The 44,659-nt window shown below is 62.0% G+C and carries 31 protein-coding genes (1 of these 31 running past the window's edge); 12 read left to right on the top strand and 19 right to left on the bottom strand.

The features are described 5' to 3' along the window. Positions 1 to 99: 99 nt before the first annotated feature. From AACV02_RS07205 to AACV02_RS07195, 3 genes are read left to right on the top strand one after another with little or no spacing between them, the layout of a single operon-like run. Positions 100 to 2,001, top strand: coding sequence for a sensor histidine kinase (locus AACV02_RS07205; RefSeq protein ID WP_119738600.1), 1,902 nt, complete (start codon positions 100 to 102; stop codon positions 1,999 to 2,001). Beyond that, entirely contained in the window at positions 1,998 to 3,347 is a 1,350-nt protein-coding gene (locus AACV02_RS07200) for a sigma-54-dependent transcriptional regulator (protein ID WP_119738598.1), read from the top strand. The genes AACV02_RS07205 and AACV02_RS07200 overlap by 4 nt, the downstream gene beginning before the upstream one ends. After that, positions 3,347 to 3,685 (top strand): GlpM family protein, encoded by a 339-nt coding sequence (locus tag AACV02_RS07195; protein WP_106579413.1) that lies wholly within the window; start codon positions 3,347 to 3,349, stop codon positions 3,683 to 3,685. The genes AACV02_RS07200 and AACV02_RS07195 overlap by 1 nt, the downstream gene beginning before the upstream one ends. Before the next feature lie 166 nt (positions 3,686 to 3,851). Here AACV02_RS07195 and AACV02_RS07190 read toward each other — a convergent pair whose 3' ends face one another. The 6 genes from AACV02_RS07190 to AACV02_RS07165 form a co-directional block, all read right to left on the bottom strand. Beyond that, positions 3,852 to 5,249 (bottom strand): sigma-54-dependent transcriptional regulator, encoded by a 1,398-nt coding sequence (locus AACV02_RS07190; protein WP_106579414.1) that lies wholly within the window; start codon positions 5,247 to 5,249, stop codon positions 3,852 to 3,854. After that, positions 5,239 to 7,017 carry a sensor histidine kinase gene (locus AACV02_RS07185; RefSeq protein WP_106579415.1) on the bottom strand — a complete coding sequence of 593 codons (1,779 nt, stop codon included), beginning with the start codon at positions 7,015 to 7,017 and terminating at the stop codon, positions 5,239 to 5,241. The genes AACV02_RS07190 and AACV02_RS07185 overlap by 11 nt, the downstream gene beginning before the upstream one ends. Continuing rightward, the gene (locus AACV02_RS07180) at positions 7,017 to 8,141 is read right to left on the bottom strand and encodes a GNAT family N-acetyltransferase (RefSeq protein WP_119738596.1); all 1,125 of its coding nucleotides are present in this window, start codon (positions 8,139 to 8,141) and stop codon (positions 7,017 to 7,019) included. The genes AACV02_RS07185 and AACV02_RS07180 overlap by 1 nt, the downstream gene beginning before the upstream one ends. Before the next feature lie 84 nt (positions 8,142 to 8,225). Continuing rightward, positions 8,226 to 9,146 carry an alpha/beta hydrolase gene (locus AACV02_RS07175; RefSeq protein ID WP_106579417.1) on the bottom strand — a complete coding sequence of 307 codons (921 nt, stop codon included), beginning with the start codon at positions 9,144 to 9,146 and terminating at the stop codon, positions 8,226 to 8,228. Continuing rightward, positions 9,143 to 10,537 carry an aspartate aminotransferase family protein gene (locus tag AACV02_RS07170; RefSeq protein WP_106579418.1) on the bottom strand — a complete coding sequence of 465 codons (1,395 nt, stop codon included), beginning with the start codon at positions 10,535 to 10,537 and terminating at the stop codon, positions 9,143 to 9,145. The genes AACV02_RS07175 and AACV02_RS07170 overlap by 4 nt, the downstream gene beginning before the upstream one ends. After that, on the bottom strand, positions 10,530 to 11,228 hold the full coding sequence (locus AACV02_RS07165; RefSeq protein WP_119738594.1) for an MtnX-like HAD-IB family phosphatase: 699 nt from the start codon (positions 11,226 to 11,228) through the stop codon (positions 10,530 to 10,532). The genes AACV02_RS07170 and AACV02_RS07165 overlap by 8 nt, the downstream gene beginning before the upstream one ends. Positions 11,229 to 11,469: 241 nt before the next feature. Here AACV02_RS07165 and AACV02_RS07160 point away from each other — a divergent pair, with 241 nt between their 5' ends. Further along, a complete protein-coding gene (locus AACV02_RS07160) occupies positions 11,470 to 12,240 on the top strand; it encodes a MipA/OmpV family protein (RefSeq protein ID WP_119738592.1) in 771 nt (256 codons plus the stop codon). Positions 12,241 to 12,485: 245 nt separating this feature from the next. Here the strand turns inward: AACV02_RS07160 and AACV02_RS07155 are convergent, their stop codons facing one another. Both AACV02_RS07155 and AACV02_RS07150 read right to left on the bottom strand, forming a co-directional pair. Further along, the gene (locus AACV02_RS07155; RefSeq protein WP_119738590.1) at positions 12,486 to 13,139 is read right to left on the bottom strand and encodes a DsbA family oxidoreductase; all 654 of its coding nucleotides are present in this window, start codon (positions 13,137 to 13,139) and stop codon (positions 12,486 to 12,488) included. A gap of 55 nt (positions 13,140 to 13,194) precedes the next feature. Then, positions 13,195 to 14,214: an alpha/beta fold hydrolase gene (locus AACV02_RS07150; RefSeq protein ID WP_106579422.1), complete on the bottom strand. Its 1,020-nt coding sequence runs from the start codon at positions 14,212 to 14,214 to the stop codon at positions 13,195 to 13,197. A gap of 182 nt (positions 14,215 to 14,396) precedes the next feature. Here AACV02_RS07150 and metR point away from each other — a divergent pair, with 182 nt between their 5' ends. Beyond that, positions 14,397 to 15,314 (top strand): transcriptional regulator MetR, encoded by a 918-nt coding sequence (metR, locus tag AACV02_RS07145; protein ID WP_057012200.1) that lies wholly within the window; start codon positions 14,397 to 14,399, stop codon positions 15,312 to 15,314. A gap of 129 nt (positions 15,315 to 15,443) precedes the next feature. Here metR and AACV02_RS07140 read toward each other — a convergent pair whose 3' ends face one another. From AACV02_RS07140 to AACV02_RS07115, 6 genes are all read right to left on the bottom strand, one after another. Further along, positions 15,444 to 15,950, bottom strand: coding sequence for a GNAT family N-acetyltransferase (locus AACV02_RS07140; protein ID WP_106579423.1), 507 nt, complete (start codon positions 15,948 to 15,950; stop codon positions 15,444 to 15,446). Then, on the bottom strand, positions 15,947 to 16,360 hold the full coding sequence (locus tag AACV02_RS07135; protein WP_119738588.1) for an NUDIX hydrolase: 414 nt from the start codon (positions 16,358 to 16,360) through the stop codon (positions 15,947 to 15,949). Before AACV02_RS07135 ends, AACV02_RS07140 begins: the two co-directional genes overlap by 4 nt. Before the next feature lie 47 nt (positions 16,361 to 16,407). After that, entirely contained in the window at positions 16,408 to 17,754 is a 1,347-nt protein-coding gene (locus AACV02_RS07130) for an HD domain-containing phosphohydrolase (RefSeq protein WP_106579425.1), read from the bottom strand. 168 nt (positions 17,755 to 17,922) lie between these two features. Then, entirely contained in the window at positions 17,923 to 18,195 is a 273-nt protein-coding gene (locus AACV02_RS07125) for a type B 50S ribosomal protein L31 (RefSeq protein WP_106579426.1), read from the bottom strand. A 100-nt stretch (positions 18,196 to 18,295) separates the two neighbouring features. Further along, positions 18,296 to 19,621 carry an APC family permease gene (locus AACV02_RS07120; protein WP_106579427.1) on the bottom strand — a complete coding sequence of 442 codons (1,326 nt, stop codon included), beginning with the start codon at positions 19,619 to 19,621 and terminating at the stop codon, positions 18,296 to 18,298. 265 nt (positions 19,622 to 19,886) lie between these two features. Beyond that, positions 19,887 to 20,708, bottom strand: a complete 822-nt coding sequence (locus AACV02_RS07115; RefSeq protein ID WP_119738586.1) for a carbon-nitrogen hydrolase family protein — start codon at positions 20,706 to 20,708, stop codon at positions 19,887 to 19,889. Positions 20,709 to 20,801: 93 nt separating this feature from the next. On the opposite strand from AACV02_RS07115, the gene AACV02_RS07110 reads away from it, so the two are divergent. The 4 genes from AACV02_RS07110 to AACV02_RS07095 all read left to right on the top strand — a co-directional run bounded on the left by AACV02_RS07110 (position 20,802) and on the right by AACV02_RS07095 (position 24,832). Further along, a complete protein-coding gene (locus AACV02_RS07110) occupies positions 20,802 to 21,566 on the top strand; it encodes a helix-turn-helix transcriptional regulator (RefSeq protein ID WP_119738584.1) in 765 nt (254 codons plus the stop codon). A gap of 27 nt (positions 21,567 to 21,593) precedes the next feature. Continuing rightward, the gene (locus AACV02_RS07105) at positions 21,594 to 23,213 is read left to right on the top strand and encodes an FMN-binding glutamate synthase family protein (RefSeq protein WP_106579430.1); all 1,620 of its coding nucleotides are present in this window, start codon (positions 21,594 to 21,596) and stop codon (positions 23,211 to 23,213) included. 65 nt (positions 23,214 to 23,278) lie between these two features. Then, complete coding sequence (locus AACV02_RS07100) at positions 23,279 to 23,575, top strand: cupin domain-containing protein (protein WP_119738582.1); 297 nt, start codon at positions 23,279 to 23,281, stop codon at positions 23,573 to 23,575. Between the two features lie 132 nt (positions 23,576 to 23,707). Beyond that, positions 23,708 to 24,832, top strand: coding sequence for an OpgC family protein (locus tag AACV02_RS07095; protein WP_106579432.1), 1,125 nt, complete (start codon positions 23,708 to 23,710; stop codon positions 24,830 to 24,832). A 47-nt stretch (positions 24,833 to 24,879) separates the two neighbouring features. On the opposite strand, the gene AACV02_RS07090 is transcribed toward AACV02_RS07095, so the two are convergent. Then, positions 24,880 to 26,292: an amino acid permease gene (locus AACV02_RS07090; protein ID WP_106579433.1), complete on the bottom strand. Its 1,413-nt coding sequence runs from the start codon at positions 26,290 to 26,292 to the stop codon at positions 24,880 to 24,882. Positions 26,293 to 26,746: 454 nt separating this feature from the next. Between AACV02_RS07090 and AACV02_RS07085 the strand changes: the two genes are divergently transcribed. From AACV02_RS07085 to AACV02_RS07075, 3 genes are all read left to right on the top strand, one after another. Next, a complete protein-coding gene (locus AACV02_RS07085) occupies positions 26,747 to 32,080 on the top strand; it encodes a hypothetical protein (protein ID WP_119738580.1) in 5,334 nt (1,777 codons plus the stop codon). A gap of 89 nt (positions 32,081 to 32,169) precedes the next feature. Beyond that, the gene (locus tag AACV02_RS07080; RefSeq protein WP_119738578.1) at positions 32,170 to 35,259 is read left to right on the top strand and encodes a transglycosylase domain-containing protein; all 3,090 of its coding nucleotides are present in this window, start codon (positions 32,170 to 32,172) and stop codon (positions 35,257 to 35,259) included. Positions 35,260 to 35,409: 150 nt separating this feature from the next. Further along, complete coding sequence (locus AACV02_RS07075) at positions 35,410 to 40,425, top strand: dermonecrotic toxin domain-containing protein (RefSeq protein WP_119738576.1); 5,016 nt, start codon at positions 35,410 to 35,412, stop codon at positions 40,423 to 40,425. Positions 40,426 to 40,563: 138 nt separating this feature from the next. Here AACV02_RS07075 and AACV02_RS07070 read toward each other — a convergent pair whose 3' ends face one another. The 4 genes from AACV02_RS07070 to AACV02_RS07055 form a co-directional block, all read right to left on the bottom strand. After that, the gene (locus AACV02_RS07070) at positions 40,564 to 41,046 is read right to left on the bottom strand and encodes a CS1 type fimbrial major subunit (RefSeq protein ID WP_119740765.1); all 483 of its coding nucleotides are present in this window, start codon (positions 41,044 to 41,046) and stop codon (positions 40,564 to 40,566) included. A gap of 5 nt (positions 41,047 to 41,051) precedes the next feature. Beyond that, positions 41,052 to 41,810 (bottom strand): molecular chaperone, encoded by a 759-nt coding sequence (locus tag AACV02_RS07065; protein WP_119738574.1) that lies wholly within the window; start codon positions 41,808 to 41,810, stop codon positions 41,052 to 41,054. Between the two features lie 69 nt (positions 41,811 to 41,879). Further along, a complete protein-coding gene (locus AACV02_RS07060; protein WP_119738572.1) occupies positions 41,880 to 43,124 on the bottom strand; it encodes a hypothetical protein in 1,245 nt (414 codons plus the stop codon). 31 nt (positions 43,125 to 43,155) lie between these two features. Beyond that, positions 43,156 to 44,659, bottom strand: the 3' portion of a protein-coding gene (locus AACV02_RS07055) for a TcfC E-set like domain-containing protein (protein WP_119738569.1). 1,016 nt of this gene lie beyond the right edge of the window; the window shows 1,504 of its 2,520 coding nt (coding positions 1,017-2,520); the start codon falls outside the window, past its right edge — the gene reads right to left on this strand; the stop codon is at positions 43,156 to 43,158.

Genomic DNA, 44,659 nt, shown 5'->3' with positions numbered 1-44,659 from the left:
TCGGTACATTTTTCATTGACCCACCGCATTCGCGAGCAAGCCCGCTCCCACACTGGACTGAGCAGGCCGACAAGCTCTGGTTGACCCAAGGCAACTGTGATGAAATGCGACCCCAACCAATTTCGCGCCGCACCGCCATCACTTGCCGTGAAACCTCGTCTGATTCGCCAACTGTTCCTGCCGCCGTTGATCATCGCCCTGATGATCGGCTTGGGTTATATCGGCTTCTGGGTCAGTGAGTACTATGGCATTCGCACCCTCAGCGACAACGGCGAACGCCAGTTGGAGCTGCACGCACGCACCGTCGAAAGTGAACTGAGCAAATACACCTACCTGCCCAGTCTGCTGGAGCTCGAATCCAGCGTCTCCACGCTGCTGGCCGACCCGAACCAGGAAACCCGGCAGACAGTCAATGATTACCTCGAAGGCCTGAACCGACGCAGTCGCAGTCGGGCCATCTACGTGATGGACACCACCGGCCGTGTGCTGGCCACCAGTAACTGGCGCGATGCCGACAGCTACCAGGGTGAAGACCTGTCCTTTCGCGCCTATTTCCAGAATGCCGTGCGCGGCCAGCCGGGCCGCTTCTATGGCATCGGCAGCACCAACGGCGAGCCCGGCTACTACCTGGCCCACGGCTTGGAAGAGCACGGCAAGATCATCGGAGTCGCCGTGGTCAAAGTGCGCCTCGAAGCCCTCGAAGAGCGCTGGCAGCGTGCGCGCCTCGAAGCGTTCGTGAGCGACGAGAACGGCATCATCATCCTCTCCAGCGACCCGGCCCGCCGGCTCAAGGCGGTGCGCCCGCTGAGCGACGACACCAAAGAACGCCTGGCCCACAGCCTGCAATATTACTGGGCGACGCTAAACGAACTGGAGCCGCTGGCCCGTGAGCGACTCAATGAGGGCACCGAAAAGCTGACCTTCCCGGCCAACAGCGAAGTGGTCAACGACGAGCACGAGGTCAGCTACCTCGCCCAAACCCGCCCGCTCAACGACACGCCGTGGAATTTCACCCTGCTGACCCCACTCAATGACCTGCGCCGCGCGGCGATCAACCAGGGCATTCTGGTCGCTGTCGCATTCGGCCTGGTGGCGTTTTTGCTGATCGCCTGGAACGAGCGCCGCAAGGTGATCGCCACCCGCCTCGCCGCGCGGGAAGCCTTGCAGGAAGCCAACAGCCAGCTGGAGCGTCGGATTGCCGAACGCACCGCCGACCTGCGTGCCAGCAACGAACGGCTCAAGGGCCAGATTCGCGAACGGCGCCAGGCCGAAGAAACCTTGCGCCGCGCCCAGGACGAACTGGTGCAAGCGGGAAAACTCGCTGCCATCGGCCAGATGTCCACCAGCATCGCCCACGAGTTGAACCAGCCGCTGGCGGCGCTGCGCACGCTGTCAGGCAACACGGTACGTTTCCTCGAACGTGGCGCCCTCGACACTGCCAGCGCCAACCTCAAGACCATCAACGAACTGATCGACCGCATGGGCCGCATCACCGCTAGCCTGCGCTCCTTTGCCCGGCGCGGCGATGACCAGGGCGAAGCCAACCTCGGTAAAGCCGTGGACGCCGCGTTCCAGGTGCTCGGCGCTCGTCTCGACGGCCTGCCGTTGACCGTGCACCGCGACTTCGCCAACGCTCAATTGCAAATCGACCAGACGCGCCTGGAGCAGATCCTGGTCAACCTGATCGGCAATGCCCTGGACGCGATGCAGGCGCAACCTGCGCCCGAACTGTGGTTGGATGGCCACGATTTTGAGGGCAAGTACCGCCTGCACGTGCGCGACAACGGGCATGGTATCGACCCCGAAACGCGCAAGCATTTATTCGAACCGTTCTTCACCACCAAACCCGGCGAACAAGGCCTGGGCCTGGGCCTGACCCTTTCCGCCAGCCTCGCGGCGGCCACCGGCGGCAACCTTGCCGTGGAACACCCGGCCAGCGGTGGTACTGCCTTTGTCTTGTGCCTGCCGCTGGTGGGCACTCAAAAAGCTGAGTCGACATGAATACAGACACCACAGCCGCAAAAGACGACCTCACCGTTCTGATCGTCGAGGACGATCCCCATGTGCTGCTCGGCTGCCAACAGGCCCTGGCGCTGGAAGACATTCCCAGCGTGGGCGTGGGCAGTGCTGAAGAAGCCCTCAAGCGCATTGGCGAGAACTTTGCCGGCATCGTCATCAGCGACATTCGCCTGCCGGGCATCGACGGCCTGGAGCTGCTGACCCGCCTCAAAGCGCTGGATAAAAGCCTGCCGGTGGTGCTGATCACCGGGCACGGCGATATTTCGATGGCCGTCGGGGCCATGCGCAATGGCGCCTACGACTTCATGGAAAAGCCCTTCTCCCCCGAACGCTTGGTTGACGTCGCGCGCCGCGCCCTGGAGCAACGCGGGCTGGCGCGAGAAGTGTGGTCGCTGCGCCGCCAGCTGGCCGAACGTGATTCGCTGGAGGGCCGCATCATCGGCCGCTCGCCGGCGATGCAGAACCTGCGCGAACTGATCGCCAACGTCGCCGACACGTCGGCCAACGTGTTGATCGAAGGCGAGACCGGCACCGGCAAGGAACTGGTCGCGCGCTGCCTGCATGATTTCAGCCGGCGCCATTCCCATCAGTTCGTTGCCCTGAACTGCGGCGGCTTGCCGGAAAACCTGTTCGAAAGCGAGATTTTCGGCCACGAAGCCAACGCCTTTACCGGCGCCGGCAAGCGTCGTATCGGCAAGATCGAGCACGCCCACGAAGGCACGCTGTTTCTCGACGAAGTGGAAAGCATGCCGATCAACCTGCAGATAAAACTGCTGCGGGTGTTGCAGGAACGCACCCTTGAGCGGCTGGGCTCGAACCAGAGCGTGGCCGTGGATTGCCGGGTGATCGCCGCCACCAAATCCGACCTCGATGAGCTGAGCCGCGCCAGCCAATTTCGCAGCGACCTTTACTACCGCCTCAACGTAGTAACCCTGGAACTGCCGCCGTTGCGCGAACGTCGCGAAGACATCCTGCAGTTGTTCGAGCACTTCCTGCAGCAATCCTCCCTGCGCTTTGATCGCACCGCGCCTGAGCTGGACAACCAGACCGTGTCGACACTGATGAGCCACGACTGGCCAGGCAACGTGCGCGAACTGCGCAACGTCGCCGAGCGCTTTGCCCTGGGCTTGCCCGCCTTCAAGAAAAGCGGCAACGGCAACAGTAACCACGGCCTGGCCTTCACCGAAGCGGTGGAAGCCTTCGAGCGCAACCTGCTCAACGATGCCCTGCAGCGCAGCGGCGGCAACCTGACCCAGGCCAGCCTGGAACTGGGAATGGCCAAGACCACCCTGTTCGACAAGGTCAAGAAATACGGATTGAGCCACTGATGGATCTATTCTTGAAGGCCGCCATTGGCGCGGCGGTAGTGTTGGTCCTGGCGGCGTTGGCCAAGACCAAAAACTATTACATCGCGGGGCTGGTGCCGCTGTTCCCGACCTTTGCGTTGATTGCGCACTACATCGTCGGCAAGGGCCGCTCGGTGGAGGACCTGAAGACCACCATCGTGTTTGGGATGTGGTCGATCATTCCGTATTTTGTGTATTTGGCGACGCTGTATGTGATGGTCGACCGCCTGCGCCTGGAAGCGTCACTCGCCGTGGCGGCAGTGGCATGGTTGATGGCAGCGACGGTGTTGGTGAGCGTGTGGGTGCGCCTGCATAGCTGACAACCGCGGTCAAAAATGGGCAAGGGTGACCTGACACACCTCAATTAAAAATGTGGGAGCGGGTTTGCTCGCGAAGGCGGCGCGTCAGTCGATATATCCGCTGACTGAATCACCGCTTTCGCGAGCAAGCCCGCTCCCACATTCAGAGGTGCGAATCACCCGAATCTCAGCGGACGATCTTGTCGACCTGAATCCCCAGCTTTTTCAGCCGATACCAGAAGCTCCTTTCTGAAATCCCGATTTTCGCCGCCGCGGCAGCCTGCACGCCGTTGCTCTCGTGCAACGCCGCCAGGATGTAGGTTTTCTCGACGTCCGCCAGCGCCGCGTCCAGGTCCGCAGGCACGCCAGGGTTGTCCCCAAGCAACGCCGTGACGCCGTCCTCTGCCGGTTTTGAAGCAAACAGGTAGGCCGGCAGGTCGATGTCTTCGATCACCGGTTTGGCGGCGACGATGGTTGCGCGCTCCACGCAGTTTTGCAGTTCGCGGATATTCCCCGGCCAGCTGTATGCGGCCATGGCCTGCAAGGCCTCCGGGCTGAACCCGGTAATGCGTTTGCCGGCGGTGGCGCTCAGGGTCTGGGCGAAGTGCCGGGCCAGGGGCACGATGTCCTCGGCGCGTTCGCGCAGGGCCGGCAGCGGGATCGGGAACACATTCAGGCGGTAATACAGGTCTTCGCGAAACTCTTTATTGGCCACCGCGTCCAGCAGGTTTTTGTTGGTGGCGGCGATCACCCGCACATCCACCTTGCGCTCGCGCGGGTCGCCCACCGGCTCGATCACCCGCTCCTGCAACGCGCGCAGAATCTTGGCCTGCAACGCCAGAGGCATGTCGCCCACCTCATCCAGAAACAGCGTGCCCTTGTCAGCCTGCATAAAGCGCCCGACCCGATCCGCCACGGCGCCGGTGAAGGCGCCCTTGCGATGGCCAAACATTTCGCTTTCCAGCAAGCCTTCCGGAATCGCCGCGCAGTTGACCGCTACAAATGGCTTGTCGGCACGGCTGCCGTGCTTGTGGATCGCGCGCGCGACCATTTCCTTGCCGGTGCCGCTTTCGCCAGTCAGCAGGATAGTGGCGTTGCTGTCACGCACCGAATCGATTGCATGCAGCACCTGGCGAAACGCCGGGCTGTCACCCACCAGGCTGTCGAACTGCGCATGGTGATCGAGTTCGGCGCGCAGCCGCGCGTTGTCGCGCATGATGTCGCGAAACTGCAAGGCCTTGGCTACGGTGATGTCCAGTTCGTCGATGTCGAACGGCTTGGCAATGTAGTCATAGGCGCCGTTGCGCATCGACTGCACGGCGTTTTTCACCGTGCTGTAGGCGGTCATCACGATCACCGGCAAATCCGGGAAACGCACCTTGATCTCGGCCAGCAGCGCCGGGCCGTCCATGCCGGGCATGCGCCAGTCACTGATCACCAGGTCGATGTCTTCCTGTTCCAGCACCTTGAGCGCGTGCAGGCCGTTGCTTGCGGTAAATACCTGAATGCCGTTCTGGCTCAGGGCCGACGACAGCAAGTCGCAGAGCTTGGGCTCGTCGTCGACTACCAATACGTTATGCGTCATGACCATCCTCATCGTCGCCGTCGTCATCACCCTGGGCCGGAATGTACAGGCTGAAGGTGGCGCCGGCATCTTTCTCACTGGCACATTCAATGCTGCCGTCGTGACTTTCCATGATCGAATAGACTTTTGCCAGGCCCAGGCCCGTGCCCGAGGCCTTGGTGGTGACGAACGGTGTGAAGATCCGCTCGATCATATCCGCCGGGATGCCCTGGCCGGTGTCGGCGATGCTGATCACCGTGTTGCCGTCGACACTGCGGATGCCCAGGGTCAGACGCCCGCCTTCAGGCATCGCGTCGATGGCGTTGAGAATCAGGTTGAGGCACGCCTGCTTGAGTTGTTTGGCATCGGCATAGATCGTCGCACCGGGTGCCTGGTCGTCAATCTGCGCGTCAATGTTATGCGTGGACAGTTCCGGGCTGCAGAAACCGAGGATCTCTTCCACCAGCGCACGCGCCGGCTGCTGCACACGCAGCGGCGGGTTGGGTTTGGCGAAATCGAGGAATTCGGTGATCAGGTCGTTGATGCGGCTGACCTCGCTGATCACGTATTCCAGGTGGCGCTTGTCGGTTTCCGCCAGGTCGGCGCGACGGTGCAACAATTGGGTCGCGGTCTTGATGATGCCCAGCGGGTTGCGAATCTCGTGAGCCAAACCCATGGCGACTTCGCCCAGGGCGTGCAGCCGATCGCGACGGCGCAACTGAGCTTCAAGGTGATGCAGTTCGCCCAGGCGCTCGGTCATGTGGTTGAAGGTGCTGCTCAACTGCGCCAGCTCATCGCCGCCAGTGACCAATACGCGGTGTTCGTAATGACCCGAGATCACCGCGTCCACGCCTTGGGACAAATCGCGCAACGGTTTGGTCAGGCGCCGCGACACCAGCACCCCGGCGCCCAGGGACAACGCCGAGCTGAGCAGGAAAATCAGCACGAACAGGTTGCTCTGATTCACCAGCCCGACCAGGCTGGTATGGCGTAGCAGACCGCTGAAGATCACCCCTTGCAGGTCGCCGGCATCATTGAAGATTGGCCAATACAGACCGCTGTAATTGTTGGTGAACTGCTCGCTCGGCTGCTTGGTGGCGCGCATGGCCGTTTCGACGTCCTTGGGAATGCGCGAGGGGTGATTTTCGAAACGCTGGGTCGAGAAGATTTCGTTAAAGCCCGACGGATTGGCCAGGTACAGGCGCAGGTCGAGGGAATGCACATCGGCCACGCTGGTGAGGAAACTGCTGTCCAGGTACGTCGCCACCAACAGCAGGTAGTCGACGCCTTCCTGGGTGGTTTCGAAGGTCGAGACCACAAGGCCCGTACTCACGCCCGCCACCTGCACGGTTTGCAGCACCGCGTTGCTGGTCAGGTCGATCTGCTTGACCACATCGTCGGAGGCCGTGCTGAACACGACCTTGTGATCACTCACGCGAATCAGCGCGACCACGTCGATGTCCGTGGCGTCGGCAATGTCGGCGGTCAGCCGGTCGTGCTTGGCGGCCTGCTTGGTCGAAGGCGGGCTGGTGTAGCGCAGGAACAGCTTGGCCATGCGCGCGTTGTCATGAAGGATGTCGCCGATTTCGTCCTTGACGATCTTGGTCGACTCTTGCAGCCAGATACGCACGTTACTGTCGAAAATCTGCGACAGCGTGGTCGCCGCCAGCTCGGCGGCGATCATGGTGGGAATAACGCTGACCAGCCAGAACGCCAGCACCAGCTTGCGCTGGACGCTCCAGCGCGAAATGGCAAAGGGGCGGGCTTTCTGGCGGGTTTTGGTGATCATCAGGTTTCGCTTATCGCAGCAGCCATGGCAGGGTCGGAACGGTCCGGTCTCAGGTACATTTTCACGAGCTTGAGCAGGCTGTTGACCAGCCGGTTACGGTGACGGAAGAACATGCTGTTGCCTTGGAACTCGCACCCCAGGCGCAGCTTACTGGCATACCCTTCCTGACCGCACTCGTACACAGGGATTTTGTGCTGAATACAGTAGTCGACGTTGGTCAGCCAACTGCGAAAGTACAGGTTGTATTCGCGGCTGAATGCCATGTCGTGCCCAAAGAACTTGTCGATCAGGCGGTGCTGGTCCAGCAGGATCAGATTGAACGCCACCAGGTGCTCGTCCACCCAATAAAGAACACAGACCGCACGCCCTTCAAGCCGTTCGAGGATGCCGGTGAAGTAACGCGCCGGCAAACGTTCGAACTGCAGCTGCGAGCGCGCGAGCGTGGCCTCGTACAAGCGCATGACCTGCGGCAACACATCATCAATATTGCGCCGCCACTCCACGCGCGGGCCCGGCGCACGCAGTTTACGGCGCAGGTCCTTGCGCGTCGATTTGCACAACGAGCCAAGGTAGGCGTCTACCGAACCGTAGGGCACCGTCAGCAGACCGCTGGGCAAGCTCGGCATGCTCTGGAAACCTGCGCTGCGGCAACTGGTTGCCCAGTGCGGGTCGTCGGTCGGTACATCTTTGACCGCCACTAGGCCAATCCCGAAGGCATTGGCATCCTGTCGCGCGGCTTGCAGCAACTGCTTGAGCAACACTGGGCGCCGCGCCTGGGGTATGGCGCTTGCAATACCGGCGTCGCAACGCTCGGCTATCGGCGAGCCAATGGCATACAGCGGCAACCGCAAAACACCCGGCCACAGTCGCTCCAGGCGTTCGGTAAAACGCTTGCCGGCACCCGACACCGTGGTGTCGAGGCGATAATGGGTGATGAACGCAGCGGCCACTGCCACCAGCGTTTCATCTTCGTAAACGGCCAGGTAACGCCATTTGAAGTCATCAATGGCCGCGTTTTCCACGGCGACGTAAAAATCCCAATCCTCCAGGGCACCGGGAAAACAGTCGTTCCAGGCACTGCGCTGGATGGCCCGGATAGTCGAGAAGGCTTGAGCGGTGATCACGGGTTTCCCTTTTTTTCTATTTCTTGTGGCGAGCGGGCTTGCTCCGCGGTGGGCGGAGCAGCCCCAAACCCAGGCACCTCGGTTCTAACTGGAAGCATGCAGTGTCAGTGATGGGGCGGCGGCGCCACCCACCGCGGGGCAAGCCCGCTCGCCACTGGCAGCGCGCGTGCGACTGACGCAGGCATGTTGCTCGACAAACTCGGCGCTCAACTCGATCACGCGTCGGTATTGCAGGTCGACGGTGATCATGTGGTAGCAGTTGTCCAACAGGATCTTGGTCACGGGGCCGCCCAAATGGCGCTCCACGTAATCGGCGTTCCAGCGGCTGGTGATGTCGTCCTCGATGGAGTGCAAAACCAGCGCCGGTACCTTGACCTCGGGCATGCGTTTCTTGACCACGGCGTTCATGCGGTGCAACTCGCGCACCGTAATGCCTTCCATGGTCAGCAAACCGGCTTCGCTGCTCTCCCCTTCCTTCATCTGACGTTCGACGATGGCCCGCAGGCGCTCGTTCTTGATGCCGTAAGGCGGCTTCTCTTCGAAGCGACAGATGTGTACGCCGAACGGAATTTTCATCAGCAGTGGCGTGAGAAACGCCAGCTTGTGAATACTCCAGCCGTCATATTTCAAGGTCGTGGAATACATCAACAGCCCGGCGACTTGCCCAGGGTGTTCGGCGGCTACGTACATCGACATCACCGCCCCCATGGACAAGCCACCGACAAATACCTGCTCGTGGCGTTGCTTGACCTGCACGAAGGTATTGCGCACGCCTTCGTACCAGTCCAGCCAGCCGGTGGCTTGCAGGTCGCTGTTGTCGCCGCAATGCCCAGCCAGGGTGGGCACGTACACCGTGCAGTTACCCGCCTTGGCCAAGCCTTTGGCGACTTGACGCAATTCCGTCGGGGTGCCGGTCAGGCCGTGGATCAACAGGATCCCGACCGGACCTTCACCGAGAACGAAGCCGGCATCACCTTCACCGAGGTCGATCCCGGAAGTGCTCACCGTTTAGTCGCTCGCACCAGCAGTTGCTCGAGCAACTTCAAGCCCAGGTCGATTTCCGGGTAGCTGATTTCCAGCGACGGCGCCAGGGTGATCACGTTTTTGTAGTAGCCGCCCACGTCGAGGATCAAGCCGAGTTTCTGGCCATCGACGACCATGTCGCCCTTCATGCCTTCTTCAACCATGTAGTCCAGGGTCGCCTTGTCTGGCGTGAAGCCATCCGGGCCACAGATTTCGCAGCGCAGGGCCAGGCCCAGGCCATCGACGTCGCCGATGATCGGGAAACGTTTCTGCAGGTCCTGCAGGCCTTCCAGGAAGTATTTGCCCTTGGCCATGACCATCGCGCCGTAGTCGACTTCGCTGGTCATCTTGAACATTTCCAGGCCAACCGCCGTCCCCAGTGGGTTGGAGGCGAAGGTGGAGTGCGTCGAACCTGGTGGGAAGATCTTCGGGTTGATCAACTCTTCACGCGCCCAGATGCCGCCCAGCGGGTTCAGGCCGTTGGTCAGTGCCTTGCCGAAGACGATCACGTCCGGCTGCACGTCGAAGTGCTCGATCGACCACAGCTTGCCGGTACGGTAGAAGCCCATCTGGATTTCGTCGGACACCATGAGGATGCCGTGCTGGTCCAGTACATGCTTGAGTTCGCGGTAGAAGTTCATCGGCGGGATCACGTAGCCGCCGGTGCCCTGGATCGGCTCGACGTAAAACGCTGCGTATTCGCTCTGGCCGACTTTCGGGTCCCACACGCCGTTGTATTCGGTCTCGAACAGACGGGCGAATTGCTGCACGCAGTGGCTGCCGTATTCTTCCTTGGTCATGCCTTTGGGGCCACGGAAGTGGTACGGGAACGGGATGAACTGCGCGCGCTCGCCGAAGTGGCCGTAGCGGCGACGGTAGCGGTAGCTGGAGGTGATCGACGACGCGCCGAGGGTACGGCCGTGGTAGCCGCCTTCGAAGGCGAACATCAGGCTTTTGCCGTTGGTGGCGTTACGCACCACCTTCAGGGAGTCTTCGATGGACTGCGAACCGCCGACGTTGAAATGCACGCGACCGTCGAGGCCGAACTTCTTCTTGGCATCGACTGCGATCATTTCCGACAGCTCGATCTTGCCTTTATGCAGGTACTGGCTGGCGATTTGCGGCAGGGTGTCGATCTGCTGTTTCAGCGCGTTGTTCAGGCGCGGGTTGGCGTAGCCGAAGTTGACGGCCGAGTACCACATTTGCAGGTCGAGGTAGGCCTGGTCTTCGGTGTCCCACACGTAGGAGCCTTCGCAACGGCTGAAAATACGCGGCGGCTCGATGTAGTGAACAGTGTCGCCGTAGGAGCAGTACTTGGCTTCTTTATCCAGAAGGATCTGGTCTTCGGCAGTGGCGATACGGATATCAGACATGGTGGAAGAGTTCCTGGTTGTCAGCAGTAAAGGTGGTAGCGTTGGCCGCGATGCCCTGAGGCAGCTTGGCCAGCAATGCGCTCACTTCGGCGAAGGTGTCGAAGCGCGCGTGAGGAATATTGTTGGCCTGGCAATAGTCGGCCAGGCTGCCCTTGGCGAAGACGAAGTCGGCGGTGGAGGCCACGCACATGTCGGACTTGCCGTCGCCGATCACCAGCACGCGCTTGTTGCGCGGGGTGGATTTGCACTTGCAGTTGCCGGAAGCGGCACGGCAGGCATCGCTGGAATACGGGAAGTCGATGCGCCAGCTGTTCTGGTCGACCTGGCGCAGGCGGTTGGCGAGGATCGGCAGCAAGGTCACGTAGTTGCGCGACAGGATGCGCGCGATGCCTTGTTCGATGCCGTCGCTGACCACTTCGATGGTCGCGCCCAGGCCCATGACATGATCGACGAAGTCCGGGAAGTCCGGGTCGATCTCGACGCTGTCGAAGTACGCCAGCAGTTCAGCCGGGGTTGCTTTGATCAGCGCCAGTTGACGGCTCAGGCATTCGCGGGAACCGATATGCCCATCCAGCCATTCCTGTTCGATGGTTTCCCACTCGGGGCCGGCGAAGCGTTGGAGGACGTTGTCGATGACGTCGGTTGGGGTGATGGTCCCGTCGAAGTCACACACGATATGCCAGTGGATCATTGCCTTTCCTTGAGTTGGAGGGCTTGAAGAAAATCGCGCTCTTTGCGCTTGCAGGAGGGGTAGAGCAGGGATTGTGCCAACTGGCTAAAAGCCCGCAGGGCTGGGGTTTTGGCCGATAGCCCGGGTGTTTTGTGTCGCAGGAGCTACAATTTTTGTAGCTTGCTACAAACAAGATGAGTGCTTGCGTCAGGGACGCCCTTCGCGCGTGAATGCGCGCATGTTCAGATAAGGAAATGGCTCCATGTTCAAGGTTACTTCTGCTGTATTCGCCGGTTTGCTGGGGCTGTGGGGCTTTTCCAGCACGGTATGGGCCGACGGCGTTACCGGCGAAGTGGGCGCGGGTGTCAGCTATCAACCCCACGACCCTACCGGCAGCCGCTACGAAACCCGGCCGATTCCCTACTTCGATCTGGACTGGGGCAGTGTCAGCCTGGGCACCGACGACGGCCTGACCTGGAGCGCGCTGAACACCAACGGCATTACTGCCGGCCCTTACATCAATTACCTGTCGGGCCGCACGGCCAATGGCTCACTGCGCGGTTTGCGCGATGTGTCGGACATGGCGGAAGTCGGCGGTTTCATCCAATACGCTCCGGCCGAGTTCTGGCGCGTGTACGCGCAGGTTGGCCAGGCCGTGGGCGGCGGGCGTGATCAGAGTGGCGTGTTGGGCAAGCTCGGCGGTGAGTTGGGTTACCCGTTGGGCGGCGGCATCATCGGTAGCACCGGCCTGATGGCGCACTTTGCCGATGCGCGCCAGACGCAGACTTTTTTTGGTGTGGATGACAAGGAGTCGGCGGCTTCGGGCATTCGGGCCTATAACGCCAGCGCGGGTTTCCAGAACCTGACGCTGACCCAGAGTTTTGAATTTCCGCTGGATACGCATTGGTCGTTATTGACCAGCGCCAGTTGGACGCACCTGGTGGGGTCGGCGGCCAACAGCACGATCGTCAAGCAGACGGGTGATGTGAATCAGGGGCAGGTGCAGACGGCGATCAGTTACAAGTTTGAGTGATGGGTTGGTTCTGGTTGGCTGGCGGCCGGCCCGCCGCCTTCGCGAGCGAGCCCGCTCCCACACTTGAAGCTCAGTGCATCAGGTGTACTTGGTCAAATGTGGGAGCTGGCTTGCCTGCGATAGCGTCAACTGGGTGCGCCTGATGTACCGAGGTGCCTGCATCGCAGGCAAGCCAGCTCACACAGAAAAGCAGATCTGCTTTGCTGCAATCACTCAGGATAGGTACACAAGGCCCCGAAGACCTATCAGCCCTTGGCCTCACTGATGATCTGACGAATCGCCCCAACAAAAGCCTCAGCCGGCTGCCCCCCACTGACCGCATACTGATCGTTGAACACGATAGTTGGCACCGAAGTCACCCCTCGGGAAATCCACAGCTGCTCTTGCTCGCACACCTCTGCGGCGTATTCATCAGAGGCCAGAATCTGCGCAGCACGCGTGACATCCAACCCAACACTTTCAGCAATAATCGCCAAGGTCGCAGGGTCGGACGGGTCTTGCCCATCACTGAAATAAGCCTTGAACAGCGCTTCCTTCAGGTTGTACTGCAACCCTTCCAACCCAGCCCAATGCAGCAAGCGATGCGCATCAAACGTGTTGTAGATACGACTCTGCCCGTCAGTGCGAAACGCAAAGCCCAACGCCGCACCCAAGTCACGAATACGCGCACGGTTAGCCTGCGATTCTTCTGCCGTGGAGCCGTATTTTTCAGTGATGTGCTCAACGATGTTCTGCCCGATAGCCGGCATATTCGGGTTCAGCTCAAACGGCTGGAAATGAATCTCGGCCTGCACCTCAGCGCCCAGCTGGTCCAACGCCTCAGTCAGCCCACGCAGGCCGATAATGCACCAGGGGCACGACACGTCGCTGACGAAATCGATTTTCAGGGGAGTACTCATGGTAGGCAACCTCGCTGGCATTGATGCGCCGTAAAAGTTGCACGATACACCAACTTCACAACACCTTCGAAGGCTGCCCCAAATCAATCTGCGCCCAGTGCGCGGCATCTTCGCGATGGGCTTGCAGGTACGGCAACACCGCCGCCAGCAACGGCGCCTTGAACGCCTCCTGAAAACGATGCGCCAGGCCGGGAATCAACTTCAACTGGCTGCCCTGGATATGCGCGGCCAAATGCACACCGTGCATCACCGGCAGCAACGGGTCGGCAGTGCCATGCACCACCAGCGTTGGCACACGCAATTGATTGAGCAGCGGCACACGACTGGGCTCGGCGAGGATCGCCATGATCTGGCGCTTGACCCCGTCCGGGTTGAAGGCGCGGTCGTAGGACAGCGCGGCCTGATGCAGCAATACCTGGCGATCGTCCTTCACATTCGGGCTGCCCAACGCCGCCAGCAAGTCGGCCTGTTGCTCCAGCGCCACTTCACGGTTGGGCGCGCTGCGCCGCGACAGCAACTGCACCAACGCCGCACTCGGCGCCGGCAAGCCTTCGGCGCCGGAGCTGGTCATGATCAACGTCAGGCTCTCGACCCGTTGCGGCGCCATGGCCGCCAGGTGCTGGGCGATCATGCCGCCCATGCTCGCACCCAGCACGTGGAATTGGCGGATCTGCAATGCGTCCATCAAGCCCAGGGCGTCGTCGGCCATGTCGGTCAGCGTGTAAGGCGCCGCCACCGGCAGGCCGAGTTTGTAGCGCAGCACTTCGAAGGTCAGGTTGGCACTGGCCGGTGCCTGGCGCCACGTGGACAGGCCGACGTCACGGTTGTCGTAGCGAATCACCCGAAACCCTTGCTCGCACAGCGCCACGACAACTTCGTCCGGCCAGTGGATCAACTGCCCGCCCAGGCCCATGACCAGCAGCAATGCAGGGTCGGACGCACGGCCGATGCTCTGGTAGGCAATGCTCACCTGAGCCAGGTCGACCGTTTGCGTCGGGACATTGACGTCACATCGAGAAGCCGCAAAAGACGGCAGGCCGAACAATAGAGCGGCCAGTAAACACAACACGCGCATGAAAAACACCGAAACACAGAACCCCAGTAGAGCGCGAGTCTGATGAAGTTTGTTCAAGCGCGCTGCCACAGTTGCGTGACAGTTTGATGAACGGCGCCCAGCGGTCATGATCGACACGCCTTGCAACATGAGACAAACTCACGCCATTGCCGTTTTTCACAAATCGTCTTCATGGAGAGCACGTGCTCGAAATCCGTCACCTCAAGACCCTGCACGCCTTGCGCGAAGCCGACAGCCTGGTCGAAGCCGCCGAGCGCCTGCACCTGACGCAGTCGGCGCTGTCCCATCAGTTCAAGGAGCTGGAAGAGCGCTTGGGCATGCAGCTGTTCGTGCGCAAGACCAAGCCACTGCGCTTTACCAGCGCCGGCCTGCGTTTGCTGCAACTGGCCGACGCCACCCTGCCCTTGCTGCGCGGCGCCGAGCGCGATATTGCGCGTCTCGCCGGCGGCACCGCCGGGCGTTTGCACATGGCCATTGAGTGCCACAGTTGCTTCCAGTGGCTGATGCCGACCATCGACCAGTTCCGCGATGCCTGGCCGGAAGTCGAGCTGGACCTGGCCTCCGGTTTCGCCTTCGCGCCACTGCCCGCGCTGGCGCGGGGCGACCTGGACCTGGTGGTGACTTCCGACCCGCTGGAATTGCCGGGCATCACCTACGTGCCGCTGTTCACTTACGAAGCCATGCTGGCCGTGGCCAACCAGCACGCACTGGCGAACAAATCGTACATCGTGCCCGAAGATTTGCTCACCGAGACCCTGATCACCTACCCGGTGGAACGCGATCGGCTGGACATTTTCACGCGCTTTTTAGAGCCGGCCGACGTGGAACCGGCCCAGGTGCGCACCTCGGAACTCACCGTCATGATGATGCAGCTGGTGGCCAGCGGCCGTGGTGTGTGCGGCATGCCGCATTGGGCGCTGCATGAGTACAGCTCGCGCGGTTACGTGAAGGCCAAGCGGTTGGGCGAGAAAGGGCTGTTCGCGACGTTGTATGCGGGGATTCGTGCAGACATGCTGGACGCGCCGTACATGCGCGACTTTTTGCTGACGGCCAAGGACACGTCGTTTTCCACGCTCGATGGCGTCAGCGCCGTTCGCTGAACGACACAGATTAAAAATGTGGGAGCTGGCTTGCCTGCAATGCAGACGACGCGGTCTGACTGCAGCACCGAGGCGATGTTATCGCAGGCAAGCCAGCTCCCACATTGGATTGAGTTCCCACCTGGGATTTCAGTCGACCTTGAGTTCACGCCACATGTGGATCTTGTCGAAATAATCCTCGCCCACCCGCACCGCCAGTGGCTCCAGGCCGTACTGGATGAAGCCGCAGCGCTGGTACAACGCGAAGGCGGCGTCGTTGCCAGCGGTGACGGTCAGCTGAATCAGTGTGAGGTGCGGATGTTCACGCGCCTCGGCGAGCGCCGCCTCCACCAACTGACGGCCCAGGCCTCGGTGCTGGTACGCCCGGTTCACGTACATGCCGAACAAGGTCACCTTGTGCCGAGCTTTCTCACGCGGCTCGAACGCCAGGCCGACAATGCCCACCAATGCGTCCCCCTCAAAAGCCCCGAGCAGCCGATCCAGCGGGCTGTCGACGCGCTTTTCCCACCAGCTCAGGGGCATCAGCGCGCGCTCCGCCACGCTGGAGGTGAACGCCTGCGGATAAGCGCCGTACGCCTCAAGCATCAACGCCCGATAAGCCTCGGCGTCGTTGGCGCCAAGCGAACGAATCATCATGCGTCGCAGGTCAGCGATGCGCGGTAAAACGGCAGGATCACGTCGCGCGTCAACGGCGCCAGTTGCAGGCCACCGTCACCGGCAGGGTCGATCCAGCGCACTTCTTCGATTTCGGCCGCGGGCGTCACCGCTACGTCGATGTGCACCTGGAACAGCTCGGCGTCCACGGTGAACCCAGGCTCATTGGCGGCGGGGGCCGAGAAGTGGCCAAGATAGACAGCCTGGCTTGGCTCGATGCGCAGGTTGAGTTCCTCAAACAGCTCACGGGCCAGGGCTTGGGCCGGTTGTTCGCCGGCGTCGATCTTGCCGCCCGGTTGCATGAACGCCTGGGTGCCGCGCTTGCGCACCAGCAGGGTTCGGCCGTCGCTGCCAATCAACAGCGCAGCGGCGATGCGGATAGTGGATGTCATGTAAAAACTGCCTCGAATGCAAAGGCGCAAGGATCACAGATAGCGCGTTATTCGCAAAGCAATCCTTCATGCCGCTCTTTGATAAACACGCTGTACCTGGCGCCTTCCATGGTCTCAAAGGCGATCAACTTGTCCACCAGCGGCAGGTTCAGCACCTTGCCGGCGTTGAGCAACAACATGCCGTTATCGGCGTTGAGGTTGCGCGCCAGCACCATGCCCTCCTCCAGCTCGCGGGTGCCCAGCACCCTGACGCTGGGGTCGCCCAGGGTCACGTCATTGAGGTACGTGGCGCAGACTGAAACAAAACTTTCCACCATGTCGGGGTCGTAAAGGCGACCGGCGTATTTGCGGATATAGAGCAGCGCTTCGTCGCTGTTCATCTGGCGTTCGAGGATCAGGCCCTTTTGCAGCTCGATAAAGTCCACCGCCAGTTTCAACAGGCGCGAACCTGCGGGAATCGCGTCACCCTTGAGGTGATCGGGAAAACCGCTGCCGTCCCAGCGTTCCTGATGATGGCGGATAAGCCGCGCTGCGTCTTTCATCGGTTCCAGAGTCATCAGCAACGATTCGCTTTGGGTGGCGTAAGCGCGATAACGCTCACGGTCGCTGCTGTGCAACAGGTCTGAAGGCGAGGCCATCATGCTGTCGCTCCAGCTCAATTTGCCGATGTTGTAGAGCGCGGCAGCCATGGTCAGGTCGCGGTTACTGGCCTCATCTACGCCATGGGCCACACACCAGGTGCGCACCAATTCGATGATTTGCCGGTTGGTTTGCTTGGCGCGCGGTAAGCGCAGGTTGGCCAACAACGAGAACACCTCGGTGCCCGTGGCGTAGCTGTGTTTGAGCTCTTCGTAGGCCAGGTCGAGCATATCGGCGGTTTGCTGCAATTCACTGGTGCGAGAGGCAACACGTTTTTCCAACGTGGCGTTGAGCTGCTTGAGTTCATCGTTCTGCGCCTGGATCAACAGCTCCAGGCGCCCACGTTCGCGCTCCGAATGCTGATGGGCCAAGGATTGACGCAGGGCCAGCAGCAGTTCTTCATCGTTCCAGGGCTTGCTCAGGTAACGGTAGATCTGGCCTTCGTTAATGGCTTTGACGATCAGCGTCAGGTCGGTCTCGCCGGTCAGCAGAATGCGCACTGTGTGCGGGTGGTGTTGGTGGATGTGCGCCAGCAACGAGGCACCATCCATGTCCGGCAGACGCGCGGCGCTCATCACCAGGTCAATGGGTTGAGTGGCGAGAATGCCCAGGGCATCAGCGGCGCAGGTGGCGCTGTGCAGTTCGAAGGGCTCCAGGCTGAGCAATCGCTTGAGGCTGTGCAAAACGTCCGGGTGGGCGTCGATCAACAGCAGCACTGGACGGTTGGCATCGATAAAGGTCACTGACTCTCCCATGGGACACCTCGGATCGTCGATCTGCGTTCCTTACGGTCTGGGACAATGCCTCCTGGCGATTACCAAGGAGTTTAGTTGGTTTTTACCAGGTGATGGCCTTGCGATATCAACGCATAAAAAAAGCCGCTCCAAATGCTGGAGCGGCCTTTGAGGTGAAACGTGAATCCCTCACGCCTCGGCGTTTTTCGGGCTGGTGCCAAACGACGCAAAACGTTTGTTGAACCCGGCAATCCGGCCTTCGACCTGAGTCTTGCGTTGCTGGCCGGTGTAGATCGGGTGCGAGGCGCTGGAGACGTCCAACGGAATGTAAGGGTACGTGTTGCCATCGCTATGTGTGTGGGTGCGATCACTGTCGGCCGTGGAGCCGATCAGGAAGAACACGTCGGCGGCGGTGTCGTGGAACAGCACGGTGCGGTAGTCGGGATGGATACCAGTTTTCATAGTGCCTCCGGGGCGTTTGAGTGCAATCAATGTGTTACACAGTAACACAAATCATGCGCCCAAACGAGAACCGATTGCAATAAGGATAGACCTGTTGCGTCTATGCAGCTTCCTGAAAATCCATTTCCGGCGGCTGTTGCGAGAAGCCGCGCGTCAGGAACCCCAGGTAAACCAGGCCGATCGCCAACCACACCACGCCCAGGTAAATCGCCAGATGATCGAGGCTGACCATCAGCCACACGTCCGCCGCGAGGCCGATGGCCGGGAACAGCAGGAACAACATCAACTCACGCACGCCACGCGCTTTCGCGCCGATCCAGTAGTGAAAGATCACCGACAGGTTCACCAGGCTGAACGCCAGGAATGCACCGAAGTTGATGAACGAGGTGGAGGTGGTCACATCCAGCTTCAATGCCAGCAACGCCACAACCGCACACAACAGGATGCTGTTGACCGGCGTGCCGAAGCGCGCATGCAAGGTGCCAAAGAACGACTTGGGCAACACGCCGTCGCGCCCCATCGCGAACAACAAGCGCGAACCGCTGGCCTGGGCCGACAGCCCCGAGGCGAACTGGCCGACGATCAAGCCGATCAGGAAGATCGACACAAACAGGTCACCGCCGACATTGCGCGCAATTTCATAGGCCGCCGAATCCACATCGGCAAACTCGAACGAGGGATGCGCGATCTGCACGAAATACGACACGCCAACGAAGATCAACCCGCCGATCAAGGTGATCAGCATGATCGCCCGCGGAATGGTCCGGCGTGGGTCGCGGGTTTCTTCAGTCAAGGTACTGACCGCGTCAAAGCCCAGGAACGAATAACAGGCAATCGCCGCCCCGCTCATGATCAGCGGCATGTGCATCTGGCCGTTGAAGAACGGCGCGACGGTCCACAGCGGCTTGCTCGCGTCGCCCCCGATGTAATGGATGCACAGCGCGACAAACGCAATCAGCACCAGAAACTGCACCAACATCAGCAGCGCATTAATGCCGTTGGCCAGTTTCAGACCGATGATATTGATCGCCGTGGTGACGCCGATAAACGCCAGCACCCAGATCCATTGCGGCACCGCAGGGAATGCCGAATGCAGGTACGCCGCCCCGATCAACCAGATGGCCATGGGCAAGAACAGGTAGTCGAGCAACACCGCCCAACCGGCGATAAAGCCCAGTTTCGGGCTGATCGCCTTGCGCACGTAGCTGTAGGCGGAACCGGCCACCGGAAAGGCCGACGCCATGCGCCCGTAACTCATGGCGGTAAAGAACATCGCCACCAGGGCGGCCAGGTAAGCGGCCGGCACCATGCCGCCAGTGGATTGCGCGAGGATGCCGAAGGTGCCGAGCACAATGATCGGCGTCATATAGGCGATGCCAAACAGCACCACCGACCCTAACGACAGGGTGCGTTGCAAACGAGCCATGAGCGATTCTCCGCTGATTTATTAGATTTATGGCAGAACTGAAGTCGGTGAAGCGGATGTCATTTTTCTTATGATCAAGCGTATTTACTGTGGCGAGCGATGCTTGATGTAGCGAGCGGGCTTGCCCCGCGTTGGGCTGCGAAGCAGCCCCATTACATTCGCTGTAGTTCTCCAGACGAACTGCGGTTGCAGGTTTTAGGGCCGCTGCGCAGCCCAACGCGGGGCAAGCCCGCTCGCCACAACAGCCCGCTCGCCATAGGAATTCTCAGGGTTTAGGAATCAGCAGTTCACGCGTCCCATCCGTGCGCTCGATCACCTCACCCGGCAATTTCAAGCGCTGGTCGTCGAGGTAGCGGTAGTCCTTGCGAGCCGCCACCAGTTGGTCAAGGTCCAGCTCGACGGTAAATTGCCCTTCATCGCGCCCGGCTTCGAACAGCAAGCTGCCAAACGGGTCGACCAGGGCACTGCCGCCGGCGAACAACAGGCCGCCATCGCCTTCTTCCACCCGATTGACCATCAGTGCAAACGCCTGGTTTTCCTGGGCGCGCGCCATGATCGCGGTGCGGTGCGTGGGACCGTAAGGGTCCATGTTGCCGTTGGTGACAATCAGCAGTTCGGCGCCCAGTTGCGCGTTGGCGCGGGCGGTTTCCGGGAACTCGATGTCGTAGCAGATCAACAGGCCGACACGCACACCGTTCCACAAGCAAGTGGCATAGCGGTCACCGGGCGTGAACACGCCGCGATCCGAGGCCCACAGGTGGGTCTTGCGATACCGCAGGGCAATGCCTTCGGGGGTGATCAGCAACGTGGTGTTATAGAATTGGCCGGCGTCGCTCTCGGCCATGCCGATCACCACGGCGATATTGCCTGCGCGAGCCGCCTCGATAACGGCCTGCACGGTCGGGCCATCCACCGGCTCGGCGATGTCGGCGACGGTCTCGGCTGACGGGAAGCCCATCAGGTGGGTTTCCGGAAATACGATCAGTTGCGTGTCGGCGGCGCAGGCAGCAATTGCCGCCAAGGCGCGCTCAAGGTTGTAAGCTGTGCCGTTATCACGACCTGCCAACTGGGCAAATTCGACCTTCATGGGAAGTCCTGTTGTTTTATCTGTGGCGCAGTATGCGCAGCCGCACCCGTCGGGGAAATCACGCCGCCGGGGTAACCCTATGGGGGTAGACGAATGACAGTCTCGCTACAAGACATCGCCTGGCACCGTTCGGTGGGGCAAATGATAGACGCCCTCGACCAGGCCAACTTCTGGACCCAGCTCGTGCGCTTGCTGGACAACTACGTGCCGTTCGACAGCTGGGTGGTATTGCTGTTCAGCAGCGCGCACCGCCCGCTGGTGTTCGCCGAATGCCCGGGCGTCGACGGCACGCCGGACCAGTTGTTCCAGGACTACCTCAACGGCCTGTACCTGCTCGACCCCTTCTATATCGCCAGCCGCGAACACTCACGCACCGGCCTGTTTCGCCTGGCCGAAGTCGCGCCGGAGCACTTTGAACTCACCGAGTACTACCAGCGCTACTTCCGCCTGAACGTGGTGGCCGATGAAATCCAATTTAATTGCCAGTTGGCGGATGGGCGTACCCTGTGCCTGTCCCTGGGCTCGAAACAGCGGTTTGACCCGCAGCAGATCGCTCTGCTGTCGCTGATCCAGCCTTGGGTCTTGAGTTTGCTGCGCCAGCGACTGCCCTATGAACTCAATCAGGTCAGCGCCCCGCAGCCGCCGGTGCAAACGGATGACTGGGGCGCGCAACTCACCGCCCGTGAGCTGGATGTGGGCCGCTTGATGCTCAGCGGTTGCTCCAGCAAGGAAATCGCTCGTAAGCTGGGAATCTCTGTTGAAACCGTGAAAGTCCATAAGAAACACATGTACAGCAAGCTAGGGATCAAATCCCAGTCGGAGCTGTTCTCGATCTTTCTACAGGCGCAAAACGCCTAGCCGATGAGTGAACCCAAGGAAAACCGTATGAGCCTGTCGTTACTAAGCCGTTACGCCTTCTTTGCCGTGTGCGTCATTTTTACCCTCGCCAGCCTCCCCTTTATCGAACATGAATGGCTGTGGCCAATCACCGTGGTCACCGGCGTGCTCAGCTTGATCGGTCTGTTCGACCTGCTGCAAAGCCCCCACGCGGTGCGCCGCAACTACCCGATCCTGGGCAACATCCGTTACCTGGTGGAGGCCATCCGCCCGGAAATCCGCCAGTACCTGCTCGAATCCGACAGCGACGCGCTGCCCTTCTCACGCGCGCAACGCTCACTGGTTTACTCGCGCGCCAAGAACGAAACCGCCGACAAACCCTTCGGCACCCTGATCGACGTGTATCAATCGGGCTTCGAATTCATCGGCCACTCCATGCGCCCTGCGCCGTTGAGTGACCCGAGCGCGTTTCGCGTGATGGTCGGCGGCCCGCAGTGCAAGCAGCCGTACTCGGCGTCGGTGTTCAATATCTCGGCCATGAGCTTCGGCTCGTTGAGCGCCAACGCCATTCGCGCGTTGAACCAGGGCGCCAAGCTCGGCAACTTTGCCCACGACACCGGCGAAGGCAGCATCAGCCCTTACCACCGCGAAAACGGCGGCGACCTGACCTGGGAACTGGGCAGTGGCTACTTCGGCTGCCGCACCAGCGACGGCCGCTTCGACCCGGAACGCTTCGCCGCGCAGGCGCAGAACCCGCAAGTCCGCATGATCGAAATCAAGATGAGCCAGGGCGCAAAACCCGGCCATGGCGGGATCCTGCCCAAGCACAAGGTCACCAAGGAAATTGCCGAGACGCGCGGCATCATGATGGGCGAAGACTGCATCTCGCCGTCGCGCCACAGCGCGTTTTCCACGCCGATTGAAATGATGCAGTTCATCGCCCAACTGCGCGAACTGTCCGGCGGCAAACCGGTGGGCTTCAAGTTTTGCCTGGGCCACCCGTGGGAGTTCATGGGCATCGCCAAGGCCATGCTCGAAACCGGCATCCTCCCGGACTTTATCGTGGTCGACGGCAAGGAAGGCGGCACCGGCGCCGCGCCGGTGGAGTTCACCGACCATATCGGTGTGCCGCTGCGTGAAGGTCTGCTGTTTGTGCACAACACGCTGGTGGGCCTCAATCTGCGCGACAAGATCAAGCTCGGCGCCAGCGGCAAGATCGTCAGCGCGTTCGATATCGCCAGCGTCCTGGCCATTGGCGCCGACTGGGCCAACTCCGCACGCGGCTTCATGTTTGCCATCGGCTGCATCCAGTCGCAGAGCTGCCACACCAACAAATGCCCGACCGGCGTCGCCACCCAGGACCCGCTGCGCCAACGTGCGCTGGTGGTCCCGGACAAAGCCCAGCGCGTGTTCAACTTCCACCGCAACACCCTCAAGGCCCTGGCGGAAATGCTCGCCGCAGCCGGTCTGGATCATCCCTCGCAGCTGTCGGCCAAGCACCTGGTGCGACGCATGTCGGCGACTGAAATCAAACTGTTCTCGCAACTGCATGTGTTCCTCAAGCCCGGTGAACTGCTCACCGGTGAAGTGAACGGCGAGTTCTATTCGCGCATGTGGCAGATGGCACGCGCGGACAGTTTTGAGCCGAATGAGCTGGTAGCCGCGTAACCCGATGAAAACTATTCACTGCTGAACCGGACCACCGACGGCATCGTTGAAACCAGGAGATTCACATGCCGTTACTCGACTTCGCCGCCCTCGCCGGGCAACTGCCTGACAGCTGGAAATCCACGCGCCTGGGCCAGGTAGGCCCGGCGCGGATCAAGGTGTTGCGCATGGATGAGCAGGCCTACGAGGCAGAAACCTACGCTTACAACGAAGGCCTGCTGGTGATCAACGGTCTGCTGCGCTTGAGCATCGGTGACGAGGAAATCCGCGTGGAAGCCGGCCAGATGTACCTCGTCCAAGCCGGTATCGCCCACGCGGTCCTTGCCGGTAGCCAAGGCACGTTGGTGATCATTGATGTCTAGAGACATTCAGTAATACCCAGCCTTTGCAATTGCTTATAAATACCGCCAACCTGCGCCCGCCCGACGTGCGGCGTGCGACAACGTTGCCGTGCACCTGTCATTACTAAACTATTTGTTCAAGAGCCCGCTGCCATGCTGAACGGACGCGACCCGCGCATCGATTTTTTTCGGGGCCTGGCGTTGATCTTCATTTTCTGGGATCACGTCCCCCACAATCCCCTCGGCCAGATCACCCTGCGCAATATCGGGTTCAGCGACGCGGCTGAAGTCTTCGTGTTCCTTGCCGGCTACGCCTCGGTGCTGGCGTACGGCAAGGTCCTGCAGCGCGAAGGCTACTGGATGGCCTGCTTGAAGATCCTGCGGCGCACGTGGGTGCTGTACGTGGTGCACATCTTCCTGCTGGCAATGCTGATGGGCATTGTGTTCTTCGCCAACAGCCATGTCGAAACCCGCGACCTGGTCGAAGAGATGGGCCTGACGCATTTTGTCACCCATCCTCAGCAAGCGCTGGTGGACGAATTGCTGTTGCGCTTCAAGCCGAACCTGATGGACCCGCTGCCCCTGTATATCGTGCTGTTGGCGGGCTTGCCGCTGGTACTGCCACTGCTGCTGCGCAAGACCTGGGCGGTGGTCGCGGTGTCGATGGCGGTGTACCTGCTGGCGCCGCACCTGGGCTGGAACCTGGCCGCCATTGCTGACGGCGTGTGGTACTTCAACCCGGTCACCTGGCAGTTTCTGTTTGTGCTGGGTGGCGCGGCGGCCATTCACGGGCAACAACCCCGCGCACAGGATAATCGGCCATTGCTGCGCCAGCCGTTGTTCGTCACGGCGGCGGTCTACGCGCTGGCGGCGGGTGTGCTCACCCTCGCCTGGCGCTGGCCTGAGGTGCACGACGCATTGATGCCAGCGGCCCTGAGCGAACTGCTCTACCCGATCAGCAAGACCGACTTGTCACCGGTGCGACTGTTGCACTTCCTGGCGCTGGCCTACGTCACCGCCAAACTTTTGCCTGGGCGTGCCTGGACACAAAATTGGCTGGCCCGGCAGACCTGCCGGATGGGGCGTTATTCGTTGGAAGTATTCTGCCTGGGCGTCTTACTGGCGCCGTTGGCGGACATGCTCAACGCCCTGGCTGGCGATGCCTTGACCATGCAAATCGTCACCGCACTGGTCGGCGCCGCCCTGATGGCCGCGCTGGGCGCCTGGCTGGAATTCAACCAACGCCTGAGCCAATCGCCTCGCGTGGCCACCGCCTGAAAAACAAAAAGCCCCGATCCCGGGGCTTTTTGTTGTGCGCCTGAAGGTCAGGCTTGAGCACGCGCCGCAGCCTGGGTGGGCTGCAACTTGAACACGTAGAACAGCACTGTCAGCAGCACCAGGAACACCGGGCCGACATACAGCGCGACACGCGTGTCCGGGAAGTACGCCATCAGCCCTACCACCAGCACCAGGAACGCCAGCGCCAGGTACGAACTGACCGGGTACAGCCACATGCGGTACTTGAGGCCGGCTGCCTCGGCCGGGCTCAGGCTTTTACGGAACTTGAGCTGAGCCAGCAGAATCATCAGCCAGGTCCAGATCGCGCCGAAGGTGGCGATGGACGTCACCCAGACGAAGACTTTCTCGGGGACCATGTAGTTGAGCAACACGCCCAGCAGCAGCACGAAAATCGACAGCAGCAGCGCCTTGCGCGGCACGCCATTGCTTGAGGTGGTGCCGAAGGCGGCCGGGGCCTGACCGTTCTGCGCCAGGCTGTAGAGCATGCGGCCGGTGCTGAAGATGCCGCCGTTGCAGGAGGACAACGCCGCCGTGATCACCACAAAGTTGATGATGCCGGCGGCGGTCTTGATGCCCAGTCGCTCGAAGGTCATCACGAACGGGCTGCCCTGAGTGCCGATTTCATTCCATGGGTAGATCGACAGAATCACGAACAGCGCGCCCACGTAGAACAGCAGGATGCGCCAGAACACCGAGCCGATGGCGCTCGGGATAGTCTTCTGCGGGTTCTTCGCTTCACCGGCGGTAAGGCCGATCATTTCCACGCCCAGGTACGCGAACATCACCATTTGCAAGGACATCAACACACCGGTCACGCCATTGGGCATGAAGCCGCCGTGGGCCCACAGGTTGGAAATCCCCAGTGCCACGCCGTCGTTGCCAAAGCCGAACGCGATGATGCCGACGCCACCGATCACCATGGCAATGATCGTGACGATCTTGATCAGCGCGAACCAGAACTCGAACTCACCGAATGCCTTGACCGCAATCAGGTTGATCGTGCCCATGCTGACCAGCGCCGCCAGCGCCCAGATCCAGCGCGGCACATCGGGAAACCAGACACCCATGTAGACGGCAACGGCGGTGATTTCTGCCACGCAGGTCACCAGCCACAGGAACCAGTAATTCCAGCCGGTAAGAAAGCCCGCCAGCGGGCCGAGGTAATCCTGGGCGTAACGGCTGAACGAACCGGCGACGGGGTTATGCACCGCCATTTCGCCGAGCGCGCGCATGATCACCAGGATCGCCAGGCCGCCAATGATGTAGGAGAGCATGATCGCCGGGCCGGCCATTTCGATGGCCTTGGCGGAACCCAGGAACAGGCCCACACCGATACAGGCGCCGAGGGCCATCAGGCGAATATGCCGTTCGCCCAGTTCACGTTTCAGCGGGCCGCCCTGAGCGGTCTCGCCATGGGGCAGGTGATTGCCAACTGGCATAGGGGTACAACCTCGTCTTGTTATTGGATATGAACCACCGAGCGTTGCGCACGCCAAGCCGGTAAGCCGGGGGCGCACTTCAACCAGGCCTGTTTCGTGGACAGGCACGTCCGGCAGCGCACAGCCTGCGGGATCGGCGGGGGTGCAGTATAAAAAGCCGACACTAGGGTCTTTCACTCTAAAAATGACTAAATTCAGCGATAAGTCTGGGTAAATAAGCCTTTTACAAGGAAGCATTACCTGCCTTTACGCATTTATCAGGTCATCGCGAGGGCAGCGAGTATTGCACAGTGATGGTGCAGCGTCATGCCTGGGCCGACGCCCTCCGCCCGTCAACGAAGGCTCTGGCCCAAGGCTTCGAGCTCGGCCACAGGTAAATCGGAACTGTCACGATCCCCCTGCCAACGGCACTCCCTCAGGATGAGGGAACAGCCTCCATGCACAGGGAAAATCAATGGACACGCCTACCGAACGACTCGAGCAGGGCCGCACCCGACGCCAGGAGGGTGATCAGCACATGGTCACTGCCCTGATCAATCATTTGAATGGCACCAGCGCCGCGCCGCTGCTGATACCGCCCCATTCTTCGCCAGGTTGCTGGCTGCAACTCTGGCGCCAGGCCATTAACCGCCCGCGCTTCATCGCCTGGGCCCGGCAACGGAACATCGACCTCGCCAGCCTGACCCTGGCCAATGGCAGCCTGACAGACCAGACCCAAAAAACCTGGACCCTGTGGGACGACGCGCAAGGGTGCGCCCTGGCCCTTCCCCTCCTGACCATCGCCGACATCCTGGACCCAGCGGCCAGCGGCCTGCCGTACGGGCCGATGACTGCTGGCGAGAACACGCTGCAATTGCCCGCCAGCCAAGTGCTGCGGTTCTACGGTTACCCTCAGCCGCAGACCCGGGGCCAGCGAATGATCGTCATCCAGGCCCTCGATCAACTCAACCCTTTCGCCAGCGCCAGTCCAACGCTGGCGCGTGATTTCGAACGGCTGAACCAAGACCTGCTGCAGTTGGCCGACAGCCTGGAGGCTGCCGCGAGCGAAGCGGGTTTCAACCCGCAAACCGCTCACCGCAACAGGCTGACCCTCGACTCCGGCTCTTTTGCAGCCAACGCCCAACAAGCCGGCGCAGCGCTGCTGGGTTACATCACCCGTCATCAAGACTTCCTGGCGCTGGAGCCGGTTCACGGCCTGCAGCCCGGCCACTACACATTCGATCCCGACACCCGCCAGCTCACCGGCCAGCGCGCAGATGGCGCACAGGTGGCACTCGGCATCGAATGGCTGTTGCCGCTGCCATTGGCAGGCCGTCTCGAACAACTGGTCAATGTGGCGCAACAGCTCGGCACCTCTATTCACCAAAGCGGCCAGTTCAGCGTGGCGCAGTTGCTGCAGTGCCACGACCTGGCGGTGCCCGCCACGCCAGACGCGGCCAGGGCGCTGAGTCTGCGCTTGCGCGCGTCGCAGCCCCTGCACGTGCCGCCCGTCTGCGACTTCGCCGAGGCCGATATTGCGCTCATGCAGCAACTGCACTGGCAGCGTCTGGACCATGACCGTGACCATGCCGCGACGGCTTTGCGCACGCTGCTCGAGGGCAAAGCCGCTGACGCCGTGATTGCCACGCACTCGACGTTGCTGCAGGCCTGGGCCGGCGACGCTCATTTGCATCCGGCGCTCGCACCTGCGCCGCGCACCGAGGCGCGCAGCCTCGCCCAGCATCTACAAGGCCAGGGTCTGGCCGTTCCGCGTACCGCCGGCGACGCCCTGGGTACGCTGCAATTCCTCGAAATGACCCTGCCGCGCAGCACTCAACACGCTGACTACCGACAAGGTTTGCCGTTAACGCCCGACCAGCGTGAGACCGTGCGAACGCGGGTCAACGCTTGGCTGCCGCGCACGAGCAGCAGGCTGTTGGAGTATCTGGCGGGGCCGTTGTTGGCCGGGCTGTCCCGAACTGCGATTCGCACCCAGGCCGACCGGTTGCTCAAGCTCATGCTCAGGCGCCCTCCTGCCCGGCAACTGGGCCGACGGTTGCTGGAGGCACTGGGCGGGTACGGCCAGCATCCACACGAACACACCAACAGCGCCAGCCTTGAAAACCTGGTGCTGGCCGCGCTGATGATCGAGCTTGATCCGCTGCCGGATGAACAGCGTTACGTCGTCGCGGGGTTCAACCTCGCCCAAAGCAGCCAATGGGGCCGTTCCCACGCGGCCCTGCGTGAAGACCTGGAACTGCACCTGATACGCAGCGGCGTCGTCTCGGCTGAGGCCACGCCGCTGGCGGCCCACCTGCTGCTCGCAGGGGCAGCACCGGAGTTTCTGGTGCGGGAACTGCCGGACACGTTGCGCTTCATGACCTCCACCCAGTGGCTGGTGTTCAGCCAAGGCGTGGCGATGGCGCAGAGGATCGCGCCCGGCTCACCGCAGCAACTGAGCTACAACGATGTCATCGCCTTGGCGTCACGGGAGGACACCTCGCCCGAGCAGCAACAATGGCGCGAATACACCGCAACCCAAGGCCTGCTCGATTGGGCTGTCGCCCAGGGTGAACTGACGCAACAGGCCGACGGACGCTACCCGATCGGCGCGATCAACGCGGCGAAAGCCCGACTGCAGGCGCGCCTGGAGGCACTGAAAAGCGCCTTCATGACGTTCGCCAGCGACCCTCCGACGCGCCGGTCGGTGGCGTTCGATGACCTGCGAAACGTCTTCCCGGGCCACCCCCGTATCAACACGCCCGACCTGCGCTGGGCGTTGGCGTCGCGCTTGCAGCTGAACCTCGGCCTGGCGTCCAGCGGCCCGCCGCGTTGGCACAACGTGCCTTACCTCAGCCAGCACTCCCTCGTGGACTTGCACAGCCAGGGCTGGCTGCAGCCTTTTTCGCGCCACTGGGCGTCGGTTCACCCACACTTGGACCTGAACCTGATGCGCAGCGCGTTCAGCCGCATGGGGCATGTGAATACGCTGTTCGAGGCCGCCTTCGACGCCCACATTGACCGCCTTAAACAGGCGTACGCCACCACCCTTCAGGACCTGCTGGCACAATTACCGCTGGCCGAGCGTGCTTGGTTGCCCATCGGCAAGCTGCAATTGCTGGTGCTGAGCAAAGAGGCCACCAAGGCCGAAACCCTGGAAACCCGCGAGGAAAAAAGAGCCCGCGTCGGGCGCTTCGGCATCATCCTGCGCTGCACCCTGCCCCACGCCACCCACGATTACGAGTTGTTCCCACTGCTCAACCGCCTGCATAAACGCAGCGGCCCTGCCCTGGTGTTTGACCTGGGCGGCAAGCCCCTGTCGGTTACCACCGGCCGACCAGGCTCGGTTCAACCCGTCAGTGTCTTGCACACCGGCAATCCACTGGCCATCGACTGGCAAGCCTACGAAACCGGCAGCGCGCCGCGGCCGAACGTGTTCTCCACGGTGGTCGTCGAGCAGCTATGGCAGCAGGGCCCTACACCCGCCGAAACCGCCACCCCGCGGTTCGGTTCGGCGATCCTGCGCAGCATCACCCAGGCCATCGTCGAGCGGCATTTTTTCCTCGACGTCGAAGCTGCGCGACAACAGGCGCGCGGCGCGTCCGCCGAAGAGGGCTTCGAACACCACCACGACGCGTTGACGCAACGCCTCAAAATCCTGGTGCCGTTGTGGTCGTGCGGCCAGGACATCGCCTCGGGCGACCCCCACCGCATGACGTATGGCAGCTACCAGTGCCTGCTCGACCTGTTCGGCCTGCTGATGCCCGCCCGCGCCTACTCGTCGGCCGGCCTGGCGGTACTGAAAAGCACCGCACCGCTGCCAATAAAACTGCTGCAACTGGGCAAATTGAGCACGAACCTGCTGCAGACAACCCTCAACCCCCTCGACCTTACTCCCACACTCGCCAGGTTGGCCCGTAATGGCCTGATCGCTCTGGGCAAGGCCGCGTGGCACACCCTGAGGGAAGCCATCGAGCAAGCACAACGCTGGACCGCCAACACGCCGTTGCGCGAGTACGTGCGCTGGCTGTCCAGGGCCGACATCGGCATCGGTGCCGTACTGGGCGGGAGCGACTTTTCGCGCATTGTCGCGATAATGCGCGAAAGGCAGTGGTACGCCTTCGACCCTTTCAGCGCGCGACCCTATGGGCCACCGCTGCCCAACTTTCGCCTGGACAGCGCCCTGAGCGTGGCACCGGTGCACTGCGTCAACGGTTACCAGGCGCGCGTCACCGAGCGGCTGTTTGACACCCCGCCATTGCTCATTCCTCGCGCCACCGCCACGGATTTACTGGTTGACGGCAAGGTCATGCGCCTTGAACACAGTGCACCGACCCACTTGGACGACCTGGCATCGCCTGCTCATTTTCGCGTCGAACACCATTTCGACACCCGCTGCACGCCCACCCGAAGCAAACGCAACGCGCCCCCATTCATTTGCTTCACCAAAAGGCTCTCTGCGTTTAACCACTCCATTCATCAACGTCGCGTGCAAGCGCTGGAGCATATCCGGATCATTCCCGCGCCCAGTCAGGGCGGTGCGAAGCAGCGACTGGTGTATCACCACACCGTTTACGAAGTCAGCCGTGACGAAATTGCCTTTGAGCTGACCCAGGTCCCGGCACCGCCCCTGATCTATCGCCGTCGCACGCTGGGCGCGCTTGTCGACGAACCGCAATTCGGGCTGCCCGACGACCAACTGGACAACCTGCTGGGCCATGAAACCCGGGTGGTGGAACTGCAAGGTATCGCCGAAGGCATTGATGACACGCGCGTCATGCGGGCCATGGTGTTCGAACTCTCCCGGCCTGGGCCGATCCCGGGCCCACGCTGGGTTGTCGAGGCCGACACCGGTGTGTTCTTTGAAGTTATCCAGACCGCCAACCCGCCTGAACTGGTCTTCGATTACCTGGACTTCAGCCAGGGCGGCGAAGCCGCGCGGCTGATCCACGCTTTCTGCGATTACAAGCGCGATTACCTGGACATTGCCGAACTCATGCCCACGCAACCGCTGGTGGCACTGCCGACGCTGGAGGTGCTGTACCGGCAACTGGCAGCCCGCGGTTTTTCTGACGGCACCCTGGCAAGGCTGCGCCATACCGCCAGTACCCTGACCCCCCTCAAACAACGGGAATTATTGCTGAACGCGTCCAGCCAGGGACAGCGTCTGGATGTGCATGTCGCCGCCAAACCCTTGCAGCTGGACATATGGCCGCCACGCCCGGTGGTAGCCGGCGGCCCCAGCGCCGCGCAGATCAACGAGTACCTCGCGCAGAAGGCCCACGCCAGCACGCTGGCGTTGGTCGAAAGAACCGGAGTCGGCGCCGCCAACCTCGTTACCGATGCCGTTGACGACCTGGCGCGGTTGCGGATCGCAGCGCCTGTGGTGCTGTGGCAATACACCCTGGTCGGGCAGCCCGACTACACCGAGATCATCCTCAAGACCGGGGCCGGCAATTGCGACCAGATGGCCCATGTCGCCCATGAACTGATCCGCACCAACGGCGGCGTCTCGCAGATATGGGGCTCACGTCCGCCTACCCATGCCTTTGTGGTGGTCGGCAAAACGCCGTCAAGCCTGGTCGAGACCCAGGACTTCACGGAGGACGACTGGCAGGGCCTGTGGATCTGCGACCCCTGGGCCAGGATTGCCTGCCCGGCAAACCAGTACCTGAACGCGTTCAACGAACGGGTGCGTGACTGGTCCGGCCAGCACATGTCGGTGTACTACAAGGGCCAATGGGAGCGAATCGAAAACTCCAACTGGCTGGCGGACTGGAAACGCGGCCTGAAACTTTCATGGCGCTAGGCCGCCCGCACACAAAATCTTCACGGCGCATCACCAGCGACTAAGCTTGAACCAAGTCCGATCAATCTGCGTGAATGGATCAATCGACTATGGGCGCTTTATGGCAGACCGATTCGAAACCCGCTGTGGTCCAGACCGACAGTGCGGATCCACCGCCATTGCCACAAAGCCCCCGCTCTCGACGCCTGTGGTGGCGGCTGATGGGGCTGGTGCTGGTGCTTGCGTTGGTGGCCCTGGGGTGGGCCGCCAGTCGGGAAATACGCACCTCGCGCCTGCAGGCTGAACACCTGAGCCCTTTTGCCGCATCACTGAGCTACCGGGTGGAACCTGGCGCGAGTGATGCGATGGTGTATCCCGGCGAGGGTCCTTTTGACCGGCGCCTGGGCTACAGCGCGCTGAATGAGTTCTTGCCACGCCTGCTCAAACGCAACTACGTGATCCAGGCACAGTCGCGGTTTTCCCCGGCGCTGATGAGCTACGCCGAGCACGGCCTGTTCGTGCCCTACGCCGAAAAGGTCCAGGCCGGCCTGACCATCACCGACTGCCGCGCGGCGCCGCTGTACGCTTTCAGTTACCCACAGCAACTCTATGCCAGCTTTGCCGCCATTCCACCGCTGGTGGTGCAGAGCCTGTTGTTTATTGAAGACCGCGACCTGCTGGACCCCAAGCGTCCGATGGCCAACCCGGCGGTGGACTGGCCGCGCTTTGCCAAGGCCGCCTGGTCGCAGGTGGCCAAACTGCTGCATCTGCCAGGGCAAACCGCCGGCGGCAGCACCCTGGCCACCCAGCTTGAAAAATATCGCCATTCGCCCGACGGCCTGACGCTGTCCGGTGGCGAAAAAATCCGCCAGATGATGTCTGCCAGCGTCCGCGCCTACCAACCGGGGCCGCAGACCCTGGACAGCCGGCAGAACATCGTGCGCGACTACCTCAATAGCGTGCCGCTGTCGGCGGTGCCGGGCCATGGTGAGGTGCACGGCATGGCTGAAGGTCTACGCGTGTGGTACGGCGCCGACTTCAACCAGAGCAATGCGCTGTTGAGTGGTAACGCGTCCAAGGACCTTCCAGCAAAAGGCCTGGCGCTGCGCGAAGTGCTGTCGCTGATGATTGCCCAGCGCCGCCCTTCGCATTATCTGACCAAGGGCCGCGATGAGCTGGCGCAATTGACCGACAGCCATATCCGCCTGCTGGCACAGAACAACGTGATCGATCCGGCGCTGGCCAAGGCCGCCCTCGCCAGCCATGTCACTTACCGCGACTGGCAGCAACAACCGACGCTCCAGCCGGTGGAAACCAACAAGGCGATCAACGTTGCACGCAGTCGCCTTGCCAGCCTGCTCAACCGTCCGCTGTATGACCTCGATCGCCTCGACCTGTCGGCCACGAGCACGCTGCAATACGACCTGCAAACCCAGGCCACCGACTATCTCAAGCACCTGGCCGACCCCGCTTTCGCAGGGCAAATGGGCCTGCTCGGCCCGCGCTTGCTCACCCCGCAAAGCACGCCGCAAGTGCGCTACAGCTTCACCCTGTTCGAACTGACGCCCGACGGCGCACGGGTGCGGGTGCAAACCGACAACACCGACCAACCCTTCGATATCAACGAAGGCAGCAAGCTGGAACTGGGCTCCACCGCCAAGCTGCGCGTGCTGACCACCTACCTGCAAATCATCACCGAGCTGCATGATCGCTACCGCGCGCAAACACCAGCCGAGTTGAAAAAAGTCGAGGTCCCCGAACAGGACCCACTGTCACGCTGGGCGCTGGACTACCTGATCCAGAACCCGGACCGCGACCTGTCGAAGATGCTTGACGCGGCCCTCAACCGCACCTATTCGGCCAGCCCCGGCGAAGCGTTTTTCACCGGCGGCGGCTTGCATCACTTCCACAATTTTCGCAATGAAGACAATGGCCGCAGCCCGACCCTGCGCGATGCGCTGCGCGAGTCGATCAACCTGCCGTTCATTCGCCTGATGCGCGACCTGGTGCGCTACACCACCTACTCCGGCGAAGACAACAGCGCGCGCTTGCTCAAAGATGACAACGATCCGCGCCGTCAGGAATACCTGGCCAAGTTCGCCGACCACGAAGGCACCGCGTTCCTGCTCAAGTTCTGGAAAAAGTACCGCAACAAAGACACGCAGACGCGCCTCGACACCTTTATGGATGGCCTGCACCCCACCGCGATTCGCCTGGCTGCCGTGCACCGCTACTTGCTGCCGCAGGCCAGCCAGGAGAGCTTCAACCGTTTTGTGCGCTCCCATCTGAAGAACCCCAAGACCCCCGAAAAGCTTACGGACGAGCGTCTCGAAAAGCTCTACCAAAGCTACGGCCCCGGCGCCTACGACCTGCCTGACCAAGGCTACATTGCCAAGGTGCACCCGCTCGACCTGTGGCTGCTGGGCTATCTGCTCAACCACCCCGACGCGACCTTCGGCGAGATCGTCAAGGCCAGCGAATTCGAACGCCAGGAAGTCTACAGCTGGCTGTTCAAGAGCCGGCACCAGAGCGCGCGCGACAGCCGCATCCGCACCATGCTGGAGATCGAAGCGTTCCTGGAAATCCATCAGCGCTGGCAGGCTGTCGGCTACCCGTTCGACCACCTGGTACCGTCGCTGGCGACCGCCATCGGCAGCTCCGGCGACCGCCCCGCCGCCCTCGCCGAACTGATGGGGATCATCCTCAACGATGGCGTGCGCATTCCGGTGCTGCGCATCGACAGCCTGCATTTTGCCGCCGGCACGCCGTATGAAACGCTCGTGATCAACGACCCCAACCGCGGCAAGCGCGTGATGCCCAGCGAAGTCGCCACGGCGCTGCGCGGTGCACTGTCGCAGGTGGTGGATGCGGGCACGGCGAAACGCGTGGCCGGCAGTTTCAAACTGGCCGATGGCGCGCCGCTGGCCATGGGCGGCAAGACCGGCACCGGCGACAACCGCATCGAAGCCATGGGCGCGGGTGGGCGCATCCTCAGCTCCAAATCGATCAACCGCACCGCAACGTTTGTGTTCTACATCGGCGAGCATCACTTCGGCACGCTGACCGCCTTCGTCCCTGGGGCCTCGGCCGAGCATTTCACCTTCACGTCGGCTTTGCCCGTGCAAGTGCTCAAAGGCATGGCGCCGATCCTGACGCCGTACCTGCAGCCGGGCACGCAGACGCTGTGCGTGGCGCGCTGAATCCAGGGTGTCAGTTATGTATTTTTCACCCTCGAATTGTTGACCGTTACGCGCCTTAAAACCCGCGTAAGCCACTATTTTTAAAGCTTATTTTAGCCTCGACGCGTGAATAGACTCAGGGAGTCTCCACTCTCTGTTCAGGTTCACACCATGCCTACCGATTCCTGCGCCCTGCCGTTCCAGGGCCGTCATTTCGAGTTGATCCAGAACGCATTGCCCGCTTGGGTAAAGGGCACCACAGCGGCGCGAATTGGCGCGCTCAAACGCCAGGGTCTTCCATCTGCTGCGCCTTACCCCGATACCTCGCCGGCGCAGCACGTGTCACTCAAGCGCGCCGTGGCTGACCATTGGCACGCCCAGGCGCCGCTGGACAAACGCCTCGGCCCGCTCAACGACTTGCGCGCCTTTGCCGAGCCGCTGCTCAAGCAAGCGCTGTTCACGCACTACGGCGAAGTCGATGTGCGCAACACCTGGCTGCGGGTGTACGTAGACGCCTCCAATGCCTGGTGGGTGATTGACGTCAGCCGAGGCGTACAGAGCAAAACCCTGTCGTTGCTGGACATGGCCCTGCATAACTTCGCCGCCGGCGACACCTTCGTCGACCACGCCTTCCTGGGCCCGGAAGACGCCCGTGGGCAGCGCGACAGCCTGTCGATACGGGGCCGGCCCGGTGGGCCGCTACTCACGGCGCAGCGCTTCAAGGCCGTGTGTCGATCCCTGGACATCGGCGGCCTTTACCAGGTCCGCCTTCAAGCCGCGCTGGGGTTCGATCAGCCGGCGCTGGCCCGCACCGTGCGCGACGAAGTGGTCAGCCAGCTCAAGGCGGATTTGCGCAGCAGTGCCCATCTGGGCCTGCACAGCGGTCACCTGGCAAACGACGCCCATCACGCGTTGCTGAGGTTCATCGCCACGCCGCTCGGCCTGTCACTCGATGGCCACACCTTGAAGTGTCATACCCTGAGCCTGGCAGGCTGCCAACTGAGCGGGATTGTGCTGTTCGCCACGCCTGCAGAGCAGGGCTCCGCCCGTGGACGGCTGATTGCCTGGGTGCCCCAGGACCCCGAGCATCCGCTCAAGCAGTACCCTTCGCCGATTGCCTTCGTCGAAGAGCTGACGCGTCAATTGCACAGCGGCCCGGCGTATCAGGCGTTTTTCAGTCAATTTGTGGCGCACGCCGAGCGCGGCGTGTTTTTCTCGCGGTTGCAGTCGCGTGCACACCTGCCATTGCGCCTGTTGGACATTGACCGGGATTACCCCAACCGCGCCGCCGACCCGGCGCGAGACGACCCGTGGAACTACCTGCACCGGGTCAAGCTCAACAAGATCGTCAACGACGCCCGGGAGCTGGCGGTATCCACGGCCTACGTCGACCGGCTGGCCCGCTGGGCCTGGTGGGACAACCTCGAGCAGATACTCTCGGACATCCTCAATGCGGCCTTGCTGGTGGTCACTCCTTTTGTGCCGGTGGTGGGCCAATTGATGCTGGCCTACAGCGCCTATCAGCTGTGCGACGACGTGTTCGAAGGCCTCCTCGATTGGGCCCAGGGCAATGCACAGGAGGCTGGCGAGCATGTGTTGGGAGTGGCTGAAAACCTGATTCAGCTCGCCTTGTTTGCCGGTGCGGGAAAAATCGGCGAGGTCGCGCGCCTCAAACTGTCGGCGTTCGTCGAAGGCCTGCACCCGGTGCAACAGGCTGACGGCACGCTCAAACTGTGGAACCCGGACCTTGCACCCTACGCCCAATCCAGCACCCAGGGGCCCACGGACAACACCCTGTTGCCGCTGGAGGACCGGCATTATCACGTGCGCCACGATGCCAGGGCCGACGAGCACCGCGTGGTGCACCCGACGCGTGAACAGGCGTATCAGCCCTGGGTGAGGTTCAATGCCGACGGCGCGTTTTTGCACGAGGGCGAACAGCCGCAACGCTGGGACAGCCAGACCCTGATGCGCCGAATTGGCCCGCGCGTACAAGACTTCAGCGACCAGCAACTGGCCGACTTGCGCATCGCCAGCGGCACCGATGAGGACGTGCTGCGCGCGATGCACCTCTACAACCAGCCGCTGCCGCCGCTGTTGGCCGCCAGCCTTGGCCGCCTTGAAGCCCAGCGCTATCCCGAAGCCATCAGCCGTAAGGTTCGTACAGGCGCGCCGCTGCCAAACGGGCCGTCATCGGATTGGTTCCCACAGCTCATCACCGAGTTGCCCGGCTGGCCACAGGACCACGCCCTGAAGGTGTGCCTCAATGATGATCTGTCCGGACCGGCGCTCACCTTCGGCAACGTCAACGCGACCCAGGCCAGGACGCTGACCTTGAGCCTGTCTCAGACGCTGTCCGGGACCCTGCCTGAACAGGTACTGGCTTTTCTCGACGACGCCGCGCTACGCAACATGCTCAACGGCGATGTCCCCAAGGACCTTCGGCTCACCACCCTGCGCGATCAATTGGCCGACCGGGTTCTCAGCAACGCCCCCGAGATTGCCGACAAGGTCTACAAGACCCGGGAAATCACCGACAAGCCCAGCCTTGCAACCCTGCGCAAGCCGTTCGAGTACCTGGACTCCAACGCCGCCATTGCCCTGCTCGGCAGCGCCACCGGCGAAGAACGCCAGGCGCTCGCCCAACGACAACTGCCGCTGCGCCTGCATAACCAGGCGCGTGAATTGGGGTTTGCCAACCAATCGGTGCTGGCCTTTCAGGGGTTTGACTGGCCTTCGCCGCTGCCGACCCCGACCGAGAGACTGGTGCTCAACACCTTGAAGGTTCACAGCGACACATTTGCTCGGTTGCGCATCGAAATCCGCGAACAGGCGGTAACCGGTCGCGTGCTGTGTGAGGCCGGGCCGGCGACAGCCGAGACCACACGCGTGCTGATTCGCAAGGCGCGCGGTTATGCGGTACTCGACCCGACGACTTCACGGCCGTCAGCGCTCATCGACCTTTACGAGGCGATCCTGCAAGCCCTGCCCGCTGACCGGCGCGACGCATTGGGTATGCAAACGGGCGAAGGTGCAACGCTCAAGCAATGGCTCAAACAGCGCGTGGCGTCCATGGCCGAGCGCCGCAAAGTCCTCGCGCAACCGCCCGTGCCGATGGTCCAGGGCCGCGAAACCAGCCGCCTGCTGGGTGGGCCGGCGGCCAGCCGCTGCTCCGCGTCACCCGCGCGAACCCACACCGAGCACGCCCGGCAAACCCTGCAACTGTTGTTCCCAGGCTTGAGCGAAGCGCGCATGAACCGATTTCTGCAGGAGATTCCCCAGGCACAACTGCGCACTACCCTGAACACGCTGGTGGTGGAAAAACAGCAACTGCATGTGGACCTGATGAACTGGCAGAACTCCGTCATCCTCGGCATCACCGACGCCGCCGATAATCACGAAGTACGGGTGTCCAGAAAGCACCTGGCCCATCTGATCATGCGCTGCTGGGGTGACCGGTTTGCTGAATACACGGACGGCCGCGGCGCTGTCCAGCAAGGCGCCGCACTCAACTTCAAGGGCTTGCGCCTGCCGCCCAGGCTCCCCACGCTGAGCGCCAGTTTCGAGCACGTGACATTTCTGGACGCCAGCCAGTGCGGCTTCGGCGAGCGCCACAGTGACTTCCTCAAGCACTTCCCTTCCTTGCGTGGCCTCAACCTGGCTGACAATCGCCTCACGCAGGTGCCTCAGGCGCTGGAACAGATGCGTTTTCTCAAGGCGTTAAAACTGGCAGGCAACAGACTTGCACTGACGACGGAGGACGTGGCGCGGTTAAAAAAACTGCGGCGCCTGAAGAGCCTCGACTTGAGCAACAACCCGTTGACGCTGGCGCCCGACATCAGCCATATGCCCGGGTTGCGCCTGCTTTACCTGAGCGGCACGCACCTGGCTACCTGGCCCGAAGGGTTGTTCGCACACCCGCGCAATGACGCCTTTGTACTCGACCTGCGCGGCACCCGGATCAACCGCCTGCCCGAGGTCGCAGCCGGTTCCGCGCAGGGCAGAGTGGTGGCCCGCGCACGCCTGGATCGGCGCACCCTGAGGGACGAGCAACGCCTGCGCTATGAAGATTTGCGCGTGGCCGCAGGCCTTGATCCCAACCGCACGTATGAGCCGCTTGGGCACAACGCGTTCTGGATGCAGGGCCTGCAAGGCGCCGACCTTCAGGACGCTCAAGCCCTGTGGCAAGCGGTGGAGCAGGAACAGGGTTCCCAGGGCTTTTTTGAAGTCATTGAAGCGCTGGAGATCGAGGGCATTTTTGAAACTGACGCCGACCGCCAACGCTACACCGTCAACCGCCCACTGCTGACCCAGCAGGTATGGCGCTTGCTGTGGGCGGCCTATGACGATACCGAGCTGCGTGAGCGCCTGTTCAAGATGGCCAGTTTTCCCGGCCTGTGCCCGGATGCCGGGGCGCAGATTTTCAATGAAATGGGGATCGAGGTCATGGTCAGCGAGATCCGCCGAGATACCGCAACCGCCGCCGAGCTGGAAAGCTGCCTCGTCACGCTGGCCAAAGGCAGCGCCCACCTCAAACAACTGGCGAAGGCCGTGGGCCAGGAAATCGCCCGACGCCTGCGCCCGGTGGCCGAGGGCGGGCTTGGGCAGCGGTTCAGATCGCAAGTGCGCGACGGGGTGCCCGGCGAGGTTGATGAGGTGGACATTCACCTGGCCTACCAAACCGCCCTCGCCAGCCGTCTTGACCTGCCCTGGCTGAATGATCACATGCTTTACCGGGTCAACGCGGCGGTCAGCGCCGTCCAGATCGAGCAAGCCTACAGCGCGGTGCTGGCGCTGGATGAAGGCGACGGACTGGTCAACCAGATGCTGCTCGAACCCTGGTGGGAACAGCACCTGCGTGACACTTACGACAGCCAGTACCGTGACAACGAGCGTGAGTACGGCGAGCGCTTCCTGGCGCTGGATGATCTGCAAACAGCGCAGGCGCAATGGGCCAATGCCCAGGCGTTGCCGGAGCCCGAACGCGAGCGCCTGCGCGCATCGCTCAAGCACTTGGCCGAGGCGGTGCAGGTGCCCGAAAGCGTGGTGTTCACCGACGACCCCTTGGACGACGCGCACTACAACCGCCTGCTCAACGACCTGGGCTACAACGAACAGGAATGGATGCGCCGTCTGACGCGCCGGGCGCTCAACGAGGCGACGGGGCGCCGCAACCGTTCCCGATGAGAAAGGTGGCGGCGGCGCGAAGAGGTTTTTCTCGCCACCGCCCCAGCGCTTGAAACGGGTCGGTGGCTCGATAAAACCAGCAAGCGAATGCCTGTCTCTCGGCAAGCGGCGGTCACCCGTGAGCGGTGCACGCTCAGCTCAAGGTGCCAGGAAGTCGAACACGATCTGCACCGTGCCGTAGTAGTCCCCGGCCACGTACCCGTCGACGGGCTTGATCGCGGCGATTTCCAACTCCGCGCGCCGCCCCACGCGCGCCTCGGCGGCGTTGACCACTTCGGTACTCTCCAGGGTCAGCGGCACCTTGTTGAACAGCACTTGCAGATCAATCCGCTGGCGACCGCTGAACAGATAGGGCTCGGCCCCCAGCCGCGCAGCCACTGCGCCGGTAAGGTTTTTAACATCAAAATTCTTGCGCAGGCGGCTCAGCTCAGCGGTCACCAGGTTCCAGGCGAGCACTTGATCATGCCCCATCCAATCGGGCTCGGAAGGCAGCACGTAGGCATCGTGCACAGGTATCGTCACCGACACATCAAACGCGTGACGGGACTCAATCGCCCAGGCCTGGGCGGCCACCAATACCAGCACTGCAAACAGCGCCAACCTTGTCAGTTGCTTGACCATCGTCATCACCCGTTGCTGTTGACTGTGACCGGTTTTTTGTTCTGCCCTTCAATCAGCTGAAAGCCGTAGGTGCGGTCGGTTTTTTTCTCGAACACCAGCTGGCGCCCCGGCAGGATGTGATGCTTGGTGGTTGGCAGGCAGTCGCTTTTTGCGGTGAGCGAACAGTCACGAAACTCATCCAGCACCACCACGCTGTTGCCGTTGTTACGCAGCTGGTATTGGTTGGCTGTCTGGTTGATCTGCGTATCGAAACGCGTGGCTTTGGGTCGCACGAAAAACACCGTGCCGTAACCCGCCATGACGTTGATTCCGGCCGCGAGGCTGTCCTTGTAGTCGGCCCGTTCTTCGTCGGTGATAGCGAAGTTATCGTCCTTCTCCGGCACTACGGGAATAAAGCGCACACGGAAATAACGCTCCTTGTCCCTTGCCCCCATGTACAACAGGCGCGTGCCCTGGCGCCCGTTGGCCGGAACGATCAGCCGCGCCGGGCTCGCCATCAGGCCGTCGCGTCGGGTGGCATTGCCATCGCCGTCGGTGAGCGATGCAACCGGCACCTCGCGATGGGTGCCATCGGCGTTGTAGACGATCTCCAGCACGTCGACGCGGATGAACGCCGTGCTCGTGCCGGTGTTGGACACGCGCTTGAGATAGGAACTGCGATCCTGCTCGAGGTAGTCATACACCACGCCGACGTTGATCGCCGGGGCCGCTTGGGCACCGAGGGCACAAAGGAACAACCCGATCCATAACACTGCCTGTTTCATGTTTGATTACGCCTCGATAATTGAACACGGCCCGCGCGATACCCACGGGCCGGGAATGCGGATGGCCGTCTAGACCTGCGAATCCCAGACCACGGTCACCACGCCCGAATAGGTACTCCCGGGCCGCTTGAGCATTTCGCTCATGTCGTCTCGCTGCACCTCGAAGTGCAGGGTGCCGGGCCGGTCGTTGATGTAATGCAACGGCTGAAACAGCTCACTGCCGACGCCATCCAGACGCAGCGCCAGTTTGTTCACCGTTTGTGCGTACTGATCGACCAGGCCGCTGGGCAAGGTCACCGCGACCTGCAGCGGCACTTCATCGCCCTCGGCATTGCGCAGCCCGCAGGTGTTGCCCATGACGATCGAGCATTCGAGCTGCATGTTGAAACGCGAACTGGTGGCGATGCGGAACGTCTGGTCACGGTACAAACGCGCCGGTGCCCGCCCCTGGTTAAGCCAGGCTTGCCAGCCGCCCTGGGGGATCAGCTCGACGCGGTTGCCACCGGGCGGGATATCGACCTTGAGCGCGTGCTCCACGGTCAGCTGGAAGTTGAAGGTGGCGACGGTGTCGCTGGTTTGCATCACATCGCCGATGTCGAAATCCCCACCTGGCCCGAAGGTGTAGGTGAGGCTGCCGGCGTAATCACCGGCCCTCATGGTGAGCGGGTTCGGGGTCCTGAGTTCGTAGGCGTATTCAAAATTGCTGTAGTACATCCAGGGTATGTCAGTGCCGGCCGTCACACTGCAGGCACCGGCATTCTCGGGGACGATCCAGAAAAACAACGCAAAGGACGGCGAGGCCGCCAGGTAATTCACGCCCTGGCAAGGCGCTGGCGCATGCTGCCAGTAGTACGACCACTGAGGCATGCTGGTCGTCGCCCAGCCACTGACTCCCGGTGGGTAGGTGACATCCCAGCGCGCGCCCACACCGGCTATACGCATCTGGACCGTCTCGGTTTCACCGGTGGCCTGGTGGGTGACCTGAAGGTCTCGCCAGGCCGAGGGCACTTTGAAATAAGCGCCTTTGCGCGGCTCGGCATAAGCCAGCACGGGCTCGCTTGACGCCGCCGAGAAGGGCCTGCGAATGGTGAAAATATTCATCGCCTTGCACCGCGCGGGAATATGCCCGGGGCAAATCCCGCTTTCCGGCGTGGTGTTCTCGAATTTGTTGACCATCGGGTTGCCCGGGTCGGGACGGAACACGGCGGTGATCTCTTCGACAAACGCCTGCGCTGGTGTGCTGAACAAACCCATGATCAGGGCCAGCGCACGGCACGGCCCCAAGGCGCTTCTGGTTGCAGCGACTGACTTCATACATTCTCCGGTTCAAAGGTGCGGGCAGTCATCAGCCGGCGGTTTCCACGCTGAAGTTGGCATCGGCCAGCGTGTCGGGGGTGCAACGCAGGTCGCCGATCATCAGCACGTCGTTTTCGTTCGGGGCGTTGGCCGGGTCGAGGCGGAACTGGCAGAGCAACTGGTTCTGGTAGCGCACTTGCAGGGTGGGCGAGCTGGCGCTCATTTCCATCGAGAAGAATCCGTCCACCTCGCTGACCCCACGGCTGGCGTGGTTGATCACGTGATGCCCCTTGAGCGGCCGACCCTGGGCATCGAGCAGACGCCCCAGCACCGACACGGTTTTCAGCACGGTGACCTTGCGGTAGTCCACCCCGCCCTTGTTCAAGTGATACGTAGTGCGCGCCGGTTGGATGTTGGCGGCGGGCGGATGATTGCCGTCGAAATCGAAGTTGACGCTGCTGCTTTTGTAGGCGGCCAGCGGCACAAAATTGCGACCGGGGCGCAATACCGCGCCACCGCCACTGACGTCATCGGCGCGCAGGGTGATGGCGTCGAGGTCTGTCTCGACATCGATGATCATGCCCGCGCCCGTGCCGTGGTACTGGCTGGTGAGCAGCGCCTTGTCGGCGCCGGCCACGAACGTGCTGTTGAGGTTCAGGCCGCCGGTGAATTTATTGTTGAACGAGCTGCGCTGCAGGAAGCCGTCGCCGCTGACCGTGTCGGTACTGAAGCTGGCCGTGCTCGACAGGCCAACGCCATAAGTGTCGGTGATGGCAGTGGCCGAGACGCTTTGCAGCAGGTGGTCGGTGAGGTCCTGGCGCAAGGTGATCGAGGCATTGTTGTCACGGCCGCCATCACGCGCCGTGCGAGTACCGACACTGCCTGAGACTTGGCGACCATCGGTGCCCAGCGCCAGGCTCAACGTCACGTCGATGCCACGGTTGCGCTGATCGTCAGTGCCGTTGGTGCCCGGTCGGTCGAACGCCGAGAAGCGCCAGTTGGCGTCGCTGCCCATCAAGGTACTGCGCCGGTTCCAGCCCAGGTCCAGGCCGGCGCCTTCGACATTGCCCTGGCTGTGGGACAGGCGCACATTCCAGGAGTTGAGCGCATCGACGCGGTGGTTGACCGACAACGCGGTGTTGCTGGTTTCGCCGACAAAGGTGTTGCGCCGCAACCGCGTGCCGTCGGGCAGCGTGTCGTAGGTGTCGCGGGTGTCGAGCCAGCTGCGGTTGTGGCTGAACACCAGGTTGGTGGTGCCCAGGGTGTAAAGCGCCTGCAGGTCCATCCCGGTGCCGTGTTCCTGAGTCTCATACACGTTGGCGTAAACGCTGGTGTTGTTGGCGACGGTCCAGTCCACCGAACCGCCGTATTGCAATTGCTCACGCACTTCACGTGCCGACAACCCAAGAATCACCCGAGGGTGCAACAGGTAGTTGACGGAGGCGCCGGTGGTGATGGCGCCGGAGGCCTGGTCGTCCCAGTTGCTGAATAATTTGGTTTCCCTGCCGGCAAACACGTTGTAGCGCCAGCGGTCGTCGGCATTGCGCCAGTTG

It is taken from the genome of Pseudomonas sp. Larv2_ips (assembly GCF_963879675.1).
Classification (GTDB): domain Bacteria; phylum Pseudomonadota; class Gammaproteobacteria; order Pseudomonadales; family Pseudomonadaceae; genus Aquipseudomonas.
The sequence above is the reverse complement of the archived record's forward strand: the minus strand, read 5'-3'. Positions and strand labels throughout refer to the sequence as shown.

Coding starts and splice junctions, on each gene's coding strand:
- AACV02_RS07170 (WP_106579418.1), bottom strand. CDS start 10,537: ATGTCTGATATCCGTATCGCCACTGCCGAAGACCAGATCCTTCTGGAT.
- AACV02_RS07185 (WP_106579415.1), bottom strand. CDS start 7,017: ATGATCACCAAAACCCGCCAGAAAGCCCGCCCCTTTGCCATTTCGCGC.
- AACV02_RS07095 (WP_106579432.1), top strand. CDS start 23,708: ATGCTGAACGGACGCGACCCGCGCATCGATTTTTTTCGGGGCCTGGCG.
- AACV02_RS07075 (WP_119738576.1), top strand. CDS start 35,410: ATGCCTACCGATTCCTGCGCCCTGCCGTTCCAGGGCCGTCATTTCGAG.
- AACV02_RS07065 (WP_119738574.1), bottom strand. CDS start 41,810: ATGAAACAGGCAGTGTTATGGATCGGGTTGTTCCTTTGTGCCCTCGGT.
- AACV02_RS07150 (WP_106579422.1), bottom strand. CDS start 14,214: ATGCGCGTGTTGTGTTTACTGGCCGCTCTATTGTTCGGCCTGCCGTCT.
- AACV02_RS07125 (WP_106579426.1), bottom strand. CDS start 18,195: ATGAAAACTGGTATCCATCCCGACTACCGCACCGTGCTGTTCCACGAC.
- AACV02_RS07070 (WP_119740765.1), bottom strand. CDS start 41,046: ATGGTCAAGCAACTGACAAGGTTGGCGCTGTTTGCAGTGCTGGTATTG.
- AACV02_RS07140 (WP_106579423.1), bottom strand. CDS start 15,950: ATGATGATTCGTTCGCTTGGCGCCAACGACGCCGAGGCTTATCGGGCG.
- AACV02_RS07155 (WP_119738590.1), bottom strand. CDS start 13,139: ATGAGTACTCCCCTGAAAATCGATTTCGTCAGCGACGTGTCGTGCCCC.
- AACV02_RS07115 (WP_119738586.1), bottom strand. CDS start 20,708: ATGAAGGTCGAATTTGCCCAGTTGGCAGGTCGTGATAACGGCACAGCT.
- AACV02_RS07090 (WP_106579433.1), bottom strand. CDS start 26,292: ATGCCAGTTGGCAATCACCTGCCCCATGGCGAGACCGCTCAGGGCGGC.
- AACV02_RS07110 (WP_119738584.1), top strand. CDS start 20,802: ATGACAGTCTCGCTACAAGACATCGCCTGGCACCGTTCGGTGGGGCAA.
- AACV02_RS07200 (WP_119738598.1), top strand. CDS start 1,998: ATGAATACAGACACCACAGCCGCAAAAGACGACCTCACCGTTCTGATC.
- AACV02_RS07060 (WP_119738572.1), bottom strand. CDS start 43,124: ATGAAGTCAGTCGCTGCAACCAGAAGCGCCTTGGGGCCGTGCCGTGCG.
- AACV02_RS07080 (WP_119738578.1), top strand. CDS start 32,170: ATGGGCGCTTTATGGCAGACCGATTCGAAACCCGCTGTGGTCCAGACC.
- AACV02_RS07165 (WP_119738594.1), bottom strand. CDS start 11,228: ATGATCCACTGGCATATCGTGTGTGACTTCGACGGGACCATCACCCCA.
- AACV02_RS07085 (WP_119738580.1), top strand. CDS start 26,747: ATGGACACGCCTACCGAACGACTCGAGCAGGGCCGCACCCGACGCCAG.
- AACV02_RS07105 (WP_106579430.1), top strand. CDS start 21,594: ATGAGCCTGTCGTTACTAAGCCGTTACGCCTTCTTTGCCGTGTGCGTC.
- AACV02_RS07195 (WP_106579413.1), top strand. CDS start 3,347: ATGGATCTATTCTTGAAGGCCGCCATTGGCGCGGCGGTAGTGTTGGTC.
- AACV02_RS07100 (WP_119738582.1), top strand. CDS start 23,279: ATGCCGTTACTCGACTTCGCCGCCCTCGCCGGGCAACTGCCTGACAGC.
- AACV02_RS07160 (WP_119738592.1), top strand. CDS start 11,470: ATGTTCAAGGTTACTTCTGCTGTATTCGCCGGTTTGCTGGGGCTGTGG.
- AACV02_RS07135 (WP_119738588.1), bottom strand. CDS start 16,360: ATGACATCCACTATCCGCATCGCCGCTGCGCTGTTGATTGGCAGCGAC.
- AACV02_RS07205 (WP_119738600.1), top strand. CDS start 100: ATGAAATGCGACCCCAACCAATTTCGCGCCGCACCGCCATCACTTGCC.
- AACV02_RS07120 (WP_106579427.1), bottom strand. CDS start 19,621: ATGGCTCGTTTGCAACGCACCCTGTCGTTAGGGTCGGTGGTGCTGTTT.
- AACV02_RS07190 (WP_106579414.1), bottom strand. CDS start 5,249: ATGACGCATAACGTATTGGTAGTCGACGACGAGCCCAAGCTCTGCGAC.
- AACV02_RS07130 (WP_106579425.1), bottom strand. CDS start 17,754: ATGGGAGAGTCAGTGACCTTTATCGATGCCAACCGTCCAGTGCTGCTG.